We start from the raw sequence: 53,906 nt of genomic DNA, 5'->3' as shown, positions 1-53,906 counted from the left end.
ACTCTCAATCTCTTAAAAGTCAACTGGTAATTTAAATTATTTTAAACTCTCTTTCTAAAACCCAACTCAATCAATTTCAACTAAGTTGCTGTTTTATCAGAAGTTTTAACCTTCATCACCGCCGATGGATGTGCATTCTACACCATTCCTAATACTACACAACCCCTTTACAGCAATTATTATCTTGAATGGGTGTTTTTTAGTCAAATTTGTTGTTTTTGACGATTATTAAAGCATTTTTTACTATCCTTGTTTATTTTTCGTTAAGATATGCTCTATCTCGCTGCCAAGCAAAATGAATAATGACAGCTTTTAAATACAGAATTTATTGTGTTCTCTTGTCTTGTGTAATGATTTCACAGGCACAGGCACAACCTCAACTTAATCTCCCCACGACCACATTGACTATCTTAAGCTATGTTCGATGGAATACCCCAAATCCTGTTTCTTTATGTATTTTAAATAACACTCAACTCTCTAATCAGTTTGCACAAGTCAATCAGCAACTCAAAAGCGCTTACCAAATTCAAGCTATTAACTTATCTGAACTCAATAAAGTGATGTGTAATGCAGTCTTTTTCTCAACATATACACCTCGTGAAGAGCAAAATATTATTAATAGTTTAAAAGATGTACCCCTTACATTCAGTTCGAATAATGCTGAATGTGAATTAGGCAGTGCTTTTTGTTTATACCAAAGTAAAACTAGAACTTCTTTTAAAGTGAATTTAAGCAGCCTTTCTCAATCGCGTGCTCATGTAGATCCGCGTGTTTTATTATTAGCAAAATCTACGGAGCCTTAACACAATGTTTCGTAAGCACTACAACACATCTTTACAAAAGATTTTTAGTCAATCCCAATTGCTAATTTTTTCACTGACACTTGGTATTTGTAGCTTAATTTTTATTGTTATTTCAAGTTACACCATGAATACCTATGCCAAGCAAAGCTTAAATATCTTGAGTGCAACCCTAAGTGAACAAATCCAACCCGCAGTCATTTTTAATGACCGTATTACACTACAACAAACACTGAACAACCACATTCAACAGTATCCAATACGCGCAATTGTGGTAAAGGACATGCAAGGAGATACTCTTGCAGCCGTGTACAAAAATCGAACTGAGTTTGCATGGCTGGAGAATCTATTTAATCGGGTCTTTTTTGCAGATCCTGTTAGTCAAAGCATTAAGCACAAAAATAACCAGTACGGCACTTTGATTATTCATGGTAGTGCAAATCAACTGATGAGTTTTTTCTTTCAGATGTTGATCTGCTTATCTATTGGTATTTTTATTATTCTATTAGTGATGCTGTGGTTAGTACATTCTACCTATCGAAAACTGATGCACTCTATTCAACCTATGGTTAACACCGTTGAAAGTTTAAATCTTGATACCAATTACCAAGCCCGACTGCCATCTTCACCCATTTATGAATTTCGAGTGATTAGTGGTGCTTTTAACAATTTGCTAGACAAGGTGCAACGCACCAATGAAAAACTACAAAGCGAAAATTCACTGCTATCTCATAAAGCTCTACACGACCAACTAACAGAGCTACCAAACCGACATTATTTCTACAATATTTTATGTAATCAGTTTGAAAATCTAGAGGAAAATCAAACTGCATTATTCTTTATTGATAATAATAATTTCAAAGATATTAATGATGCTTATGGGCATTTAGCAGGCGATGCAGTTTTAAAAGAAATGGCTCTACGCTTAAAGAAGAATGTTCGTAATTATGATGTCGTTGCACGATTAGGTGGAGATGAGTTTGCTATTCTCGTTCGCAATATCAAACATTATGAGCACTTAGAGCAGATCTGTGAGCACTTAATTGCATGTAGCCGAGCTCCCCTGAATTTCGACCAACAACAAATTTATTTCAGTTTCAGTATTGGCGTGGCCTTTTCCAAATGTGCAACAACGCCCGAAGACCTGATTGCTGAAGCCGATAATGCCATGTATAAAGCCAAAAACTTAGCTCAAGGGTGGTATATCACCCCCTGTCAAGATATTTATTAGGAAGCCGTATGCTAAAACATCTTTATAAATTAATTATCGTCACAAGTCTTATGACCATCCTATCTGGCTGCCTCAGTTTAGGACATCTCAACTATAAACAGGCGCGCATGTTGAAGAAACAAGGCTTTACCCTGACCGAAGAAGGCTGGACGCTGAGACTGCCTGAAAAATTATTGTTTGGCTTTGACCAATCCGATATTCAAGCCGCTCAAAAGCCTCCGCTAGAGGCACTATCAAAACAACTTCAACAATATAATCTGAATACAATCAAAGTGGTCGGACATACGGATAATATTGGAGACCCAGCATATAATCAAACACTGTCAGAAAAACGTGCAGCTAGCGTCAGTCAAATCTTTATTGAAACAGGATTCAAAACTCAAAATATTCAGTCCCTTGGTCGTGGTGCTTCACAACCACTGGTTGAAAATAACAGTGAAGAAAATCGAGCGTTGAATCGTCGTGTGAATATTATTATTATTCCTTAAACATTATCTGCTTCGCCTGTATCTTAAATTAAGCCTTCATCACGAAGGCTTTTTTTACGCACTTCACTAAATTTCAGGCATAAAAAAACCGCTTAACGCGGTATCTTTATCTCGACCATTTTAATAAATGGTCGGAGCAGTAGGATTCGAACCTACGACCCCCTGGTCCCAAACCAGGTGCACTACCAGGCTGTGCTATGCTCCGTTTTCAACTTTTTAAAGTTGGGGTGAATGACGGGATTCGAACCCGCGACAACTGGAATCACAATCCAGGGCTCTACCAACTGAGCTACATCCACCATCATGTTTCGGTTCTTATATACCAAGCTACCAAATGGCGCGCCTGACAGGATTCGAACCTGTGACCATCCGCTTAGAAGGCGGATGCTCTATCCAACTGAGCTACAGGCGCATGACCAATAATACGAGGTATTATGGAAAACCTTGCCTTGAAGAATTGGTCGGAGCAGTAGGATTCGAACCTACGACCCCCTGGTCCCAAACCAGGTGCACTACCAGGCTGTGCTATGCTCCGATTCATCTCAGCTTTTCGTATCGAACATCTCGTTCGGTACGGTGTGCATTCTAGGCGCGACGCTTGATAACGTCAACACCTATATTTAAAAAAAGTAAAAAAATCACGTCAAATGTATATTAATCAAGCGTTTCAGCTGTTTTTTATACAAAATTTAACGTTTTAATGATGCACTGAAATCCAACATCCGATCTAAAGGTAGTTTTGCACGTTCTGCCAAAGCAGGATCAACAAAAATTTCTTGATCCCCTTTTTGTAAAACCTCCAAAATACCATCTAGCTCATTCATTGCCATCCACGGGCAGTGTGCACAAGACCGACAAGTTGCACCCTCACCTGCTGTCGGGGCTTCAACTAAAATTTTGTTGGGTACGGCTTGTTGCATTTTGTAGAAAATACCCCGATCCGTCGCAACGATCAATCGCTCATGTGGCAAAGTCTGAGCAGCTTTAATCAGTTGTGATGTGCTCCCGACAGCATCGGCAATATCAACCACAGATTCAGGTGACTCTGGATGGACCAAAACAGCAGCATCTGGATAAAGTGCTTTCATTTGAGCAATACCGCGCGCACGGAACTCTTCATGCACAATACATGCCCCATCCCAAAGTAACATGTCTGCACCTGTTTTCTTTTGGATATAGCGTCCCAAATGCTGATCGGGCGCCCAAATAATTTTTTCACCCAAACTATCTAAGTGCTCAATAATCTCAACTGCACAGCTTGAAGTCACTACCCAATCGGCACGGGCTTTCACTGCGGCTGAAGTATTGGCATAAACCACAACGGTATGATCAGGATGTGCATCACAAAACTGGCTAAACTCATCGACTGGACAGCCCAAATCTAAAGAGCATGTGGCTTCCAAAGTGGGCATGAGAATGGTTTTATTTGGCGATAAAATCTTTGAAGTTTCCCCCATAAATTTAACGCCCGCCACCACTAAGGTAGATGCAGGATGATCACGACCAAAACGTGCCATTTCCAATGAGTCGGATACGCAACCACCACTTAATTCGGCCAATTCCTGCACTTCTGGATCACAATAGTAATGTGCTACCAAAACTGCATCGCGTTTTTTCAGCTCAGCCAAGATTAGGGCAAACTTTTCCTGTTTTGCCTCCTCGCTCAGCTGTGACTCTTTGGTCTCACCCAAACGGTCCAAATGCGCCTGCACAATTGATTTTGCTTCATTGGCAATTAAATTGGTCGCATTGTTCATCATTCATCCATCCCTTCATGCTTATCAACAAGCAATTCCCACACTCAATTTATTGGTCAAATGGCATTTAGGCTTTTGACCAATCATTCAAAAGCACTCAAGATAAAAAAGCCTCCAATGGAGGCTTTCTTGAGCATGTTCAGATTAAGAGCGGTAGTCCGCATTAATCTTCACATAATCATAAGATAAGTCACAGGTATAGACTGTGTCTTTCGCCGCTCCGCGTCCAAGGTCCACACGAATGGTCATTTCCGCTTGCGACATTACACGAGCACCTTCTGCTTCCGTGTAATCAACTGCCGCTCCACCATCCTTACAGATTTGCACATCATCTAACCAAACTTGGATTTTTTCAACATCTAAATTTTTAACACCCGCATAACCAATCGCAGCCAAGATGCGTCCCCAGTTCGGATCTGATGCAAAAATTGCAGTTTTTACCAAAGGCGAATGCGCAATACTATAGGCAATATCGCAACACTCTTGTGTATCATTCCCACCTTCAACTGCAACCGTAATAAACTTAGTTGCACCTTCACCATCGCGTACAATCAGTTGTGCAAGGCGTTTCATTATACGGGTCAATACATCTAAGACTACAGCATAACGTGGATCATTTGTGGACTGAATTTCAATACCACCAGCTTGTCCTGTGGCTGCAAAGATACATGAATCATTGGTCGAAGTATCACCATCAATGGTAATTCTATTGAACGAAACATTCGCTGTTTCACTCAAAAGTTGCTGAACCAAATTACGGCTGATAGGTGCATCAGTTGCAACATAACCTAACATGGTGGCCATGTTTGGACGAATCATACCCGCACCTTTAGAAATACCCGTCATGGTATAAATGATGCCATCTAGCTCGAACTGTTCAGATGCGCCTTTCGGAGTTGTGTCAGTCGTCATAATACCAGTAGCAGCGTCGACCCAAGCCTCAGCACTCAAACTATTTAAAGCAGGCTGTAAACCACTACACAAACGTTCTAAAGGCAATTGCTCACCAATTACCCCAGTTGAGAATGGCAGGATTTCGTTCGCCTTTACATCGGCAAGTTCAGCCAGTTTTGTGCAAGTGCTTTGAGCATTAGCCAGACCAGTTTTACCTGTGCCTGCATTGGCATTCCCTGTATTAATGACAAGGTAACGTGGATTTGCTTGTTGTAAGTGCGCTTTAGACACATGCACAGGTGCTGCACAAAAGGCATTTTGGGTGAAAACACCCGCAACGTTGGTTCCTTCAGCAAATTCGAAAATGACAAGATCTCGTCGGTTCTGATAGCGCACATAAGCTTCAGCCGTTCCGATTCTCACCCCTTTCACCACGTGCATTTGTGGCATTGATACGTCACCTACTGGCATTTTAAACGTCCAATTCATTTGTTAGAAAAACCACAGCTTATTAGAATTTTCAGAAAAAATCGAGCAGAAGACTTTGTTTGTTTTCACTTTTCAAAGTGAGTTCATTTTTGACATAAAAAAACCAATCCGAAGATTGGTTTTATATTTGAAAATACGATTAATTTGAAGCAAGCTGTGCCGACTCAGACAACAGTGCTTGTTTAGCATTTTCTTGGCTTATAGGGGAAAGTGCTGGATTTGAAGCCACGATACGATTCACTGTGACTGCATTCACCGGAGCAATCGCCGCTGTTTGTAATACGACAGGACGTTGATTAGGGTTAGGAAAAGTATAACGAATACCTGTACGCGGACTTTGTACCGTAATATTGCCATTGGCTTGTGCCGCAGGTGCTGTGGTTGCACCGCGTGCTTGTTGAACTTTAGCTGCGGTAGTGGTATCTGCAAATGCAAAAGTTGGAAGCGCTAAAGCTACAATCATGATTGGTTTTAATACTTTTTTCATTGTCTTTCCACTTTAGAGGTTTGGATGATGAGCAACTAAATAGCATTTAATGCCTAACACTGCAATTGCTATTCACATTCTGCAACGCTTTAGCTGGCATCATAAGCAATATGTAATTTAGCTCAATGAGAATTTTTTAGCCATTCCAATAAAAAGCAGAACCGAAGTTCTGCTTTTTCACTCGCTCACAGTTTAGATTTTACCGTGACATTGTTTGTATTTCAGACCCGAACCACATGGGCAAGGCGCGTTACGACTTGCAGGTGCAGCAAACTCTTCAACTGGCTCGTACTGTGCATCTACTTCTGCGAAGTGGCTTTGATCATCGGCCAACAAACCATCAAAGTCTGCATGCGACAAGTTCAATTGCATCGCTTCAGCTTGAGCTTGCTTTTGAGCTTCCATTTCAGCCAGCTCTTCAGCCGTTGGCACATGTACGCGAGATAAATCAGTCACAACATCCGATTTGATAATCGCCAACATATTTACAAATAAGTTATACGCTTCTTTTTTGTATTCTTGTTCAGGATTTTTCTGTGCATAACCACGCAAGTGAATGCCTTGACGTAAATAATCCATCGCCGCTAAGTGATCTTTCCAATGGCGATCCAACGAGTTCAACATGAAATGACGCTCCAGCATAACTGCAGTTTCATCACCCATTTGTTCACGGCGGCTACGATAGCGCTGTACCACTTCATCAGTAATACGCTCAACCAAAGATTCTTCATCTAAACGACGGTCATCTTCCAACCACTGATTGATTGGTAAATCAATCGCGAGGTCTTCACGTAACGCTTTTTCAAGCCCATCAATATCCCATTGATCATGAATTGACTCAGGTGGAATATAATTAGAAATCACGCCTTTCATCACATCACGTTGCATCTCTTCGATGTAATCTTGCAATGTGCTTTCTGCTAAAACTTCATCACGTTGTGAGTAAATAATTTTACGCTGTTCGTTGTTAACGTCATCGTATTTCAATAAATTTTTACGAATATCGAAGTTACGTGCTTCAACTTTGCGCTGCGCATTTTCAATCGAACGCGACACCATTTTATGCTCAATGGCTTCGTCTTCTTGTAAGCCCATCGCACGCATCATGCCCACAACACGATCACCCGCAAAGATACGCATCAAGTCATCTTCAAGAGACAGATAGAAACGCGACACACCTGGGTCACCCTGACGACCCGCACGACCACGAAGCTGGTTATCAATACGACGTGATTCGTGACGCTCAGAACCAATAATGTGTAAGCCACCAGAACTCAATACCATTTCATGGCTTTGTTCCCATTCGGCTTTTAAGCGCGCTTCATCTTCAGGGGTTGGGTTTTCAATTTTTGCCAGTAAAGCTTTCCAGTTACCACCAAGCAGAATGTCTGTACCACGACCTGCCATGTTGGTTGCAATGGTCACCGCACGCGGTGCGCCCGCTTGTGCAATAATATCCGCTTCACGTTCGTGTTGTTTTGCGTTCAACACTTCATGCTGAATGCCTGCTTCTTTCAATTTATCCGAGAGAATCTCAGAGGCTTCAATGGTTGCTGTACCAATTAGAATTGGGGCTACACCAGACTCATGCACGCGTTGAATTTCTTGAATAATCGCGTTGTATTTACCATTACGATTTAAATAAATTAAATCGTTTTGATCAAGACGAATCATTGGGCGGTGCGTCGGAATGATGACTACATCTAGACCATAAATTTCTTTCATTTCCGCAGCTTCAGTATCGGCAGTACCAGTCATACCCGAAAGCTTTTTGTATAGACGGAAATAGTTCTGGAAGGTTGTCGTTGCGAGCGTTTGGTTTTCAGGCTGGATTTCCAAGCCTTCTTTTGCTTCAACTGCTTGGTGTAAACCTTCAGACCAGCGACGACCAGGCATGGTACGTCCTGTGTTTTCATCGACAATGATCACTTCACCATCATTGATGATATAGTGCACATTGCGTTGATATAAGTAATGTGCACGAATGGCAGCAGTCACATGGTGAACCAAGTTCAGGTTGGTCGATGAATATAGACTTTCACCTTCAGCCAACAAGCCCATCTCAATCAGTTCATTTTCAACCGTTTCAAAACCAACCTCAGTCATTTCAACAGAGCGTTGCTTTTCATCAATCCAGAAATGCCCGCCATCCGCGACTTTTTCTTCTTTCTGCGCATGCAGTTTAGGTGGGATGCTGTTGATTGCAGCATACAGCTGTGAAGAGTCATCACTTTGACCTGAAATGATCAACGGCGTACGTGCTTCATCAATTAAGATCGAATCGACTTCGTCAATGATGGCATAGATCAAACCACGCTGCTTTTTCTCAGTAAGCGAGAACACCATGTTGTCACGCAAGTAATCGAAACCAAATTCATTGTTGGTACCGTAAGTAATATCAGCACGATAGGCTTCAGTTTTCTCTGTTGGATCTTGCATGGAATAGATAATCCCGATGCTTAAACCCAAGAATTCAAAGAGCGGACGGTTTAATTCAGCGTCACGCTGTGCCAAGTAGTCATTCACGGTAATGACGTGAACACCTTGAGCACTAATCGCGTTTAAATAACACGCCAAGGTACCCATCAGGGTTTTACCTTCACCTGTACGCATCTCCGCAATTTTACCTTCGTGTAAGGTAATACCGCCGATCAACTGTACGTCATAGTGACGCATGCCCATCACACGCTTAGCTGCTTCACGGCAGACAGCAAATGCTTCTGGGAGTAATTTATCGAGGCTTTCGCCCTTGTTATAGCGTTGTTTAAATTCTTCAGTTTTTGCAGATAAGTCTGCATCGCCAAGAGCGGATATCGTCGGCTCGAGCGCATTAATCTTGTCTACGATTTTACGCATGCGTTTGAGTTCGCGCTCATTTTTGGTACCGAAGATTCCTCCGATCAGACTTGCCAACATGAATAGACTCTCTAAATCTTGCTTGTCAAATGAATATGTTTTCTTAGTCGTTATTATGGTGCTAGAAATTTGAAGTACAAGGGCTTTACACAAAACCATTTAAAAAATCTATTCATTGTTTCTAGCCCGTCGAATCTAAGGCAAACTAATGTAACAAATTTTAAACAGCCGACATAGAGATTTCATCCGAACTCATCAGGATTCAACGGTCTTTTTTAAAGTAGCGACTTTAATTGTTTGCAGTTATTCAAGGTTTTGCTTTCATGCGCTGGATTTTGCCGCAGCGAGGCTTTCACTCCGTTGTTGGACTGACTTGGATTCATGCTCTGTAGAAAATCTAAAAGCTACTCATCAGTGACTCGCATCGCAGTGAGAATTGGAACGAGCTGTACGCAGGTAATATTGTAGACATTACTCGCATTCGTAGTCTGACCTTGAGCTAACTCTCGGTCGAGAGCCTAAGACAGCGCCACTTTCCGCTGTGTAAGACTTTTTTGAGACGCTAGATATTGATCTGTAATTTGTTGTGGCGTTTGACGAGCAGTACTCACTTGGGCTTGTTTCAATTGCCCACTGCGCATGAGTTGAAGCACCCACACACAGCAACAAAGTCAGGGCGATACCTATTTTTTCTCATTGTTCGAATGCTCAAATTTGTTATATTTTTGGAATCACTTTAAAAAACCAATATAAATCAATCATAAAAAGAATTATAGCCGATCGTATGTGCGATCAATCCTATATAGTTACACACTTTAGAGCAGAAATAATTTCGTTTAAATACCGTTAGTAAACATGCAAATAAACGGTCTCTAGAGCAAAAACGAGATCATCTTTGATATACCTAAATACAGAACCCCTATCCGCCTCATTATGAGTATTTTGTATAAACAAATAATAAAACACTATTTTTCATGCAAAAGAAATTGCGCCATAGTGATGTTCATTCCATAGACATAAAGATAATTTGAGGTTTACCATGAGTTTACGTTTAGGCGATATCGCACCCAATTTCCAACAGGCTTCGAGCGAAGGCGAAATTGATTTTTATCAATTTTTAGGCGATAGCTGGGGAGTACTTTTTTCACATCCTGCTGACTACACGCCAGTATGTACCACCGAGCTTGGCTTTACCGCAAAACTCAAAGATGAATTTGAAAAGCGTGGTGTAAAAGCCATTGCCCTCTCAGTCGATGATGTCGAGTCACATCATGGCTGGATCAAAGACATCAATGAAACCCAAAATACTACCGTGAACTTCCCGATCATTGCCGACCAAGACCGAAAAGTGTCTGAGCTATATGGTTTTATCCATCCCAATGCCAGTGAAACATTAACGGTTCGCTCTTTGGTCATTATCGACCCAAACAAAAAAGTCCGTTTGATTATCACCTATCCTGCATCAACAGGTCGTAATTTCCATGAAATCTTACGCGTGATTGACTCACTGCAACTGACCGATCATCACAAAGTTGCAACCCCAGCAAACTGGCAACAGGGCGATGATGTGGTGATTGTGCCATCACTCAAAGATGAAGCGGAGATCGCACAGCGCTTTCCAAAAGGCTATAAGGCAGTAACACCATATTTACGCCTGACTCCACAGCCTGAGCAAGGATAAAATACTCTGCTCTTGCACTAGACAAGCGAAGCCCGAAGTTTTGACCGAGCAGACCGATTGAAAACAAAAATGGGCACTGAACTGCAAGCAATCCAAAGAGGAAACTAACCCATAAAAATACGTTCTGAGTTACCTTGTATGATCATTTCAAACTCTAATGACGAGCCGAGTTTGAACTTTTTAAAGCCTGTCAATCGACAGGCTTTTTTCTGCTTAAAGCAGGCACACATGACTCTTTAACAAAATCAAACTGTTAAAACTCAAATCTTCCGCTATAACAGTCCAAACAACACGATAAAAATGACTTTATGATTTATAACATTCACCATTTACATTGTGGCACTATGTGTCCAGTTTGTGCTCCGCTCTTCGGCCAAAAAGGTTTTCAAGCCAAGGTGGTGTGTCATTGTCTTTTGGTTGAAACAGATCAAGGGCTGGTGCTGATTGATACAGGCTTAGGCATACAAGACTATCTACACACCAAACAGCGTTTGGGGCAGTTAGTGGCTCGGATTGGAAAAATTGAACAAAACTTAGAATTAACCGCCATTGCACAAATCCAAAAACTTGGCTTTAGCCCGAAAGATGTTAAACATATTTTGGTTTCACATCTGGATTTTGACCATGCAGGTGGCATTTCTGACTTTCCCAACGCAACGGTGCATATTCTGTCTAACGAATATAATGCTGCACAAAACCTGAAATCATTAAAAAATAAAGCGCGTTATAAAACACAACAATTTCAGCAGCATCGCCATTGGCACTTTATTGAGCCGATCCACGGTGACGCATGGTTTAATTTGACTCAAGTGCAAGGGTTTGACTTATTTCATAATGAGATTCTTTTGATTCCGCTGTTTGGGCATACTGAAGGTCACTGTGGCATTGCCATTAAAACCCAACAGGGTTGGAAACTCTTCTGTGGGGATGCCTACTACTCTCACTTAGAACTCAACCCTCAAAACAAACTTCGCAGCTTAAATGCCTTGGAAGTATTTTTTGCCGAAGATAATTCACAGCGTTTAAGCAACCTGCATAAAATTCAACAATTGGCACAGTCTGAACCCAGTATCGAAATCTTTTGTGCGCATGACCCTGTTGAACTCTCATACCATCAGAGCCTGATCCTATGACCAAATACCTTGTTATGCTTTCTCTGTGTGTCAGTATTTCTGGCTGTATGACTACACCTGCGCTGCCAGAGACAGAGCGCCCACAACACTGGGGACAGTCGATCCAACCTGCGCATAACTTCTATCAAATCAGCGAAACTGTTTTTCGGAGTGAGCAACCCGATCAAGATTTAGTTCCAAGTTTAAAAGCACAGCAAATTGACGTGATTATTAATTTACGCTCGCGCAATCAAGACCTAAAAAAACTGTCCAACCAAGGGTTTGAACTGGTGCATATCCCAATTCATACATGGGCGATTGACCGAGAAGACCTGTTAAAGGTGATGCAGCAAATTCAACATGCAGAGCAAAATCAGCAAAAAGTTTTACTGCATTGCTACCATGGTTCAGACCGTACAGGCGCCAGCGTGGCGATGTACCGCATTATTTTTCAAAACTGGTCTACCGCTGATGCCTTGGCTGAGATGAAACATGGTGGTTATGGTTTTCATCCGATTTGGCAAAATATTGAGCCTTTATTTAGCCCTGAAAATATAAAATGGATTCAACAGCAACTGTTGAATCCATCTTAGTGAAGGCAATTGGGTTAAACCCAATCTTAACGTTTGTCGAGTGGCACCCAGTCAATCACCCAAGCTGACTTCATGCCGAGGCTTGCATCTGAGGTAATCTTCTTGCGAGCTGCATCGGCAGTATCACGGTCTTTGGATGGTCCCACCATAATCCGCACGCCTTTAGAGGTTGGACTTTTAGTGACCTTATAACCCTTGGCACGAAGCTTGGCAGCCAGAGCATCTGCATTGGCTTCATTGGCAGCCAATGCCACTTGTACCATCCACTGCTTATCGCCATGCTCAAGCAAATCACGCGCTTTTTCAGCTTCCGCCTTCTTCTTGGCTTCATCAGCTTTACGCTTTTCATCTGCCTTACGTTTGTCTTCCGCTTTTTTCTCAGCATCTGCTTTACGATCAGCTTCTTTTTTTGCTTCAGCCTTACGCTCGTCTTCTGCTTTACGTTTAGCCTCAGCTTCACGTTTGGCTTTATCTTCAAGCGCTTGCTTTTCCGCTAAGGCTTTTTGCTCAGTCAGTTTTTTTGCAGCAGCTGCTTTTTCAGCCTCAGTATGGGCTTGTAGCTTTTGCTGTTCCAACTTCTTTAGTTCAGCCGCTTTGTCCGCAACAATTCGTTGTTGCTTGGCTTTTTCATCCTCAACCAATTCGGGTGGAATGTTGTCCGAGCTTTGCTGTGCGGCATTGCGATGTGCATTCAGCGCAGCATACTCTTCTGCGGCCTTACGTGCAGCATCGGCTTCGGCTTGTTGCTGCATCGCTAAAAATTCAGCCGCACGAGCTTCTTGTTCAGCAACTGATTTTTCACGTGCGACACGTTGCTGTTCCAGTAAGCGTTTTTCTGTTTCAACATCAACCGTTAACGACTGAGGTTGAGCTAACTCACCTTCAGCATTACGTTGCACAGATTGTGTCGCAAGCTCTGGTGTTTTAATATTATTTTGATGTATTTCTTCTTTGCCTTTAAGAAGTAATGCTGCCAAAAGGACACCACCACCTAATAAAACAACGCCACCCATCCAACGCTGTTTGCTATTCATTGACATTCTTCCAAATACTCCCATACCGCTTCTAAGGTATGAAATGAACCACATACCAAAATCAGCTGATTATTCTTTGTTTCATCGAGCGCTGATTTAAAAGCCAATTTCACACTGTCAAAGTGCTGCACCTGTTGTCCTAGCAATGCTTGATCCAATTGTTCAATTGGTGCTGCACGCGGAACAGTTAATGCCGCAATTTTCCACATTTGTATGGTGTCTTTCAATAACTCTGTGACAGATTTCACATCTTTATCTGTCAACATTGAGAAAACACTGACTACTTCAGTGTACTGTTTATTGTATTTTAGGAAATTTCGCAATTGATTTAATAAAAAAGCAACACCGTGCGGGTTATGCCCTGCATCAAAAATTACGGTTTTATTCTGTATTTGGCGAATTTCAAAACGACCTTGCAATTTTGCGTTTTGAATTCCTTCAGAAATAGCCGCTTGAGTGACAGTTAAACCACTCAATAAAACAGCAGCAACGGCTGTTGAAATATTTTCAACGGCCAATGTGCCGAGGGGCAAATTTAAAGTGGTGCCACTGGATGCAAACATCCACGACTGACCATGCTCACTAGGTTGATAAAAATAGTCACGATTCACTGCATATAATGTGGCAGCACAAGCATCCACTTTATCAAGAATCGCTTGAGGAATGTGTTGTAAGCCGCCGAACACCACAGGAATATTTGGACGGATAATACCTGCCTTTTCAAAGGCAATCTTTTCAATGGTATCGCCCAGCCAGTCAGTATGGTCTAAACCAATATTGGTGATCACCGCAACATCGGGTTCAATCACATTGACCACATCTAAACGACCGCCTAGACCCACTTCAAGGACCCAAACATCACAGGCTTGGTCTTTAAAAATGACAAAAGCCGCGAGTGTCGTCGCCTCAAAAAACGAGAGGCTTAAATCACAATCACGGCGCGCTTGATCCACTTGCACAAAAGCATCTACCAAACTTTGGTCATCAACCTTTACCCCACGCAATTTAACTCGTTCATTAAAACGGTAAATATGCGGTGACTGATACAGTCCCACTTTATAGCCTTGTGCATTTAAAATGGCAGCTAATGTGGTGGTGGTCGAACCTTTTCCATTGGTTCCCGCTACAGTTAAAACTTTGGCATCAGGTCGTGTCACTCCAAGCTTTTCAGCTACTGGAATGACGCGTTCCAACCCTAAATCAATACCCGTAACGTGAACATGGCCCCAATAATCGAGCCATGTTGCTAAAGAGTCTGTTGCAAGTGGTGCTGTGTTCAAGACAAATTCATCAGTTTCGCGACAATACGATAAACTGTATCACGTAATGCGTGACGGTGAACAATTTGATCGATTACACCATGATCAAGCAAGTATTCCGCACGTTGGAACGGCTCTTCTAACTTTTCACGCACAGTTTGTTCAATGACACGTTTACCCGCAAAACCAATCATCGCTTTTGGCTCTGCAATATGCACATCACCTAGCATCGCTAAAGATGCCGTTACACCACCGTAAACAGGATGCGTCAACACCACCAAATAAGGCAGACCTGCATCTTTCATTTTTTGGATAGCCGCTGAAGTACGCGCCATTTGCATCAAAGACAACATACCTTCTTGCATACGCGCACCGCCTGAAGCAGCAAAGCAAATCAAAGGTTGCTTGTCCGCAATGGCTTTTTCAGCTGCTTGCACAAAACGGTCACCAACTACCGTACCCATTGAACCACCCATGAAGTCAAATTCAAAGGCACAGGCAACCAAAGGAATACCTTTAAGTAAACCCTGCATCACAACTAAGGCTTCAGTTTCACCCGTTTTGCTCTGTGCTTCAGTCATACGATCTGGATATGGCTTTGAGTCAACAAATTTTAACGGATCTTTGGCTTTAAATTCTTGTCCCAATTCTGTTTGCACTTGGTCAAAGAACCAATTCAAACGATCACGGGCTTTCATACGCAAATGTTCATCACACTGAGGGCAAACATAAGCATTAAATGACATTGCAGTACGTGTAACAAGTGCATGGCACTCAGGGCATTCTATCGTTGGTTCTGTAAACGTCGCCTTGAGTGAGGTTTGCTCATCAGGTACTTGAATACCGGGTACACCACGTTCAGTCCATGGCGTCGATGGGCTTAGGATTTTCCCTGATTTAACATCTTGACTCATACTAACTCATCGAGCGCTGCTCGAAGCTCCTTGACTTTATTAACCGTTTCAACCACGGCTTGTTCTGGTGCTAAGCTTGCAAATTGCTTAACAAAAGCACTACCAACAATCACAGCATCAGCCACTCCGCCCATTGCTTTGGCAGATGTCGCATCACTGATCCCAAAACCAACACCGACAGGAATATCTGTTTCTGCTTTAATTTTTGCAATTCGGTTTGCAGCTTCAGCAACATCTAAAGTTGCTGCACCTGTGACCCCTTTTAAAGACACGTAATAGATGAAACCACTCGCCTGTTTCACCACATGTTTAATGCGTTCGTCCGTTGAGGTTGGCGCTAGTAAAAAGATTTGATCCATATCAAATTGCTTCAATACAAGATCAAGCTCTGCTGCTTCTTCTGGCGGTAAGTCCACCAGTAGAATGCCATCGACACCACATGCATGCGCAGTCGATACAAACTTTTCATAGCCAATGACTTCAACTGGATTCAGATAACCCATCAATACCACTGGGGTCTCTTGATCCTTTTGACGGAACTCTTTGACCATATTCAAAGCATCTAAGGTATTGGTGCCACCTGCCAATGCACGCTCTGCTGCAAGGGCAATCACAGGACCATCTGCCATAGGGTCTGAAAATGGAAGACCGAGTTCAATCACATCAACACCCGCCTCGACCATCTGATGTAACAGAGGAACTGTTACCTGTGGATGAGGGTCACCAGCCATAACATAAGAAACCAAAGCTTTACGCTGTTGAGATTTAAGCTGTCCAAAACGAGTGGCTAAACGTGACATAGGGTTGTGCTTTCCTTAACTTGTTTAAAATTAAAACTACTGAGGAGTTGGCTTTGTAAAAATACAAGACGCTGCATTGTAACGCTATTTTTTACTCATTGAATAGAGCACATTGCGTTCACGTTCCAATTCATTTTTCGTCAAATATTTTCAGAACAACCGTAAAGCACCATTTACTGATATTTCGGTTTTTTTCTCAATGATCAAAGATGCCTAATTTTAGGAAATACCAAAATGTCTAAGTTTTAGATAAACTTATTTTTATTTGCAAAAAAATGATAAAAATAGGCGGTTTAGCTTTTACATTTAAAGTTTTATGAAATAGCAAAACCTGCATTATACTACGCACATTCTTTCATTTCCCTATCTCCTATGACCACCGATAACTCAGGTTTAGTGCAAGCACGTGCGCTTGCGCTACTACCGCTTATTGTTTTTTTAGCCATTTTCTTAGGCAGTGGTATTTACCATTCTGTGATTGGAACCGAGTTTGCGTTCTATCAAATGAAAGCGCCTGTTGCGGCCATTCCTGCCATTATTTTGGCAGTATTGATTTATCGCGGTGAGCTGAATCAAGGCATCGAAACCTTTCTGCGCGGTGCAAGTCACCCGAACCTCATCTTAATGTTCATGGTGTTCATGCTGGCAGGCGCATTTGCCAGTACCACCAGTGCCATTGGTAGTGTAGATGCTACAGTGCAAATGGGCTTGTCTGCGATTCCACCAGCCTTTGTGCTGCCCATGCTATTTATTATTTCAGCGTTTATTGCAACAGCAATGGGCACCTCGATGGGCACGATTGCAGCCTGTGCACCGATTGCCTTTGGTTTCTCTCAAGCCACTGATATTGCTGCGGTCTATGCCATAGGCGCAGTCGTCGGCGGTGCAATGTTTGGTGATAACCTGTCAATGATTTCGGATACCACCATTGCCGCTACCACCAGTCAAAAAGTTCATCTTCGAGACAAGTTTCGCGTCAATGTCTGGATTGCAGTACCTGCAGCTTTAGTCACGATCGCGATTTATGTCTTTAGCATCCATCAAACCGAAAGTATTCAATCCAAAGACTTTAACCCTTGGCTGGTATTGCCCTATGTGGTGGTGTTTTTCCTCGCCTTCAGTCGTTTACACGTGCTTGCTGTACTCATGGTTGGCGTGGTGCTCTCTGGAGTGATGGGATTGATTGCACAGCCAGAATTTACAGTCATTCAACTCAACACAGCCATCTATGATGGTTTTGTCGGTATGTTTGAAGTGGCGTTACTGTCGATGTTCTTAGGCGGTCTTTCGACCATTATGCAAAAAGAAGGTGGACTCGACTGGCTTATTCAACGCATTTACAGCCTAACCCGTTTATTTAAAGTCGGTCGCGAGCGTGCAGGTGAAATTGGATTGAGCTTTTTAGTGGTTTTCTCCAACATTTTTGTGGCCAATAACACTGTAGCGATTATTTTATCGGGCGATATGGCACGTGAAGTTGCTAAAGAATATGGCGTAGACCCAAAACGTGCAGCCGCTTTACTCGACATCTTTTCATGTGTGGTACAAGGACTGATTCCCTATGGCGCACAACTTCTATTGGCCTGCTCGATTGCAAAGCTTTCTCCTGTCGAACTCATCGGCAGCATTTACTACTGTTGGATACTGGCGATTTTTGCCATTCTTGCGATTGCGTTCCGTTTTCCACGACTGAAATCAGTCTGATCCTTTCATACATTTCAGCGCCTCGCCAAAGGCGCTTTTTTATTCCTGCTGTTATTTCAGTTGTCGTTTCAACTGTAATAAGGTCTGTCCACTATGCTGTTTATAAGCACGCGCTAAAGCAGACTGCCCGAGTAGCCGAGTTGAAAGGCAATATCAGTCAAACTTAAATCTTGTTGAAGCAACTGCTCACACTGCTTCATACGCTCACATTCAAGCACTTGCATAAATGAACTGCCTAAGTCTCGTAGCTGGCGCTGTAAGGTCCGCGTAGACAAATGTAGCTCACTTGCAATGTGCTCGATTTTAGGGGCTTCCGCATGTGCTTTAAGATAATCTGCCACGGCGCTATGAATCTGTTGTAATACGCTTTCATAGCGAGGTTTGAGTGCAATGGCAACCTCTGCTTGTTTTAGTAAAAGCTGTGTTAAGGAAGGATCAGCAAAGCCCGATTTTAAGCTCAAACTGTCTGCACTCATCACATAGGCATAGCAGGCTTGACTAAAGCTCACTTCACAGCCATAAAACTTTTGATAATGATAGAGTGCCATCTGCGCGGAATGGGCCATTTGAATTTTTAGGAACTGTAATTGATCGGGGAAAATTTGCTTAGCCAAATGCACCATCGAGGCCATGGTCATTTCATTCAGCATTGCATATTTTTCATGGTGGAACGGCCATGTCAGCCATATTTCATTGCCCTGCTGTTGCATGTGCATCGGCGTTACTTCCGCCCCATCAATCACCAAGCGACTAAAGCGCATAACATACTGTAAGGCTTCAGCCACGCTATTACTTCGAGTCGCCATATAGCCTAGCACACCAAAGTGTTCAGGCCGAATCAGCTTAGCCATTTCCATGGTTAACTGTGGACAGTCCAACTCCGTTTGCGTGAGCTGTAAAATCGTATGAAAAAAAGAAAAAGGTGACTGAGTATCAATCGGCAGTCTGAGCACATGCTCTAAGTTCACTTTATATGGATTTAAAACATCGAGATGATGAAAATCAATGCCCTGCTGTATCAGGTACATATTCCAGAGCTGAAAATAACCATTGGGGATTTGTAATTCTTGCATGACGGCCTACCCGCTATATGACATGCGACATTTTCATATTGGCGTAAAATGTATAAAAAATGGCAATATCTGTCAAAACAAACTGCATTTTCTCCGACATACTGCAATCATCCGAGGCAAATGAAGTAAAACAAAATGAATGCCATTGTTAGTGTCCCTATTGAACCGATTGTGCGAAGCAAACTTAATTTTAAGCTCGATGAGGTGCCACGTTTTTGGTTTGGCGACGACCCATTTCGGACCCGCATGTTCGATGCACTCAGCCTCACCTTCCCCGATGGTGAACGCTATTTTATTCAAAGCGTGCGTTTATTTCGCGATCAGATTACAGACCCTGACTTAGCGCAGCGCGTAACAGATTTTATTAAACAAGAGGCGCAACATGGCATTGCCCATGACAAAATGAATCAGGTCATGCGAGAACAAGGCATGCCTGTTGACCAATTTATTCAACGTTTAAATAAAATCTTTAAATTTGAACTGAGTAAACGCTCGCCGCAATACAACATTGCGATGACTGCCGCTGCGGAACATTTAACTGCACTCATGGCAGAAACGTTTTATAGCCACAAAACAACCTTAGCAGAAGCCCATCCCTATGTACGTGCTTTATTTGCATGGCATGCCATTGAAGAGATGGAACACCGTGATGTTGCGTTTGATGTGATGAAACAAGTCGGACATGTGCCTGAAGCGACACGTCTATTTGCACTGGCCTTTACCACGGTGATGATGTTTGGTTTCACCACCTACCGCGCAGATGTCATGCTCAAACATGATGGTTTTAGCCGCCTGCAACGTTTGCAAATGATGCGTAAAGGGCTGCCATGGTTCTTTGGACAAAAAGGAATACTGTCTCGGATGCGTGGGCAATATTTCGATTGGTTTAAGAAAGACTTTCACCCAAATCAACATCCTGTGATTGCACAGTATGATGTTTGGATCGACACCCTAGCAGAAACGAATGATCCAATTTTAGCGGGCGAAGCGTTTTGGCAAGCTGGAAAATAAAGTGAAAAACCATAACCGATAAAAAACTGGCACTGAGCCAGTTTTTTATTTTCGCTGTCACCACTTTGCATAATGCTGTTCAAGTAAGCCATATTCATTGAGAAAGATAAGCTCTTGCTCACCCTGCTGGATCGTACCACTAATCTTGGCTTGCCACTGACTAAACTGGCTGCCGACCAGACGTAAATTGAGGTTTTCAAACCGACGCCAACCCGTAGTCACGGTTAAATGCAAACGCTCATCTAACGAACGAATCGTCCAGCGACCTTCTTCTTCCATCTGAAACAAAACATCACTCACTGTGTATAATTTTCCATTTATCCACAGACAGTTTTCATTGCCAAAACTTTCATTTACACCAGAAGCTAAATTGAGCCCAATGCGTCTGCCCTCAGCATCCCAAAAATTGCATGATAACCAAAACCAAGCTGTTTCAGGTCTAAGAAAACCACAGGTATCGTCTAAAGAAGCCAATGTCCGATCATTGAATTGGATTATCTGACCTGCTTTATTGGTAAAAAATCCTTCACAAGCCAAAGTTGTGAGTTTTTGTGTGTAGGTCCAACCATTGATTCCTGTTGGGCTACACATACTAAGCGGTTCTGTACTGGCACAGAAAATACGTGCACTCAGTTTAATTTCACCATATTTAGTCACTTGCACATAACGCACCCCATTGGCATGCTGAATTTCAATTTGGAAAGGTGAATTTGCAAACACGCTTTGATTATATAAAGGCTGTTCATCCAATACGGTTTTACGTGCTAAAAAGTTCACCGCATTCCATTCAAGCACTTCATTTTTAAGATGATCATAAATATAAACAAAACCATGTCCTGCCCAAGCAATATCGGCAATTGCAAGACCAATGGTATAGTGTTCATGTTGAATGCTGCAAAACTTAAATTTTTTATATTTCAGTTTCTTACGCCATCCCGTAAGCACTTCACCATACGGAGTTTTATACTGATATTTATCTAAATCAATGGTTTTTGGAAGTTCACTAAACCGACCATAATGGGGTTGTCCATTGGACTGTATCAAATCCATTGATGCTCTATCCTTAAGCAAAAGTTAATTAATATCCGTATGCTTATTATGCCTATAATTTTGGCACTGAACAGCATTTAGTTTATTTTTTCATCAGCTTCTTATGAAAAGAAATCAGATTAACATTTTGATGTCTTTATGTTTTCATCCTAGCACTGAATACGCACTCAGCTTAACTCAACATCAAATACGTATTTTCCCATACATTCTGTGCAAACTCAGCTTCAACCAACAGCACATAACGTCCATGTATGCAATCAATCGCAATACAGTCATCGACGTCTAAAACACGATCTGTATGTTGCTTTTTCCACTTTTGATCAAAATGTAGTTTGCCAAGTTGTTTGGCTTCTACTGCATTGGGGGCAACAACGAGTACATAACGATGCAACTCCCCAAATTCACCTGTGTCATAGCCACCTAAATTTATGAGCCACAATTTTTCATCTGTGACTTGAGGCTGAGCATCACTAAACTGTATTTGGTATTTTTTCCCCGCACTTTCAACACCATTTAGCCGTGCCCAAGCATCTATATGTAAGCCTTTTTGTTCACCAAACCATGCATGTTTAAGTTGCGGGTAACTGTCTTCTAAACTGTCAGCGACAGCAAACACAACATCATGGACTTCGGTATTGGCACGTGCATGACGACCACCTAGCATAACCATAAATAGGTTGGGCATTCTATTTCCTTTCTTTTGAGATACTTTTTTATAGCTAACAGGCGCTTCACGGAAGCATCATTCGCAATTGTTCGAGGTAAACTACCCTTCAAGAGAAATGTTTTTGCAACTCCATTAATCACATGAAAGTATAGGACGAGTTTTGCGAATGACAATGCCTTTGGTTACTTTGAGCTTATCCAAAGTAACATTATGAACTCCTTACATTTGAGGTGTAAGCAGTAAGACTCCGTCAAAATTTAAATAACGTTATCACCAATACAATGAGATAGATTTGACCAAAGTTTTCATTGGCAGGAAATATCTTACTTTTGTTTCGGCAAAAGTAACAAAACCATCTTATTGAGCAGACATTACATCCCTGTAATGCTGCTCAACGGGCAACATCCATGTCGCCTTCCCTTATTCATGTTTTGGATAAACTTCTATTTCAAAAAAATCGTGCTGAGCTTTCACCCAACACGATTCTTTAAATCTAATATTTAAAGCTTCCCCTCAATAGGAAGGCTTTAAAGAAGTCATTACATCTCAACCATTTCCACGCCATCAATACGTGCCACAGTCATCAAATCTTTATCCCCACGACCAGAAACCGTCGCAATGATAATTTGATCCTTAGACATGGTTGGCGCAAGTTTAGTGACATAAGCCATCGCATGAGAACTTTCCAAAGCAGGAATAATTCCTTCAATATGAGTTAAATCACGGAAACCTTGTAAAGCTTCATTGTCATTGATTGGCACATATTCAACACGATGCATATCTTTCAGGAAACTATGTTCAGGACCCACACCTGGATAATCCAAACCTGCTGAAATTGAATGCGTTTCAATGATCTGACCTTGTTCATCTGACATCAAATAAGTACGGTTACCATGTAAAACACCAACATGACCTGCATTTAACGGTGCAGAGTGTTTACCTGTTTCAATGCCATAACCCGCAGCTTCAACGCCGTACATTTTCACATCAGCATCGTTTAAGAATGGGTAGAACAAGCCCATTGCATTTGAACCGCCACCTACACATGCCACTAAAGCATCAGGTAAACGCCCTGCTTGCTCTTGAATTTGTTTACGCGCTTCACGGCCAATAATTGACTGGAAGTCACGAACTAACTGTGGATATGGGTGTGGGCCTGCAACCGTACCAATCACATAATAGGTTGAATCGACATTGGTCACCCAGTCACGCATCGCTTCGTTCATGGCATCTTTCAATGTTTTTGAGCCACTTTCGACAGGCACAACAGTTGCACCAAGTAAACGCATACGGTAGACATTCATGGCTTGACGTTTTACGTCCTCTGCACCCATGAATACCACACACTCCAGACCTAAACGCGCCGCGATGGTTGCCGTTGCGACACCATGCTGACCTGCACCCGTTTCAGCAATAATGCGTTTTTTACCTGACAGTTTTGCCAGTAAAGCCTGACCAATGGTGTTGTTCACTTTATGTGAACCCGTATGGTTGAGGTCTTCACGTTTTAAATAAATTTGCGCACCACCCAACTCTTTCGACCATCGCTCAGCATAATATAAAGGACTAGGACGACCTACATAGTAGGCGAGGTCACGGTCGAATTCTGCCAGAAACTGCTCATCATCCTTCATACGGAAATAGAGCTTTTCTAAGTCTTCTAATGCTGCCATTAGAGTTTCTGACACAAAACGTCCGCCATGGATACCGAAATGCCCACGTTCATCTGGGTATTGGGTATAGTCAATCACATTACTTTGCTGATCCACGATGGACTCCTTGCATGAAGTTTTCTATAAGTTGTTGGTCTTTTATACCTTTAGCGGATTCGACGCCTCCGCTGACATCTACAGCATAAGCCCCAGTCGTCTTTATAGCGTCTTCAACATTAGTGGGGGTTAAACCACCCGCTAAAATTAAAGGAATATCAAGCGTAGGGAATTGTGACCAGTCAAAACTGTGTCCTGTTCCCCCTTTGAGTTCAGGATGCCAGGCATCTAAGAGCACTGCACTTGCCCCTGCTTGTTGGAAACGTTGAACTTCTGCCACCACATCCAATTCAGGTTTGACTTGAATAGCTTTATACCAGCGCCTTCCTACTTGTGTCCCAATCACCTGACAGTCTTCTGGTGTTTCATCACCATGAAACTGGATGATATCCAGTGCCACTTGTTTTAACACATCCGCAATGTCATCCGCAGTGGCATTCACAAAAAGTCCAACAGTTTGCACATAGGCAGGCACATGTTGAATCAATTCTTTGGCTTGAACTACACTGACATGGCGTGGACTAGGTGGAAAAAATACAAAACCAATTGCATCTGCCCCTGCTTTGACCACAGCTTGAACATCTTGGCTACGGGTAATCCCACAAATTTTGGCACGGGTTCGCATAGGTTATAACTCTGGCTCAACCCTATTTATAGCTGATCTATAAATAACAGGGCGAATCATTGTAATGCAATTTTTTCGCCTTGCGTAAAGTTCATCCTGAAAAATCTTTACATAGATTGTTTAATTCGCATACAAACCTTATACTTCGCCCAAATGCAATAAGTCTGAGCACTATGCTTTAGGGAAGTTGGTGAGAGTCCAACACTGCCCCCGCAACGGTAAAACGAAACGTATATCTTTATAAGTGTTTGCACTTACATCACTGCACTCGTGTGGGAAGATGGATATACCAATATTGTTCGCAATATTTATATTTAAGTCCGGAGACCTGCTTATTGCGTCATTTAACTCAATCATTCACGGGGGGTGAATGTATGGAGCCAGCATGCCAAATTTATTTCAGCCTACAGCTTTAGTGGGCGCAATCGCTCTTGCGATGGGTTTCTCCGCAACAGCATCTGCACAAGACAGTATTAATGCATCTTTAGACACACTCGTTGTAACTGCAACACGTTCTGAAGAAAAGATTAAAGACGTTCCTGCCCGTATTGCTGTGATTTCAAAAAGTGACATCGAAAAAAATCCAGCTCTTAACTTAAATGATCTAGTCAAACAAGATGCCGCATTAAATGTTGTTCAAACTGGTGGTCTTGGGCAAACAACTTCCATTTTCACCCGTGGTACAAATTCCAATCATACTTTAGTACTTAAAGATGGTGCTGCTTTAATTGAAGGGATTAATGGTAAAAATAATACCGAACTTTTAGATTTATCTGATGTCGGTCAAATTGAAATTCTTAAAGGCCCTGCTTCAGTTCAATATGGTTCTGATGCAATTGGTGGGGTAATCCAATTACTGACAGACACCCCAGAAAAAAATAGTGCATTCATTACTGGCTTATATGGTGAGAACAACACATATAAAGCACTGGTAGGATTAGATCTAGCTCAAGATGGTTTTTTTGCTCAAATTCGAGGTCAACGCTTAGAAAGTGATGGCACAGAAATCTTAAATACACAGAATAATGACCAAGCGAGCTATGACCAAAAAGGTTATAGCGCTAAGATTGGATACAAACAAGATAATTTTAAAACAAACGTATCTATTAGTGAAAATGAAGGAATCAATCACTATTTAGACTATTCTACAGGTACAAATACTGCTAAACGTGATTTTAAAAATCAATTGATCAACTGGAATGGTCTATACCAATTCACAGATGCATTAACTTTAAATGCCCGCTATTCAAATTATCAAGATGAAGCAACTTATATTGAAACGTATTCGTATGCCTATGATAGTGAGCGCAATGAAGGTGACATTAATTTAAATTGGAAGTTCACTCCAAAACAAAACATTTTGTTCGGTGTATCAACACAAGATACTGATGTGACTTATGATTACCTATCTGGGAAGAAAAACCTTGGGTCTACAGGGTATTACTTACAACATCAATATAATAATGCGGGCATACACACTCAAGCAGGTATCCGTTTAGAAGATGATGATCAATTTGGTCAACACACTGTAGGGCAAATAGCTGGACGTTTACAAATTGCACCGTTGACAAGTGTTTATGCCAATATTGGTTCTGCATTTAAAGCGCCAACAGCCTATCAGCTATATGCTGGTTTTTATGGGAATCAAGATCTCAAACCAGAAGAAAGTATTTCTTATGAAATCGGTTTAGATCAACAATTTAACTATGGTTTAAGTGCAAATGCGTCTGTGTATTACACTAAAGTCAAAAACCTAATTGGATCAAATGCCTCATGGCAATATGTCAATATTGATGATGCCAATATGACTGGTGGTGAGCTCGGTTTAAATTGGAAAAAAGATCAACTTTTTACATCTGCTGAATATGCTTACGTAAAAACAGAAGATGAATCTACTGGGTTTGAACTCGTGCGTCGTCCACGTCAAACCTTTACCTTTACAGCAGGATATGATGACGGAACTTATGGTGTAAATACTGCTCTTGTCGCTCGTTCTCATGCAAAAGCTCAAGCAAGCCAAAACTCCGTTAAAATTCCTGGTTATGCAACGATTGATCTCAATGCATTTTGGAATGTAAATCCAAATATCAAATTGTTCACCAATATCCAAAACATTGGTGATGTCAAATACAAAGCAGTCTACTCAAGCACTGATACGTGGTACATCAATGGCGGTCGTTTTGCCTCAGCAGGAGTCACTTTCCGTTATTAATTTAGCGTAAAGACTCAAAAAAACAATTTAAAACAGCGCAGTTTATGGATAATGTTTTGACCGACATTATCCTTTTTTTCATTCTTTAGGCAGGACAAATTATGGGCCACCGTTTAAGTAAAATTTATACCCGTACTGGCGACTCAGGCACCACAGGTCTGGGCGATGGATCACGTGTGACTAAAGATGATCTAAGAATTACCGCACTGGGCGATGTCGATGAGCTTAATTCAACAATTGGTGTACTTCGTGCTCAAATTAGTGCAAGCCAAATCACGGAAAAAGCAACATGGGATAAAAGCTTGAGCCTCATTCAACATTGGCTCTTCGATTTAGGCGGTGAAGTCTGTATTCCAAACTATCATTTGCTCCAACCAGTTTGTATTGAGTTTCTTGAACAAGAAATTGACCGTATGAATGAAGACTTACCCATGCTGAAAGAATTTATTCTCCCTTCAGGTTCTTTAGCATGTAGCTACGCACACCAAGCGCGAGCGGTATGTCGCCGAGCTGAACGTAGCTTAATGTCGGTACACACCCGTGATCAAAATATTCAAAGCACCGCGCTACAGTTGCTCAACCGCTTATCAGACTGGCTTTTTGTTGCATCCCGTGCCTTACAACGAGCTGAAGGCGGCTCAGAAGTGCTTTGGCAAAAAAATATTAATGAAACCATTTAAACGTTTCTAAGTTTTAGAACGAAATAGATTTTTTCAAAGTCTTCCCGTGATCAATTCACTGGAAGGCTTTTTGAAGTTACTTTTCTTTCGAGAAACTAACCCAAACCATTTACCCATCGTAAAACTCTTCGGACTTCATTGCTTATTGCCAATATCGCAGAGGCATTACACTCAAACTCAATCCGACCTCTAACTATTACACACGGCATTGACGTATATCTGATATTTCCACCTTAGAATCTATCCCCCAATCCGATGTTTTAGCGCTACAATCAATCAAAAGACGTATAAATCAGGTTCAATATGAGAATCATCGGACATCGTGGTGCACGTGGCGAAGCCCCAGAAAATACACTCGGCGGTTTTCAATATATTCATGATTTGGGCATCCGTGCGGTCGAATTTGATGTTCGTCAGCTCAAAGACCATGAGCTGATCATTATGCATGATGACAACATGCTCCGGACCACTGGTATCGACCAAGCACTCTACCCATTAAACAGTACAGAACTCGATACCTATAATCAAGCACATATTTGGTTAGACTGGGAAAAGCAAGGCACTCCAACTCTGCGACAAGCACTCCAGATTATGCAGGACTTCGAACATCTTGAGGTTGAAGTCAAAGCTGTAGAAACACAAGCAGAAGCGGAGCGACTGATACAACATCTCACACAGCAGCTTAAAGACTTTGAGCAGAGTGCGGTCATCACCAGTTTTGATCTTAAAATCCTACAAGCACTCCAAGATCAACACTCCCCATTAAAACGGGGTTTATTAATTGAAGACGATATTCAACATCTTGCGATTGAACAAGCGCTCAAATACGGCTGTTGCCAAATCGGCTGGATGAACCAACTGGCAACCGATGACCTGTTAAAAGCCACACAACAAGCGAATTTGGCGATTAGTGTTTGGACGGTAAATGACATCGAGCGGGCTAAACATTTACGTGACTGTGGCATTGATGGATTAATTACCGATTTTCCTAAAATGATGCTACAACATTTGGCAGATGTTCATTGAACAAGCCAAAAATTGACTTGAATTTTACATGCGCAGTGGGACTGAAAATGTTCACTTTTCCTATTGATCGCTCTACTACTAGAGTGCCTAAAAATGCTTCGATAATTTCGATATCTAAACATTCTTATTCTGTTACTGTTTAGTACAATACATCTGTACAATAATGCTAGTGAATCACGGTTCGCTCATGCTAATATGCTGTAGCTTAATCCATGCAAAAAGTAATGGATTGACCTTCCATTTATACCTCCCAAGGTTTCAGGAGTGCTGTTGGAGATGAATGCTCCCCTACCCAAAGCCCCATTTAACTGGGTTGCAATTTTTGCATTGGTTTTTCTTCCCATTGTGGCTGTCATTGCAATTCCGTTATATGCCTACCATCATGATTTCAGCTTAGCCGCTTGGATCAGTATGTTTGTATTACTGGGTGTTAGTAGTTTAGGTATTACCGCTGGCTATCACCGTCTATGGGCACACCGTGCTTATGAAGCAAGCTTGCCTTTAAAAATCATTTTGATGATTATGGGTACATTTGCAGTACAAAACAGTATTTTATATTGGGGTTCAGGTCACCGTACCCACCACCGCCATGTCGATGATATCGAGAAAGATCCGTACTCGATTAACAATGGTTTTTGGTATGCACACATGGGTTGGATGCTTCGTGACTATCCATCAGCAGAACCTGACTTTAAAAATGCACCCGATTTACTCAATGATAAATTGGTGATGTTCCAACACAAATACTATGTGCCCTTAGTGATCATCGTCCACACGGGTATTTTATTACCAATTGGTTGGGCCGTAGGTGACTTATGGGGCGTGTTATTGTTGGGCGGATTAATGCGTTTAATCCTCAGCCACCACGTTACGTTCTTCATTAACTCTTTATGTCATATGTGGGGCAAACGTCCATATACAGATGAAAATACCGCACGTGACAACTTCTGGTTAGCTATTGCGACTTGGGGTGAGGGTTATCATAACTACCACCACATTTTCCAATATGACTACCGTAATGGTGTGAAATGGTGGCAATATGACCCAACCAAATGGTTGATTTGGTCATGCTCAAAACTGGGTTTAGCTAAAAACTTACGTCGTATTCCGAGCTTTAATATCAAAAAAGCTGAACTTGCGATGAAGTTTAAGTATGCTGAGCAAGACTTAGAAGTTCATGGTCTGAATGTCAGTGATGACATCAGCTCAGCAAAAGCTCGTATTGCACAAGAATATGATGCGTTCACCCAGACCTTAAATGACTGGGCAAAATTGAAAGAACAAGAAATTCAAGCCAAGAAAACAGCTGTAGCTGAAAAAATTCATCAAATGGATGAAAAGCTTAAAATTGAATTTCAATTGGTTGAACAGCGTTTAGGTCATCATCGTCAAACCTTAACCACGCTGATGCGTAGCATTAAAAAAGCGCCTGTTTCACAATAATTGATTTCTAATAATCGTTTCAAAAGAAAGCTCCGCAAGGGGCTTTTTTTAGCAGTTCATAAAGGATAACAACATGGATATAAACAACATCCCATTCGGTATCACCAACTGGGCCGAGATACCCACCACCCGCCATACAGGTGATCAAGGTTATGCCCTATGGCGCACGCAGCAATTTGACGCGATTCGCGTGCGTATGGTGGAGTATTCGGAGAACTATTTGGCCGACCATTGGTGTTCTAAAGGACATATTCTGTTGTGCTTAGAAGGCGAACTCCACACCGAACTAGATGATGGCCGTAGCTTTACCCTTACGGCTGGCATGAGTTACCAAGTTGCAGATCAAGCTGAAGCCCATCGCTCATCCACCTCAAAGGGTGCCAAGTTGTTTATAGTCGACTAAAACGGTTGGATATATATCTTAACACTAAAACTTTGCTATATTGATGAGGTCATGGCTTATCCCTTGTGATCTTTCACTATGCAGTTCAACTCACGCTATTCCCTCCTTCCTTCAAAGCTTTATCACCATCAACAGCCCCTTCCACTAAAAGGGGCAAAAGCAGGTCATTTCAATGCCGCTTTAGCAGAGCAATTACAATGGTCTGAAGCCGACAAACAGTCTTGGGTAGAGATTTGTAGCGGGCAAAAAACCTTTGCTGAGTTCGCTCCACTTGCGATGGTTTATGCTGGGCATCAATTTGGACAATGGGCAGGCCAACTCGGGGATGGGCGCGGTTTACTGATTGCACAAATTCTCGATCAAAAACAACAAACCATCGACTTACATTTAAAAGGTGCAGGCTCGACCCCCTACTCACGTATGGGCGATGGACGTGCGGTTTTACGCTCGGTCATTCGTGAATATCTGGCAGGTCATGCACTCAATGCACTAGGTATTCCCTCTAGTAATGCAGTCGGTTTTACTTCGTCTACTCAAGGTGTACAACGTGAAAAATTAGAGCTGGGTGCAATGATGTTACGTACATCAGACTGCCATATTCGCTTGGGACATTTTGAGTGGATAAATCAGTATCAACCTGACTTACTTGGCGAATTTACGCAAAAATGCATCGCATGGCATTACCCCGAATGTTTAGAAGCAGAACAACCTATTTTGGCATTTGCAACCCAAGTGATTCAACGGACTGCGGTTATGATTGCCAAATGGCAACTGGTCGGCTTCGCACACGGAGTGATGAATACCGATAATTTAAACATTACGGGTTCAACCCTCGATTTTGGCCCCTATGGTTTTATGGAACGTTTCCGTCCGAATTGGATTAACAATCACTCCGACTACCAAGGCCGCTATACCTATCAACAACAGCCGAGCATTGGACACTGGAACTTATGGACATGGTTGAATAACCTCATTCCGCTTTGTCCACAAGACTATGACAAAGAACAATGGAAGCAAGACCTTGCCACTTGCCTAGAGCACTATGAACCCACGTTCTTGGAGCACTACAAACTGGGTTTAAGTCAGAAAATGGGCTTACCTCATTTCCACACTGACAGTTTTGACTGTGCCATGACCTTCTTACGGATTCTACAAACCGAACAGCTCGACTACACACAGAGCTTTACTCGTTTGCAGAATAAACAATATGAAACAATTAAAGATGACTGCCTTGACCGCCGTCAGTTTGAAAGTTTCCTTGCGCAATATGAACAGATTCGTGCCAATCAAGACACAGTAGTACTCGATGCAGCCATGCAACAAGCCAACCCTGTTTATATCCTACGCAATCACATGGCGCAAAAAGCGATTGAACTGGCTGAACGGAATGATTTCTCAGAAGTCGAACGCTTATTTGACCTCCTCAGCCACCCGTTTGAGCGGAATGTAGCACTAGAGAAAGCTGAGGATGTAGCACCTTTATCAACAGATGTTCCAGAGGTGATGGTGAGTTGTTCCTCTTAAGCGTTTGGCTTAAACTGTGGATAAATTAAACAATATCCACAGGGCTTCGCCCATTGAGTGATGATCACCATGTCCTTACATCTTATTGCTGCAAAAGCTGCACTTGCCCTGCCAGAAGTGACATGTACTCAGCCCTTTGGTGAAGGTTGTGATGTCTATAAAGTCATGGATAAAATGTTTTTGCTCAATTCATCTTTAAAGGGTATGGCTTTAAGTAACTTAAAAGTCACGCCTGACCACGGCGCGATGCTACGTGATATTTATCCGTATATTCATGCAGGTTGGCATATGAATAAAAAACATTGGATTTCAATTTATGAAGATGAAGAGTTAGATTCGGATTTAGTTATTGATCTAGTACAAAGTTCTTATGAACTCGTGGTATCCAAGTTGAATAAACCACAAAAACAGCGAATTGCTACACTTCAAGCCATCACCTAAACATGTATTGAATGAACAGAATTTAATTACTCCTTTTACATGTTCTAAAGCTGAACCCTATCACTGCATCAAGCAGATGCATAGGTTTGAACGCATATTATCTAGGCTGTGCAACTTTTCAACATTTTATATACTGTTTCTCTTTGGAAAAGAAATACAAAATGAAAATGCAATGAATATTTGCTAGGTCAAAAAAAGCCCGACATCCTGTCGGGCTTTTTTCGTATCACTTAGCTAGGTATAACTCCTGTCGTACCTCACATCCTCGTGCTGAACTTATTATTTTTGTTTTATGTTTTGGAACTTCCTGTTCTCTATGACTGCATCATATAAAACATTTTAGGGCTGACCTAGACGCAATCCGCTTGAATAGTTGTAAGCCAAAACGTACATAAAAAATAAGCTTAATTAGACTTACCCCCAAAATTATCCGCAGAAATTGTGGATAGTTTTCAGTATGACCGCAGCTGAACCTTACTCATTAAAATTAGTTTTTGAGTACTTAAAAAGCAACTTAATAACCCACTGTTTCAATCTGTTGGAAATACAACCACTCTTTTCTCAATTTTGCCTATTTAATTATCTATACATATCAATCCGAAAAGATTGAATATAGAAGTCGCTCACTCGCCACCCAAGTTAATCCAAAAGCTATGGTGAACCTCATACGAAGACCCTCTGAGATTGAATGAAATCTAGGTCATTTATCTGCTCAGTTGCTTATTTGATCGCATTGTTGCAAAATTTGGATACTATCTCACAACCCAACCCTAAGTGACGTGCACATGGCTAGCAGAATGCTTCGCTGATTTGAATACAGACTCATCGACCTTGTCTAAAACAAACGTAAAAGTAAAAAGACAAATTAAAACATTATTCAAAATGCTTAAATTTAGTAATCAATCAGAATCCTAAACGATCAAAAAACCAATAAAAAAGGACTCATATTGAGTCCTTTTCAACATCGTTACCTACGCTTTAGCTTTTCTTCGGCTTCAATGTTTTAAATAAAACAAAGAGCACGAGGATCCAGACAGGAAGCATTAATACTGAAAGCATAAAGCCTTGATTCCACATGATATATAAAATCATCAGCATAAAGGCTAAAACAAAATAATTGCTAAACGGTGCAAACAACGCTGGAAACTTGGTTTGAATGCCTTGTTTGTTCATACTCTGTCTAAATTTAAGATGAATCAAACTGATCATCATCCAATTCAGCACCGCAGCACTGACCACAATATAAATCAGATAACTGAGTGCTTTTTCAGGCAAAAAGTAATTCAACAGTACGCAACCGAAAATCAATAATGCTGAAAATAAAACCGCCGCAATTGGTGTCCCTTGTCGATTCACCTGCTTAAAAACTTGTGGAGCATTGCCCTGTTCTGCCAGACCTAATAGCATGCGACTATTGGCATACATGCCACTATTACAAACAGAAACCGATGCAGTCAGAATAATAAAATTGAGTAAATGCGCTGCCCAATCAATGCCCATTTGCTTAAAAATAAGCACAAATGGACTTTTATCTAGCCCACCCAAATCCAATTGATTCCAAGGCACCAGAGACAAAAGAATCGCCAGCGAGCAAATATAGAACAGGAAAACCCGAATCACCGTTTGATTGACGGCTTTTGGAATGTTCTTTTCAGGATCTTCGGTTTCCGCAGCCGCCATACTAATCAGCTCAATGCCGCCAAAGGCAAACATCATAAAGGCCAACATATAAAACAAGCCTTCAAAGCCATGTGGGAAAAACCCGCCATGTACCCATAAGTTCGTGATGGAGGCAGTGGAACCGACATCAGCCGTCAACAACAAATAAACCCCGAAGATGATCATGGCAATAATCGCCACAACCTTAATTATCGACAGCCAGAACTCAGACTCCGCATATAGTTTGACATTGGCAAGATTGGCCAATGTGATCACCACAAAAAACACCAGCACCGAGACCCACGCAGGAATATGCGGCCACCAGTAGTTCACATATTTACCAATCGCGGTCAGCTCAGTCATCACCACCAAGATATACAGTACCCAGTAGTTCCAGCCTGTTAAAAAGCCTGAAAACCGCCCCCAATACTTAAAGGCAAAGTAGCTGAATGAACCCGTCACTGGCTCATGCACAATCATTTCACCGAGCTGACGCATAATTAAAAATGCAATCAAACCGCCAATCATATAACCCAAAATAATGGATGGGCCAGCAGATTCAATAATATGTGCTGAACCTAAGAACAAACCTGTACCAATTGCGCCACCCATGGCGATCAATTGAATATGGCGGTTCTTTAAACGGCGCTGAAGTTTAGGCGTCTCGCTGCTCAAAACACATGCTCATCTGATAAAAAAATGAATTGTACCGCTTGCACAGGCGATCAACCAGTCTTGCCCTTTAAAATCACCGATTGTCCCGTCTCGCTTTAGCAATTTCGCATTCAAACTGACTGTCATTTTTGCTTACTCCCTCCCCTGAATGCATAAAAAAGCGGATAAGCCTAAGACTTATCCGCTTTTTTATTGTTTAGACAACTGAATTAATCTTCAGGATATTCAAAACGGTAACCTACACCATATACTGCCTGAACCCATTCATGACGGTTGCCTGTTTCAGCTGCATCCGAAATCTTACGACGTAAGTTCTTAATATGACTATCAATCACACGGTCAGCCACTTCAAAGCTGTCTGGATTAATATGATCCAGCAACTGTGCACGTGAATAGACTTGCCCCACATGCTCTAAAAACAACTCCAGTAAACGAAACTCGGTCGGTGTTAAGTTTAAAGGCTTTTGTTGATACCAAATGCGTTGCTGCGCTTTATCCATACGGAATAAAGACTGATCTTCAGGCTCAGCCTTGCGCTCTAAACGGCGTAACACGGCTTGGACACGCGCCACTAATTCTTTCGGGCTAAAGGGCTTACACACATAGTCGTCTGCCCCCATGTTCAAGCCAAGCACGCGGTCAATTTCTTCGGTACGTGCGGTAACCATAATGATCGGTAAATCCGACTGTTCGCGGACTTTACGGCAAATTGTTAAACCATCCATACGCGGCACCATCAAGTCTAAAATCATGAGACTCGGTTTACGCTGCGTAAAGCTATCAAATGCATCCTGACCATCGTGAAACATACTGACTTCAAAGCCCGCTGCTTCAAGATAATCGCGGACCAATTGTGCAAGTTCTACTTCATCTTCAACCAGCATAATATGTTTCATACATACTTCCTTTTGTGTTTCATTTTTTTGGGAACGTTAACTTGCAACGTAAACCACCCAAAGGCGAATGATCAAAGCTCAATTCGCCACCTAAAGCTTGCGCCAGTTTAGCAGATAAAGCCAAACCTAAACCCGTACCACCTGTGCTCCGCGTCCGCGAGTCATCTACACGGTAGAAACGCTCACCGAGTCGTGCCAACTGTTCGTCACTTAAACCATAAGGGCTGTCATCAACGTAGACTGTCCAATCTGTTGCAGATTGTTCAGTATGAATACGAACCTGTCCACCGGCTTCAGTATAACGGATACTATTGCCCAACAAATTGACCATGATTTGCTTAAAGCGGTCAATATCAAGTTGTAACTCAGCCCCCTCACCTTCAACACTGATGCTTAAATGAGCTTGTTCAAATTTGGGCTTAAAGTTTTCCACTTCTTGCTCAATCACCGCCCATGGATTTACGCTTGCAAAATAACAGTTTAATTGCTGCGCTTCAGCTTGTGCTAAGTCTGCCAAATCATGAGTCAACTTTTTCAAACTGGTCACTTGACGTAACATCGAGGCAAAATGCTCAGGCGTTGGTTTTCGGATACCGTCTTGCATCGCTTCAATCTGCGCTTGTAACACTGCCAACGGTGTTTTCAACTCATGCGAAGTATCCGACACCCATTGACGACGTGAAATTTCATGCTGATCTAAAATCACCGCCAATTGGTTGAGCTCATTGGATAAATCACCCAGCTCATCGTTTCGATTCACTTTAACTTGATGCTGAAAATTACCTTTCGTCAGTTCACGTGTACCATTTAAAAGTCGCTGAATCGGTTGTTTAAAATACGTTGCCAATAATAATGAAACAATCAAACTGGCAAAAACAGTTAAACCATAAGCCAATAATAAATAACGTTTCTGATTACTAAAAAAGTTAATACTCAGTGCATCATCTTGATCAAGCACGGGTTTTAGGCCCAAATATCCGACTATTTTTTCATCCACAATTATGGGGCGATATGAAACTTGGTCTGAAGATGGCTCACCAACAACGAATTGTTGTTTGGCGTCATATAAAGATAAACGTGAGCTCAAACCTAAACGGTCTGGCATTGAGATAAATTGCTTTTTCTGATTTTCCTTTGGTGGTGCTTTGCCGTCTTTGCGTTCAGGGGGGCGAAATGCATTTTCATTCGACCTCAATGGAAATTTAAGCCCTTCAAAAGGTTGATATTCTGACGGTAAATTAAGCTCTAACCATTTCAACTCATCTTGATCAAGTAATGGTTTTCCTTGATCAGCTTTGGCCAAAGTTGGCGGGAGATTCGCAAAAGTATGTTCTTCAAAATAACGCTGCTGTAACGCAATATCATATTGCCGTCTTAACCACCAATGCGAGAGCCGGTCATAATCGTCAGGATCCGCTTTACCTTCAATCTGTAAAATCTGTGCTTGAATGGCATTGCCCCAATCATGATAAGTGCTATACACACCTGCCAAGTTGTCAATCAAATGATCGAGCTTTTGCATTTCCACATCTGCAACGTATTTAGCAAAATTCTTTTGCATCGTCCAATGTAACACGCCCAAACTCACCGTGGTAATCACCAACGTGGTCAGCAAGACGGTCAGGAATAAGCGTAAGGCAATCGGTACGCGACGAATTTTCAAAACACATATCTCAGTTTTTTCTTCTCATTTCGTATTGTATAGAACACTGTGCTAAAAAACTCTCCATTGTTTCTACATCATTATTACTTAATCTTTAATCATCAAAAATCACCTGCTCTTTATTGGGGAATTACACATGAATAAGATGACAAAAATTGCTTTAGCCACTGCCAGTATTTTATCTGTAGGCGCATTGACTGCCTGTCAATCAACCCAGCCTCCAAAAGATATGGACCAACCTCAACGCATGCATGGTCATGACAAGAACGACCGTCGAATGTCCCCTGAACAACGCGAGCAATTTAAAGAAATGCGCGCTGAACATAAACAAGTCATGCAAGACATGAAAAAAGCATGTGATGGCAAGGCAGTAGGTACAGCGGTACAAATTAAAGCAGGTGAACAAAACTTAGATGGTACCTGCGCCATTTCATTTAAACCAAACCGTGATGAAATGAAACGTGGCGAACGTCCACCAATGGAAGATGATCATGCTGGACAGGCACCTATGCAAGGTGATCGTGGTGAGTTCCGTGGCATGCATATGCAACACGGTGAGCCATTAACCGATGCAAAACGTGCTGAACTGACCAAACAATATGCTCAGCGTTTAGCTGAACGTCAAGCGCGCCAAGAAGCTATGGCTAAAGCTTGCCAAGGCCAATCAGATGGTAAATCTGTTCAAATAAAAGTTGGTACGCAGACCGTGGATGGTAAATGTATGGTTCACTTCCAACCAAAACCACCCGTTCCAGCTCCAAATCAAGCATCTTAAAAAGATAGTTTCAGTTCAAAGGCGCATTCTGCGCCTTTTTTCTTGGACATAACTTTTTACGCTTTTTGACTATTTATGTCATGCTAGAACAGCCAAAACTGTTTACACTCAACCCACTTAGCGATTTTAAATAATATTTGTTTGACTTTACAGTCACCAAGAAAAGCCCCTGAAACGCTTGTACCAAATTAGAAGATGTTGCACGATTGAACCATTCCAACACGTGTCAATGAAGACACGTTTTTATGTTTATTAGGATTATAAGCTGGTTAAACCAGTATTGAGGAAAACGAGATGCCACAATACAAAGCGCCCTTACGTGATATGCAATTCGTACTGCATGAGTTACTTAACGCAGAAGAACATTATTCTAAACTGCCTGCATTTCAGGAAACCGTAAGCCGTGAATTGGTTGACCAATACTTAGACGCAGCTGCAGATTTCTGTGAAAACGAATTATCTCCAATCAACCAAAGCGGTGACCGTGAAGGTTGTACATGGAACGATGGCGTTGTTACCACGCCAACAGGCTTTAAAGAAGCGTATCAGAAATATATCGAATTAGGCTTCCCATCTCTTTCTGCTGAAGAGCAATATGGCGGTCAAGGTCTACCAGTTTCTTTAGGTAACGTGATTTCTGAAATGGTCGGTACTGCGAACTGGGCTTGGGGTATGTACCCTGGTCTTTCTCATGGTGCAGTACGTACTTTAGAACACCACGGTTCAGCTGAGCAAAAAGATGCGTACTTACCAAACCTTGTTTCAGGTGTTTGGACAGGTACCATGTGCTTAACTGAATCCCATGCAGGTTCTGACTTGGGTATTATCCGTACCAAGGCTGAACCACAGGCAGATGGTAGCTATGCAATCACAGGCGAGAAAATCTTTATCTCTGCAGGTGAGCACGACATGGCGGAGAACATTGTTCACATCGTCCTTGCTCGTCTTCCTGGTGCGCCTAAAGGTACCAAAGGTATTTCGTTATTCATCGTACCGAAGTTCAATCTAAATGCAGACGGTTCTGTCGGTGAACGTAACGCAGTACGTTGTGGTTCAATCGAACACAAAATGGGGATCCATGGTAACTCAACTTGCGTGATCAACTTTGATAACGCAAAAGGCTTCCTGATTGGACCTGAAAACCGTGGCTTAAACTGCATGTTTACCTTCATGAACACTGCTCGTATTGGTACAGCAGTTCAAGGTTTATCGGCATCTGAAGGTTCATTCCAAGGTGCGCTTGCTTATGCAAAAGACCGTTTAGCAATGCGTTCACTGACTGGCCCTAAAGCCCCAGAAAAAGAAGCAGACCCTATCATTGTTCACCCTGCTGTACGTAACATGCTTTTAACACAAAAAGCATTTGCTGAAGGTGGTCGTGCACTGGTTTACTTATTGTCTCTACATGCAGACGTGGTTGAGCAAGGTGCGACAGAAGAAGAGCGTAAATACTCTGACAACATCTTGTCTCTACTGACTCCAATTGCAAAAGCATTCTTAACTGAAACAGGTTCAGAGTCTGCAAAACACGGTGTTCAAGTGTTTGGTGGTCATGGCTTTATTTCAGAGCATGGCATGGAACAAATCGTTCGTGATACACGTATTGCGTGTCTATACGAAGGAACAACAGAAATCCAAGCATTAGACTTATTAGGTCGTAAAGTTTTGGGTACTCAAGGTGCAATGTTGAAAGACTTCACCAAGATTGTTCACAAATTCTGCGAAGCGAACAAAGACAATGCTGCAATGCAAGAATTTGTTGAACCACTTGCTGCGCTGAACAAAGAGTGGGGTGACCTCACAATGCAAATTGGTATGAAAGCAATGCAAAACCCAAATGAAGTGGGTGCTGCAGCAGTCGATTACCTCTACTTCTCTGGTTATGTCACCCTTGCTTACCTATGGGCACGTATGGCACTTGTGGCTCAAGAAACACTTGCTGCTGGGACAACTGAAGTTGACTTCTATAACGCGAAAGTTACTACAGCTCGCTTCTACTTCAAGAAGATTCTTCCACGTGTTCGCTCACACGTTGACGTGATTGCTGGTGGTGTAGAACCGTTACTCGCATTAGATGCAGAACATTTTGCATTCTAAGCTGAATATCTCAGTTGATATTTGAAATGTTGTACTCTTGAGTACAGAAATAGAGAAAGGACGGTCATAGCTTTGACGGTCCTTTTTCTTTATAAATAGAGCGTTATTTCGCTTGGGTCATCTGACAACATCCACCGTTGTCCATTAAGCTGTCCTAAGTCTACAGAGATTCAAACAATAAACAGGTGAACGAACATGCCAATTTATAATGCCCCACTTGCGGATATGAAGTTTATCCTCAATGACGTTTTCAATGCTGAACAGTTCTGGCAGTCTAATGAAAATCTTGCTCATGTAGACAGCGCAACGGCTGAAGCGATCCTCGAAGAAATGGCTAAATTTGCGCAGAACGTTACCCTGCCTTTAAACCGTACAGGTGATGAAGAAGGTGCAACTTATAGCAATGGTGCAGTCACCACACCTACTGGTTTTAAAGAAGCATTTAAGCAATATGCTGAAGGCGGTTGGATTGGCTTAGCAGCTGATGAAGAATGGGGCGGTCAAGGCATGCCTAAAATGCTGACCGTTCTTGCAGATGAAATGCTGTTCGCAACCAACCCATCATTCATGCTCTATCCGCTACTTTCTGTTGGTGCTGGTATGGCACTGAACAGCTATGCCTCTCAAGAGCAAAAAGAAACGTATTTACCTAAAATTTACTCAGGTGAATGGTCTGGAACAATGTGCTTAACGGAGCCACATGCAGGTACAGATCTAGGCATTATCAAAACTAAAGCTGAACGTAACGAAGACGGCACCTATAACATTACAGGGACTAAAATCTTCATTACTGGCGGTGACCACGACTTAGCTGAAAACATCATTCACTTGGTTCTAGCGAAAACACCAGATGCACCTGCGGGTTCACGTGGTATTTCATTATTCATCGTACCTAAATTCTTGGTGAATGCAGATGGTTCTGTCGGTGAACGTAATGCAGCAGGCCCAGGTTCAATTGAACATAAAATGGGGATCAAAGCGTCTGCGACTTGTGTGATGAACTTTGACGGTGCCAAGGGTTTCTTGGTCGGTAAAGAAAATGAAGGCCTTGCGGCGATGTTCGTGATGATGAACTACGAACGTTTGTCGATGGGTATCCAAGGTTTAGGTGCATCTGAATTTGCTTACCAAAATGCTGCACAGTACGCAACAGACCGCCTACAAGGTCGTAGTGCATCAGGTATTCAATCACCTGCTAAGCCTGCAGACAGCATTCTTGTGCATGGTGACGTTCGTCGTATGTTGCTGAATGCACGTGCGAACAACGAAGCATCGCGTGCCTTTGCTGTCTATGTCGGTCAACAACTTGATATCACCAAGTTCTCAACAGACCCTGAAGCTGTGAAAGCAGCCAATGACCGTGTGGCACTGCTAACTCCAATTGCAAAAGCCTATTTAACCGATACTGCTTTTAATGCAGTGATTGATTCACAAATGGTCTTCGGTGGTCATGGTTATATTCGTGAATGGGGCATGGAGCAATGTGTACGTGACTTACGTATTGCACAAATCTACGAAGGTACGAATGGCGTTCAGTCTCAAGATTTAATTGGTCGTAAAACCATTAAATGTGGTGGTGCATTTATCGCAGACTACATTTCTGAAATCCGTGACTTTGCTAACAGCTTAGATGCGGACCTAAACTTCATTAAAGATGCAACACTCGATGCAGCAACTGAAGTGGAAGAAGTAACCAAGTATATTCTTGAACGTGCTGCTGAAAGTGCAGAGTTTCCAAATGCTGCAGCAGTGGATTACTTACATGCAGTCGGCTTACTTAGCTTTGCTTATATGTTTGCAAAAATTGCCAATGCGGCCAAAGCCAAAGATGGTGATTTCTATCAAAACAAATTGGCGCTTGCGGCTTACTTTACACAGCGTATTTTGCCTGAAATCGACTTACGTATTGCAAAAGTAAAAGCGGGTGCAGAAGTTATCATGAACTTCTCTGAAGACTACTTCACCAACCAAGCTTAATTAGTTTAAACACGATAAAAAACGCCTGACCAGTCAGGCGTTTTTTTTAACGTCAGCTTTTTATAATCAACTTCTCGTCATTTGCATGAAATTTGCATATGATTCAATATAATATCCGCAAAGTATGAGGAGGCTAGCATGACCAACCGTGATCCTAAAATAGAGAAAATTGAAACCCTCCTCGATAAATTAGGCAATACTGCAGTAGAAAGTTTTCACTATGTGGCTTTATTTATTATTGGCTGTATGGTGATTTGGTCGGCTGGTCATACTGTTTATGAGATCCTAACCGTTAAACAGTACGCCTCGATTGATGATATTTTACTGTTATTCATCTACTTAGAGCTGGGTGCAATGGTCGGTATCTACTTTAAAACCAACCACATGCCTGTTCGTTTCTTAATTTATATTGCGATCACTGCCCTCACTCGGCTACTCATTTCGGACATCCAACACGACCACAAAGCCGATATGGATTTAGTCATTATCACAGGCTCAATATTAATTATGGCTCTTGCCATTCTGGTGGTTCGTTATGCGTCATGGAATTATCCTTCGGTGATTCGGGATAAACATGCCGACAAACCCTTAGCTGAAGGCAAAACACCACGTCCACAAGATGATGAACTCGCTTAATTTTTATTGACCACTAAAAAACCCTCCGTCTAAACAACGGAGGGTTTTTAGTATCAATCAAAGATTCATTTATTTTGAATCTGGCTCTAAAGCGTAGCGTCCATTTTCAAAAATCCAGTGCATGCCTTCAGGTGGGTCTGGTAGCCCTAAACGTCGCCAATCGGTAATCAATACATAATCACGACTTTCAATGCTGGAATCACCATCCCCATACACATAGCTATTAGTTTCCTGACTATAAGTTGAATAACTAGGTGCTCGATAAATAATACTCACACCTGGTCGCATCGGATACCCGCCATGAGGAGGATGGTGCGGAGGTGGTCTGTGATGAGGAGGCTCAATTGGAGGCGGTGATGTAGGTCGCGTGGTTAAACCCTGATAAGGCCCCGCATAAGTTGGAAAACGTTGCGTTTGCGAAGTCAGCGGTTTTCCATAATAGCGCGTCACTGGTTGAGCAAAACTCAGTGCAGGAAATAAGCTGAGTAAACTTATTCCATAGATTATTTTTAAATATTTCATCATCTTCCTCCACTGAGGTGAATATTATTATTTTAAACCAATTTAATGGATAAAAAATGTACAAACTGTCGATTTTAGATCATTGCTGGTTATCGTCGCTATAAGGTGACAAACTGGATTTCTTTGAAAATCAAAAATCACAGGAGTTTTCAGTTTATACTTAGCCTTAGTTTATAATTGTATTGGATGATCACGCCGTGGCTGAATTAAGTTTTGATCGACTCTATGAATATTTTTGCAAAGTTCCCAGTATTCAAAAAAATCTGATTGATGCTTATGGTACAGATGGAAAAAGTGCGTGGTGGTTTAAGTTCCAAATTGATGTAGATCATCCTTTGGCATGGCAAACCGTGCAAGAACTTGGGCATGTGTTGAACTATATTTCTAAAAATGAGCGCCTCCCGACACAGTTTTTACCTGTCTCACCTCCACCGTACATGAATGGTGAAGCCAAGCAATTCTTAGCATGGGTCATTCAGTGTAACCACGCTGACTTTCCACCCGATGTCATTTGTGACTGGTTAGAAGCACGTCTGCCAAGTCCAGTAGAAAATGCTGAAAAATGGAAAATCAAAACCGATCTACATGAACTCGATAAGATGACCGATAAAGATTTGGATCAAATCATCCCGCCCAATCCTGAGCAGTAAAATCTTAAAAATTAAATCTCCCTCAATCCCTCTTTAAAAAGAGGGATTTTTCATCTTGCACAATATAGGAGAAGTACCGCTTTTCATGAAACGGCAAGAAATGGAAAAAGGAATTCGAAATTAAAACGTCGACAAACCACTCCACTCCATAAAGCGGTATAGCCCATATTTGAGTTTTGACTCATCTTTATATTGCTCATAGTCCACACTCATTTGACGACCATTTAAGTTCGACCATGCCCCATCAAAATATTGCTGAGCATCTGTAAACACCGCTGCTTTAGACTGACCAATCACACGTAAATTAGTCTCCAAGTTATAATTTTTCAAATTACGTGCAGTAAAATTCGCTGAACCCAAAATGAGCTCTGCTTCTTGCGCATGGCGTTTTAAAACCATTTTGCTATGACACTGTTCCCCTTGAGTATTACACCAACGCACTGTAATACCGGCATCGTTAAGCTCAGACGCAACTTGGCGGTTGGGGATTCCATTCTTTTGACGACCAAATGCATCTTTATTGGGATCGAGTAAAATCCGAAGTTTAACGCCACGGTTCTGTGCATCTTTTAAAGCATTGATAATTTGACGCTCAGACAAATAGAACATCGCCAAATCAATCTGATCATTGGCTTTTGCGTTATTCAACAAGTTGAGTGTTGCATCTAGGATTGCTTTTTCAGTCAGCACTTGAACTTGAGGCTGGGATGGACTGGCTTCAAACTCCCCCATAATCACCATCGGTACATCGCCCTGAGACATGTGAGCCACAGTTTGCTCTGTTTTCAAGACATCAATTGCGGTATTGCCTGTCACCAACAGCGCTACATTGGAATGTCGCGAACTGCCATCATGCGGATTCGCAGATGTCACCAAGGTCTTCCAACCTTGTGCGGTATCGACCACTAAAGTTTTGCGATGATTGGCTTTAAAATTAAATAGGTTTAAATAGCTGCGTAGCGTAATTTTTCCATCCCCAAATGGATTGCCTAACCAACCACCATCGGGATTATTGCCTGCATTTTGACAACAGATATACCAAAAACCTGACCAAACAGGGTTAGAAGCACGGAGCGGACGTAAATCAGTTTCGATCACATCCACACCCGCCTGACGCAGTTTACGGTAATGCTCAGGTAAGAGCCCGCCATAGACTGAGTTAATCGGGTCAGTGATGACTTTGATTTCAATATTCGGATGCAAGCTACGCTTGACAATCAATGCATCGGTCAACTGACGAGTCAACGCCCGTTGTGATACTTGAGATGTACCCACTTCATCATTAAACAAGAACATATCCAGCACAATCGTGGTTTGTGCATCTTCAATCAACTTAAACACTTCGTTGAAAATATGGTGATCTTGTTGCTGTTTACCTTGTGCATCAATATAGGTTTGATCTGCAATAAATTTGACATCGGCATGACGTAACTTGCCAGTATAGTCCAACCCATCAGGCAGTGGTTTAACAGTATGATAAACCGCTGAGCTTAAGTAAGTTAGAGCCAGCAAGCCCACCACGACACCAACGTAACGAGTCGCAGTCCAGTTGAGCTTTTGATGTAATTTTCGAAAGATACGCATAACAAAAAACCTAGTCCAATATGCTCAGACTAGGTTTTATTGTTTGATTTTTCAAGAGGATTTCTGTTGTCGATGTTTTGGCAACCTCTCCACAAAGGAGAGGAAGCACCTCTTCTTTACGGAAAAGGTTGGGTTGAAGCTTGAAGTAGCATTTTAGAAACTAAAGTCGAGCCCAACTGTGAAGTTACGCCCCACTTGTGGAATGGTCGATAGGAATGAAGCATGCGAATAAACCGTCTCATCCAAGAGGTTATTGGCTTTGAAATACACACGATAATCATTGCCCTGCATATATTGACCATTATACGCCAAGCCAAGATTTACCATGTTATAGCCCGCAGTTTCCGTTTCATAGCTTGCAATTCGATCTTGCTCAAATACATGGTAATACTCTGCCGTACCCGACCACGTATCACTAAAGTTTGCATTCACTTTGGTGCCTAAACGACCAGCAGGCACTCGCGGAGCATTTTCATTGTCAATTTTGCCACGTACATAGTCACCAAACACGCTCATCTTATACACATCATTGATGGCATAAGACGCTTCTGCTTCAGTCCCATAAAAACGCGCTTTGTCTTGAGTGTAGTCTACTAGACGGAAGTTTTCATAACGGTCAGTGGTTTGTGCATAAATATAGTTGTCATACCAGTTGTGGTAGACATGCACGTGATAATCAACTTTATCCGTGTCGTAATGGAAACCTAACTCCAAGTTATTGGATTTTTCAACATCGAGATTTTCATTACCACGTTCATAGGTATTGGTCGCTAGGTGGTTACCATCAGCATAAAGCTCTTGCGCTAAAGGTAAACGCTCTTGATGAGATCCAACTAAAGACAGTTTATAGTTGGGTGCAAACATCCAGTTCACAGCACCCGAATAAGATACGCCATAATCATCATAGTCTTTTCGATCAGACTCAATATCAATGGTCTGCTGATCGACACGCGCACCGAATTCAAAATGGAAGTCCTTCCACTGCTTATGTTCTAAACCAAATACGCTCCATTTTTGCGTCTTGGTTGGGTCTAAAATGGACTCTTCACCAGTGATATCTAATTTTTGTTGATTGTACTGTACGCCAACCACACCTTCCCAATCTGCAATTGACTGATGCACCAACTCTAAACGCGCATCATAACCCTTACTTTTAAAGGTGGTTGCAACACTATCGCCTTCAATTTCATCATGTTGATAATCAGTATAACTGGCATGCGCACGTAGTTTATCGAACCCTACAAACGGATTTAAGACTTCTGTACGGAAATCATAACGTTCTGACTTTAAGTCAACCCAAGGCCCTGCCTCGTGTTCTTCATGATCATGGTCATGCCCATCGGCACCACAATGTAAATGGTCATCGTGCGGATGACAGCTTTCATATTCATGATTATGCCCCGGTAGACCATATTGATCTTGACGATTGGTATAGGCGATACCCGCAAAACCGCGCTCCCCAATCCATGAACCCCCTATACTGACAGTTTCACCTTTGGCAAAGGTATTTCCAACACGGCGTTCTTTTTCGAGTTCACCCTCATGCTCATGGTAGTAGTTCGGGGCAATATAGTCATTTGCTTCACGCTTTGAACCCTCAACCCGTAGAGCAAACTGACTTCCCAACGCAACAGTCGCCCCAGCACTTGCCAATTTTTCGTCGCTACCCGTGTTGTAACGTAACCCTGCCGTACCTTCGATACCCTTTTCAGGCATGCTTGTTGGAATTTTTTGGTCGGTCACATTAACCAAACCACCCACGGTGCCTGCACTATACAATAGGGTTGAAGGACCACGAATGATTTCAACTTGTTTCGCCAAAATCGGATCAACCGTCACGGCATGGTCCGGCGATAAAGCCGAGACATCAGCGGTTTCTGAGGCGTGTTGTAAGACCTTCACTCGTGGGCCATCTTGACCACGAATCACTGGTCGGCTTGAACCTGAACCATATTGATTTGAATACACCCCCAACTCATCTGCCAAAGCATCTCCAATGGTCGGTGCACGTTCTTTTAATGTTTTTTGCTCAATCACCTGATCGGCGACTGCAAAGTCTGCCGCTGTTTGTACCAAAGGATGGGCTTGACTGGTCAACGTTTCTAGTTGTGTTGTTGCTTCCTCTGCAAAAACCCCTGGTGCGACGACAGTAAAAATAGAAAGCGTAATCAAATTTTTATGAAAAGACATGGAACTGACTCAAGTTACAAGTTTTGAATATTGTTATAATATAACATTCCATTTTTATTGCAATAAAAAACATTTCTATTTTAAAAAGCAGTTAAACTGAATCATAAATTTTAAGTCTATGTAATTTAAGACATAACAATGCCCTTTACCATTTCACATGCTGTTCTCGCACCTCCCTTAGCCAAACTCAGTGGTGACCGATTGCCAGTTGCGGCGATTGCCATTGGTTGCATGACTCCCGATTTGTATCGACTGTTTACGCAGACCAGTTCAAATATCACCCACTATTGGACGTCACTGATTCACCCTGATCTTTGGATTGGACTCAGTTTTTGTATTTTATGGTATGTGCTATTACGGCCCTGTTTTTATCGTTTTGTGGGCATTCAGCATGAGCTTAGGCTCAACAGTGCAATGCGTATTTTTAAATTTTTAACAGGCACCATTCTGGCAGTACTTCTCGGTACGGCCACGCATTTATTCTGGGATGGACTCACTCATGCTGACTTCCGAACCTTATTTTTTCAGGACTTTTTAAGCCAGAATGTTGCTCTGCTAGGACACCCATTCCCACTACACCGTATTTTACAAATTGGGACATCGGCGTTGGCTCTGCCTTTGTTGGCATGGATGAGTTGGCGTTATTACCAAACATACCAGCAGCATTTTCCTGTCAGTTTAAAAATCAGGCGCTTTGCCATTGGGCTGTTCATATTCAGCCTTTTGGGTGGTCTAGTGAGTGTTTGGGACTATGCGCGTTATATCCCTACGCAAGTTTGGCAGTCAGACCTATATTATTTTACTGGGCGGAGTATCAATGAATTTAGCCAAGTCGCTTTACTGATATTGATCTTTGGCTGCATTCTGTTTTTATTTTTAGATCGTGATCACCGTTTAGGCTAAGTTTGCAGCAAGACTGGCAAGCAATTTTATACCTTTTTTAAGCTATACCTTGAGACTAGGTGTCCAAAGAGGCATAATCCTACCTTTATTTCTGGCGGTACGCTGTTTACGTATTCGCTACCTTTAGCCATATAGTTGGATTTTTAACGCCATGATGCGAACTCATTACTGCGGTTCTTTAACCGAAGCTCAAATTGATGAAACAGTAACCCTCTGCGGTTGGGTACACCGTCGCCGTGACCACGGTGGTGTCATCTTCCTTGATATGCGTGACCGTGATGGTCTTGTGCAAGTGGTTATTGACCCTGACACTCCTGAAGCATTCGCAACTGCGGACAAAGTACGTTCAGAATTCGTATTAAAAATTACAGGCCGTGTGCGTCGCCGTTATGCAGGCACAGAAAATGCCAATATGGTGAGCGGTCAAATCGAAGTTTTGGGCAAAGAAATCGAAGTTCTTGCGGCATCTGAAACACCTCCATTCCCATTGAATGATGACAACACCAATATTTCTGAAGAAATTCGTTTAAAATACCGTTTCTTGGACATCCGTCGTCCTGAAATGTTAGATCGTTTACGTTTCCGTTCTAAGCTAACCAACCTCATTCGTAACTATTTCGAAGACAATGGTTTCTTAGACGTTGAAACCCCGATTTTAACCCGTGCAACACCTGAAGGTGCACGTGACTACTTAGTGCCAAGCCGTGTATCTAATGGTAGCTTCTATGCACTTCCACAGTCACCACAATTATTCAAACAATTGTTAATGGTGGGTGGTATTGACCGTTACTACCAGATCGCAAAATGTTTCCGTGATGAAGACTTACGTGCAGACCGTCAGCCTGAATTCACCCAAATCGACGTTGAAACATCGTTCATGAGTGACGATGACATTATGGATTTAATGGAAACGTTGACAGTTAAGATGTTCAAAGAACTGCTTAATGTTCAATTCGATAAATTCCCACGCATGACCTATACAGATGCTATGCGTGACTATGCATCGGACAAACCAGACCTACGTATTCCGTTGAAATTGGTTGACGTTGCAGACCTGATGCAAGAAGTTGAATTTAAAGTATTCGCAGGTCCTGCTAAAGATCCTAAAGGCCGTATCGTTGCATTACGTGTTCCGGGTGCAGCTTCTTTACCACGTAGCCAAATTGATGAATACACGAAATTTGTCGGCATCTACGGTGCGAAAGGTTTAGCCTACATTAAAGTAAACGAGCTTGAAAAAGGCATCGAAGGTTTACAATCTCCAATCGTGAAATTCATCGAGCCGATCGTGCTTGATCTATTGAAACGTGTAGGTGCAGAAAATGGCGATATCGTGTTCTTCGGTGCAGACAAAGCTAAAGTTGTCAACGATGCCATGGGTGCTTTACGTATTAAAGTCGGTCATGACTTGAAGATGTCAACTTGCGAGTGGGCACCGCTTTGGGTGGTTGACTTCCCAATGTTTGAAGAAACAGATGATGGCAAATGGACCTCTGTTCACCACCCATTCACACTGCCTAAATCAAGCGTTGAAGATGTGAAGAACAACCCAGGTGCTGCGCTTTCTGTGGCTTATGACATGGTGTTAAACGGTACTGAAATTGGTGGTGGTTCACTACGTATTCATAACCTAGAAATGCAAAAAGCAATCTTTGAAGCTTTGGGTATTGGTGAAGAAGAAGCCGAAGAGAAATTCAGTTTCTTACTCAACGCATTACGTTACGGTGCTCCTCCACATGGTGGTTTGGCATTCGGTCTAGACCGTTTAGTCATGCTCATGACAGGTGGTGCTTCTATTCGTGATGTGATTGCATTCCCGAAAACAAAAACTGCTGAATGTCCATTAACTCAAGCGCCTGCACCAGTTGAATCAAACCAACTACGTGATTTGGGTATTCGTTTACGTGAAAAACCAAAAGCTGAAGAAACTAAATAATCTTTAGATTATGATTAAAAAAACCCTGCCATATGCAGGGTTTTTTATTTAAGACAAGGCAGTCTCCTCCCCCCTAGATCCGATTTTTCGCTTCAAATTTTCCAAAATTTCCTTTGAACTTTTGATCTATCGCACTTACAGTGGGTCACGATAGTCTATATTTTATTGCAGCAGTTCTGGCACTAAAGCATTCTGTTGATTTATTCATTTATTTTGTTCTTAAGATACTCATCTTTTTTTGATTTTATCTATCTTAGATTTTTAAGTCTCTTTGCAAAATTTTCTCTCATCACATCTTTTGCATAAGATCTCTGAGTTTAAATATGGCTATGTATTATTTACTTAAAAGCATTTCAATTTTGCCATTACCCTTTCTACAATACATCGCTCGCGGAATTGCACACCTTCTTTATTATAGTGATTCTTCAATCAAACGTATTACCAGCATCAATCTGCAATTGGCCTACCCTAAACTCGCTCCAACAACACTCCAGAAACGCGTTCATCTCAGCATTCAAAGCCAATGTCAGACTTATATTGAATTCTTAAAATGCTGGGGCATGTCACCCCAATACAGCCTAGATTTACTCAAAAATATTCACGGAGAATCTGTCCTCACAGAGGCTTTAGCCAATAAAAAAGGCGTGATTGTGGTTGTTCCGCATTTCGGCTGTTGGGAACTGTTAAATGCATGGTTAAACGTCTATACACAACCCATGATCATGTATAAACCCTATAAAACGAAGGGAGTGAACCGCTATATTTTAGAAGCACGCCAGAAGTTTAATGCGACTCTTGTGCCTACTGATGAAACAGGGATCCGCAGTATCTTCAAACACTTAAAACAAGGTGGACTGACCGTAATTTTACCCGATCATCTGCCAAAACCGAGTGGCGGTATTTATTCATATTTTTTCCAACAACATACATTATCCGCAACTCTTGTCTCAAAAATGGCCGCCAAAACGCAATGTAATGTGATTGGATTAAGTTGTATTCGTAATACGGATGCAACGGGTTTTAATGTGTACTGTACTAAGTTATCTCAAGAGATTTTATCGAAAGACCTACAGCAGTCTGTGGACTGTTTAAACCTTGCCATGCAAGACATGATTAACCAAGCACCTGAACAATACATTTGGTCCTATAGACGTTTTAGAAATTGTGCAGGCAAGATCAATGCGTATAAAAAGTTGCCACCCGTATAAATGCTATAGAGCAAGACATGATCCAAACAGGACGATAAGATAAAATCAAAATTATTTAGTTTAGGCTTGATTGGCATACTTTTATTTATTTGAGATCAATTCTCAGCAATGGCATAATAGCGTCCTGTTTTATATCAGTTGTGAGCAAGCAAATGGCTATGCGTCCTGAAGTCCGTCGTCGCGGTATTGTGCTAATTGTTTTTGCTATCGCGCAATGGTTGTTCATGCGTTACATACTAGACAATCAATTGTTTAATTTAACAACCTATAATCGGATTGTCTTTTTCTGTGTAAGTAGTCTTGCAGGTGCTTTTGTGATCTTTGTTGGCTTAATTTATATGGTCTTGAAAGGCAATGCGGATAAACCAGAGTAATCATATTACGACTCTAAATACACTTTTTGTTGATGATCAAGCTAGCAATTATGTATAGCAACAGTGCCGCTAAGGCGGTACCTATTGCTTTTTTTGCAGCATAAAAAACATGTATTCGCAAACCAAAAAAACTTTAATTTACCTGTAGATCTTGGTTTAATTAAATCACCTATTACCCAATCATGGCTGATTATGCTTATTACACATAAACTGATCACAAGAAAATACTCCCAAGCATGATCTTATTTAGTCAGATTCTCAGTTAAATTTAGAGTACAGCCTAGAGAAATATCCAATAAATATAAACTGTTTTAGGAAGCGTTGCCCCCTTAGCCGTCGTATAAATAGGCCTAAAAATAGATTGAGACCCGTATGAGACAGACATCATGACCAACAAAATAATCTTAGTGATGCCCAGCCATAGTAATTTTGCGACAGCTATTCAGAAAAATTTAGAATTCCATAACTTTGAAGTCAAATTCATTAATAGCTCACCTGAAAATATCCAAATAATTAAACTTTCACGATGGATGAATATCTACACGCTTTTCCGAAAATTATTCTTGGCTGATTTTTCATATAAGGATAAAGCAAAAGATGCCATCAAACAGCGAATCATTGCCGAAGAAATTTCCAAGGCTTTACAGAATAATACCTTTGATTATGTACTCGTCATACGTCCAGACTTAATTGATAATCAACATTTAGAATTATTAAAAGCAGGTTCGAGTCACCATTTTATTGGCTACCAATGGAATGGCATAGAACGCTTCCCTAAAACATTATTATCTGTTGATTTATTTGACCATTTTTTTGTATTTGACCCAGAAGATTTATCAAATCCAAACTACAGTAGTTACAAATTTCAAGGTTGTACCAATTTCTATTTTGATGTGTACCCTCCAAAACCCAACTTACACACAGGTACTGTTGCCTACTTTGTAGGTCTACATTTTGACGACCGCTCTCAACCAATTGATCATTGTGCAAAAGCGCTTATTGAGCATGGTATTACTTTAGATTTCAATATTAAATTTCGCCATGGTGATCAAGCAGATGCGCAAACGCAATATCACACTTCAGAAATAAAATTTATCAACCAAAATATTGACTATGAGGATAACCTTCAACATATTAATCAAGCAGATATATTGGTAGATGTAGTCAATCCAGTGCATAAAGGATTATCTTTCCGCACCTTTGAAGCACTGTATTATCAAAAAAAATTAATCACCAACAATGCGCAAATACGCAATTATGATTTTTACCATCCCAACAACATTCTGATTTGGGATGGCAAAAATTTAGATACATTGAAAGACTTTTTAGACAGTCCTTATGTCGCTGTAGATCCACAAATTCTTGAGAAATACAGCTTTGGCAACTGGATCAGGTATATTTTAAAAAAGGCTCCCTACCAGCAGATCCAACTCCCTCTACAGCAGCCCTCAACACCATTTACATGAGGTCTTGAAGTTCAAGCTGTATATCAATTCCCAATTGCTTTGCCCGTGCGTTAACAACCGCGTGACGCGTCAAAATTTTTCGTGTGCTTTTTGCTAAAGTGGTTGAGCGCATAAACCAACGGTAGAACGCATTTCTACGCTGATATTTTTGCACCCAACGCATGTCTCTACTCGCCTGTAATTGTTCGATAATCGGTTCAACCGTATCCCCGTATGCTTTACGTGATGTGTCAAAAATAAAGTTATACTCGGGCGGTAGCTTTTTGAGTGTAACGCGTTTTTCTTCGACCCATGCATCCAGTAATTCCTGCAATACAACCTGATCCCAACGATCAGGCTCAGCCAACTGTCTTTTTTCCCATTCATCAACCAATAGACGTGCATTTGGGGTATCGTTGATAAACAGCGTGGCACTAATTAAACGATTATTATGAATATAGTGCACCGCAATATCTTCTGTGATTGATTCAAAATAAGGTCGAATATCTTCGAGAATAATCGCATCGGCATCTATATACAAAATCGGCCCTTGTAGCTCATGCCGAACTTTTGCAATATAACATGGCTTAAAAGCAATAATTTTTTGCCAATCATCTTTGGAAAAGCTTTGAAAATGTACATCTATACCAAATTTATTTGCCGAGCATTTTAAAATATTCGCATGCTTCGTAT

45 protein-coding genes, 4 tRNA genes, 1 pseudogene and 1 riboswitch are annotated in these 53,906 nt (G+C 41.7%); of the genes and pseudogenes, 25 read left to right on the top strand and 25 right to left on the bottom strand.

Going from position 1 to position 53,906, the window contains the following annotated elements; all coding sequences use genetic code 11:
- Window positions 1-302: 302 nt before the first annotated feature.
- The 3 genes from GBI16_RS07865 to GBI16_RS07855 are packed head-to-tail and all read left to right on the top strand — an operon-like array spanning window position 303 to window position 2,519.
- Entirely contained in the window at window positions 303-803 is a 501-nt protein-coding gene (locus GBI16_RS07865) for a YfiR family protein (RefSeq protein WP_151706851.1), read from the top strand.
- Between the two features lie 4 nt (window positions 804-807).
- The gene (locus GBI16_RS07860) at window positions 808-2,031 is read left to right on the top strand and encodes a sensor domain-containing diguanylate cyclase (protein WP_110975764.1); all 1,224 of its coding nucleotides are present in this window, start codon (window positions 808-810) and stop codon (window positions 2,029-2,031) included.
- Between the two features lie 8 nt (window positions 2,032-2,039).
- The gene (locus GBI16_RS07855; protein ID WP_151706850.1) at window positions 2,040-2,519 is read left to right on the top strand and encodes an OmpA family protein; all 480 of its coding nucleotides are present in this window, start codon (window positions 2,040-2,042) and stop codon (window positions 2,517-2,519) included.
- A 128-nt stretch (window positions 2,520-2,647) separates the two neighbouring features.
- On the opposite strand, the gene GBI16_RS07850 is transcribed toward GBI16_RS07855, so the two are convergent.
- The 9 genes from GBI16_RS07850 to GBI16_RS19035 form a co-directional block, all read right to left on the bottom strand.
- Window positions 2,648-2,724: transfer RNA gene (locus GBI16_RS07850), tRNA-Pro, on the bottom strand.
- Window positions 2,725-2,742: 18 nt separating this feature from the next.
- Window positions 2,743-2,818 (bottom strand) — tRNA-His (locus GBI16_RS07845).
- Between the two features lie 36 nt (window positions 2,819-2,854).
- Window positions 2,855-2,931 (bottom strand) — tRNA-Arg (locus tag GBI16_RS07840).
- A 46-nt stretch (window positions 2,932-2,977) separates the two neighbouring features.
- Window positions 2,978-3,054 (bottom strand) — tRNA-Pro (locus GBI16_RS07835).
- Window positions 3,055-3,208: 154 nt separating this feature from the next.
- Window positions 3,209-4,276, bottom strand: coding sequence for a quinolinate synthase NadA (nadA, locus tag GBI16_RS07830; RefSeq protein WP_086210391.1), 1,068 nt, complete (start codon window positions 4,274-4,276; stop codon window positions 3,209-3,211).
- Between the two features lie 144 nt (window positions 4,277-4,420).
- Complete coding sequence (argJ, locus tag GBI16_RS07825) at window positions 4,421-5,641, bottom strand: bifunctional glutamate N-acetyltransferase/amino-acid acetyltransferase ArgJ (RefSeq protein ID WP_151706849.1); 1,221 nt, start codon at window positions 5,639-5,641, stop codon at window positions 4,421-4,423.
- Between the two features lie 157 nt (window positions 5,642-5,798).
- Complete coding sequence (locus GBI16_RS07820; RefSeq protein WP_086210393.1) at window positions 5,799-6,146, bottom strand: hypothetical protein; 348 nt, start codon at window positions 6,144-6,146, stop codon at window positions 5,799-5,801.
- Between the two features lie 192 nt (window positions 6,147-6,338).
- Window positions 6,339-9,062, bottom strand: a complete 2,724-nt coding sequence (gene secA, locus GBI16_RS07815; RefSeq protein WP_086210394.1) for a preprotein translocase subunit SecA — start codon at window positions 9,060-9,062, stop codon at window positions 6,339-6,341.
- A 458-nt stretch (window positions 9,063-9,520) separates the two neighbouring features.
- Window positions 9,521-9,643, bottom strand: a complete 123-nt coding sequence (locus GBI16_RS19035; RefSeq protein WP_265733402.1) for a hypothetical protein — start codon at window positions 9,641-9,643, stop codon at window positions 9,521-9,523.
- A 398-nt stretch (window positions 9,644-10,041) separates the two neighbouring features.
- On the opposite strand from GBI16_RS19035, the gene GBI16_RS07805 reads away from it, so the two are divergent.
- The 3 genes from GBI16_RS07805 to GBI16_RS07795 all read left to right on the top strand — a co-directional run bounded on the left by GBI16_RS07805 (window position 10,042) and on the right by GBI16_RS07795 (window position 12,388).
- Entirely contained in the window at window positions 10,042-10,683 is a 642-nt protein-coding gene (locus GBI16_RS07805; protein WP_086210395.1) for a peroxiredoxin, read from the top strand.
- A 308-nt stretch (window positions 10,684-10,991) separates the two neighbouring features.
- Entirely contained in the window at window positions 10,992-11,816 is an 825-nt protein-coding gene (locus tag GBI16_RS07800; protein WP_086210396.1) for an MBL fold metallo-hydrolase, read from the top strand.
- Window positions 11,813-12,388: a dual specificity protein phosphatase family protein gene (locus tag GBI16_RS07795; RefSeq protein WP_086210397.1), complete on the top strand. Its 576-nt coding sequence runs from the start codon at window positions 11,813-11,815 to the stop codon at window positions 12,386-12,388. Before GBI16_RS07800 ends, GBI16_RS07795 begins: the two co-directional genes overlap by 4 nt.
- A gap of 26 nt (window positions 12,389-12,414) precedes the next feature.
- Here the strand turns inward: GBI16_RS07795 and GBI16_RS07790 are convergent, their stop codons facing one another.
- From GBI16_RS07790 to trpA, 4 genes are read right to left on the bottom strand one after another with little or no spacing between them, the layout of a single operon-like run.
- Window positions 12,415-13,422, bottom strand: coding sequence for an SPOR domain-containing protein (locus GBI16_RS07790; RefSeq protein WP_086210398.1), 1,008 nt, complete (start codon window positions 13,420-13,422; stop codon window positions 12,415-12,417).
- Entirely contained in the window at window positions 13,419-14,702 is a 1,284-nt protein-coding gene (folC, locus tag GBI16_RS07785) for a bifunctional tetrahydrofolate synthase/dihydrofolate synthase (RefSeq protein WP_151706848.1), read from the bottom strand. The genes GBI16_RS07790 and folC overlap by 4 nt, the downstream gene beginning before the upstream one ends.
- Entirely contained in the window at window positions 14,699-15,595 is an 897-nt protein-coding gene (gene accD / locus GBI16_RS07780; RefSeq protein WP_086210400.1) for an acetyl-CoA carboxylase, carboxyltransferase subunit beta, read from the bottom strand. The genes folC and accD overlap by 4 nt, the downstream gene beginning before the upstream one ends.
- Entirely contained in the window at window positions 15,592-16,395 is an 804-nt protein-coding gene (trpA, locus tag GBI16_RS07775) for a tryptophan synthase subunit alpha (RefSeq protein WP_151706847.1), read from the bottom strand. The genes accD and trpA overlap by 4 nt, the downstream gene beginning before the upstream one ends.
- Window positions 16,396-16,767: 372 nt before the next feature.
- On the opposite strand from trpA, the gene GBI16_RS07770 reads away from it, so the two are divergent.
- Window positions 16,768-18,099 (top strand): Na+/H+ antiporter NhaC family protein, encoded by a 1,332-nt coding sequence (locus GBI16_RS07770; protein WP_151706846.1) that lies wholly within the window; start codon window positions 16,768-16,770, stop codon window positions 18,097-18,099.
- 51 nt (window positions 18,100-18,150) lie between these two features.
- Here GBI16_RS07770 and GBI16_RS07765 read toward each other — a convergent pair.
- Window positions 18,151-19,172 (bottom strand): annotated as a pseudogene (locus GBI16_RS07765) (AraC family transcriptional regulator ligand-binding domain-containing protein).
- Between the two features lie 135 nt (window positions 19,173-19,307).
- Here GBI16_RS07765 and GBI16_RS07760 point away from each other — a divergent pair.
- Complete coding sequence (locus GBI16_RS07760) at window positions 19,308-20,183, top strand: metal-dependent hydrolase (RefSeq protein ID WP_151706845.1); 876 nt, start codon at window positions 19,308-19,310, stop codon at window positions 20,181-20,183.
- A 57-nt stretch (window positions 20,184-20,240) separates the two neighbouring features.
- Here the strand turns inward: GBI16_RS07760 and GBI16_RS07755 are convergent, their stop codons facing one another.
- From GBI16_RS07755 to GBI16_RS07740, 4 genes are all read right to left on the bottom strand, one after another.
- Window positions 20,241-21,233, bottom strand: coding sequence for a DUF2804 domain-containing protein (locus GBI16_RS07755; RefSeq protein WP_086210405.1), 993 nt, complete (start codon window positions 21,231-21,233; stop codon window positions 20,241-20,243).
- A 172-nt stretch (window positions 21,234-21,405) separates the two neighbouring features.
- A complete protein-coding gene (locus tag GBI16_RS07750) occupies window positions 21,406-21,918 on the bottom strand; it encodes a DUF1543 domain-containing protein (protein WP_086210406.1) in 513 nt (170 codons plus the stop codon).
- A gap of 521 nt (window positions 21,919-22,439) precedes the next feature.
- Entirely contained in the window at window positions 22,440-23,669 is a 1,230-nt protein-coding gene (trpB, locus tag GBI16_RS07745; protein ID WP_086210407.1) for a tryptophan synthase subunit beta, read from the bottom strand.
- Window positions 23,653-24,294: a phosphoribosylanthranilate isomerase gene (locus GBI16_RS07740; RefSeq protein WP_086210408.1), complete on the bottom strand. Its 642-nt coding sequence runs from the start codon at window positions 24,292-24,294 to the stop codon at window positions 23,653-23,655. The genes trpB and GBI16_RS07740 overlap by 17 nt, the downstream gene beginning before the upstream one ends.
- A gap of 143 nt (window positions 24,295-24,437) precedes the next feature.
- Window positions 24,438-24,645: riboswitch (cobalamin riboswitch) on the top strand.
- A gap of 34 nt (window positions 24,646-24,679) precedes the next feature.
- On the opposite strand from GBI16_RS07740, the gene GBI16_RS07735 reads away from it, so the two are divergent.
- The 7 genes from GBI16_RS07735 (at window position 24,680) to GBI16_RS07705 (ending at window position 32,023) form a co-directional block, all read left to right on the top strand.
- Entirely contained in the window at window positions 24,680-26,506 is a 1,827-nt protein-coding gene (locus GBI16_RS07735; RefSeq protein WP_086210409.1) for a TonB-dependent siderophore receptor, read from the top strand.
- Window positions 26,507-26,607: 101 nt separating this feature from the next.
- Entirely contained in the window at window positions 26,608-27,186 is a 579-nt protein-coding gene (locus tag GBI16_RS07730; RefSeq protein ID WP_086210410.1) for a cob(I)yrinic acid a,c-diamide adenosyltransferase, read from the top strand.
- A 303-nt stretch (window positions 27,187-27,489) separates the two neighbouring features.
- Complete coding sequence (locus GBI16_RS07725) at window positions 27,490-28,212, top strand: glycerophosphodiester phosphodiesterase (RefSeq protein WP_086210411.1); 723 nt, start codon at window positions 27,490-27,492, stop codon at window positions 28,210-28,212.
- A 276-nt stretch (window positions 28,213-28,488) separates the two neighbouring features.
- Window positions 28,489-29,655, top strand: coding sequence for an acyl-CoA desaturase (locus GBI16_RS07720; protein WP_086210412.1), 1,167 nt, complete (start codon window positions 28,489-28,491; stop codon window positions 29,653-29,655).
- A 73-nt stretch (window positions 29,656-29,728) separates the two neighbouring features.
- Window positions 29,729-30,058 carry a DHCW motif cupin fold protein gene (locus GBI16_RS07715; RefSeq protein WP_086210413.1) on the top strand — a complete coding sequence of 110 codons (330 nt, stop codon included), beginning with the start codon at window positions 29,729-29,731 and terminating at the stop codon, window positions 30,056-30,058.
- Window positions 30,059-30,136: 78 nt separating this feature from the next.
- Window positions 30,137-31,582 (top strand): YdiU family protein, encoded by a 1,446-nt coding sequence (locus GBI16_RS07710; protein ID WP_086210414.1) that lies wholly within the window; start codon window positions 30,137-30,139, stop codon window positions 31,580-31,582.
- Window positions 31,583-31,651: 69 nt separating this feature from the next.
- The gene (locus GBI16_RS07705) at window positions 31,652-32,023 is read left to right on the top strand and encodes an MmcQ/YjbR family DNA-binding protein (RefSeq protein WP_086210415.1); all 372 of its coding nucleotides are present in this window, start codon (window positions 31,652-31,654) and stop codon (window positions 32,021-32,023) included.
- 978 nt (window positions 32,024-33,001) lie between these two features.
- On the opposite strand, the gene GBI16_RS07700 is transcribed toward GBI16_RS07705, so the two are convergent.
- The 3 genes from GBI16_RS07700 to baeS all read right to left on the bottom strand — a co-directional run bounded on the left by GBI16_RS07700 (window position 33,002) and on the right by baeS (window position 36,916).
- On the bottom strand, window positions 33,002-34,357 hold the full coding sequence (locus GBI16_RS07700; RefSeq protein ID WP_086210416.1) for an amino acid permease: 1,356 nt from the start codon (window positions 34,355-34,357) through the stop codon (window positions 33,002-33,004).
- 209 nt (window positions 34,358-34,566) lie between these two features.
- Window positions 34,567-35,253, bottom strand: a complete 687-nt coding sequence (locus tag GBI16_RS07695; protein ID WP_004983596.1) for a response regulator — start codon at window positions 35,251-35,253, stop codon at window positions 34,567-34,569.
- A 19-nt stretch (window positions 35,254-35,272) separates the two neighbouring features.
- Complete coding sequence (gene baeS, locus GBI16_RS07690; RefSeq protein WP_086210417.1) at window positions 35,273-36,916, bottom strand: sensor histidine kinase efflux regulator BaeS; 1,644 nt, start codon at window positions 36,914-36,916, stop codon at window positions 35,273-35,275.
- A gap of 136 nt (window positions 36,917-37,052) precedes the next feature.
- On the opposite strand from baeS, the gene GBI16_RS07685 reads away from it, so the two are divergent.
- The 4 genes from GBI16_RS07685 (at window position 37,053) to GBI16_RS07670 (ending at window position 42,401) form a co-directional block, all read left to right on the top strand.
- Window positions 37,053-37,691: a hypothetical protein gene (locus GBI16_RS07685; protein ID WP_110974676.1), complete on the top strand. Its 639-nt coding sequence runs from the start codon at window positions 37,053-37,055 to the stop codon at window positions 37,689-37,691.
- A 294-nt stretch (window positions 37,692-37,985) separates the two neighbouring features.
- Complete coding sequence (locus GBI16_RS07680; RefSeq protein ID WP_086210419.1) at window positions 37,986-39,788, top strand: acyl-CoA dehydrogenase C-terminal domain-containing protein; 1,803 nt, start codon at window positions 37,986-37,988, stop codon at window positions 39,786-39,788.
- Window positions 39,789-39,983: 195 nt separating this feature from the next.
- Window positions 39,984-41,765, top strand: coding sequence for an acyl-CoA dehydrogenase C-terminal domain-containing protein (locus tag GBI16_RS07675; RefSeq protein ID WP_151706844.1), 1,782 nt, complete (start codon window positions 39,984-39,986; stop codon window positions 41,763-41,765).
- A 138-nt stretch (window positions 41,766-41,903) separates the two neighbouring features.
- Window positions 41,904-42,401, top strand: coding sequence for a phosphate-starvation-inducible protein PsiE (locus tag GBI16_RS07670; protein WP_110974673.1), 498 nt, complete (start codon window positions 41,904-41,906; stop codon window positions 42,399-42,401).
- Between the two features lie 69 nt (window positions 42,402-42,470).
- Here GBI16_RS07670 and GBI16_RS07665 read toward each other — a convergent pair whose 3' ends face one another.
- Complete coding sequence (locus GBI16_RS07665) at window positions 42,471-42,923, bottom strand: RcnB family protein (protein ID WP_086210422.1); 453 nt, start codon at window positions 42,921-42,923, stop codon at window positions 42,471-42,473.
- Window positions 42,924-43,120: 197 nt separating this feature from the next.
- On the opposite strand from GBI16_RS07665, the gene GBI16_RS07660 reads away from it, so the two are divergent.
- Window positions 43,121-43,573: a hypothetical protein gene (locus GBI16_RS07660; RefSeq protein WP_086210423.1), complete on the top strand. Its 453-nt coding sequence runs from the start codon at window positions 43,121-43,123 to the stop codon at window positions 43,571-43,573.
- 120 nt (window positions 43,574-43,693) lie between these two features.
- On the opposite strand, the gene GBI16_RS07655 is transcribed toward GBI16_RS07660, so the two are convergent.
- Together GBI16_RS07655 and znuD are read right to left on the bottom strand one after the other, a co-directional pair.
- Entirely contained in the window at window positions 43,694-45,157 is a 1,464-nt protein-coding gene (locus tag GBI16_RS07655; RefSeq protein ID WP_086210424.1) for a phospholipase D family protein, read from the bottom strand.
- A gap of 153 nt (window positions 45,158-45,310) precedes the next feature.
- Window positions 45,311-47,347 (bottom strand): zinc piracy TonB-dependent receptor ZnuD, encoded by a 2,037-nt coding sequence (gene znuD, locus GBI16_RS07650; protein WP_151706843.1) that lies wholly within the window; start codon window positions 47,345-47,347, stop codon window positions 45,311-45,313.
- Window positions 47,348-47,485: 138 nt separating this feature from the next.
- Between znuD and GBI16_RS07645 the strand changes: the two genes are divergently transcribed.
- From GBI16_RS07645 to GBI16_RS07625, 5 genes are all read left to right on the top strand, one after another.
- Window positions 47,486-48,250, top strand: coding sequence for a DUF4184 family protein (locus tag GBI16_RS07645; protein WP_086210426.1), 765 nt, complete (start codon window positions 47,486-47,488; stop codon window positions 48,248-48,250).
- A 151-nt stretch (window positions 48,251-48,401) separates the two neighbouring features.
- Window positions 48,402-50,186, top strand: a complete 1,785-nt coding sequence (aspS, locus tag GBI16_RS07640) for an aspartate--tRNA ligase (protein ID WP_151706842.1) — start codon at window positions 48,402-48,404, stop codon at window positions 50,184-50,186.
- A gap of 323 nt (window positions 50,187-50,509) precedes the next feature.
- On the top strand, window positions 50,510-51,394 hold the full coding sequence (locus GBI16_RS07635; RefSeq protein WP_151706841.1) for a lysophospholipid acyltransferase family protein: 885 nt from the start codon (window positions 50,510-50,512) through the stop codon (window positions 51,392-51,394).
- A 152-nt stretch (window positions 51,395-51,546) separates the two neighbouring features.
- Window positions 51,547-51,768 carry a hypothetical protein gene (locus tag GBI16_RS07630; RefSeq protein WP_086210429.1) on the top strand — a complete coding sequence of 74 codons (222 nt, stop codon included), beginning with the start codon at window positions 51,547-51,549 and terminating at the stop codon, window positions 51,766-51,768.
- Between the two features lie 386 nt (window positions 51,769-52,154).
- Window positions 52,155-53,234, top strand: coding sequence for a hypothetical protein (locus tag GBI16_RS07625; RefSeq protein ID WP_228267822.1), 1,080 nt, complete (start codon window positions 52,155-52,157; stop codon window positions 53,232-53,234).
- On the opposite strand, the gene GBI16_RS07620 is transcribed toward GBI16_RS07625, so the two are convergent.
- The coding region (locus tag GBI16_RS07620; protein WP_228267821.1) for a putative nucleotide-diphospho-sugar transferase at window positions 53,227-53,906 on the bottom strand (680 nt) is incomplete at its 5' end. The two genes, GBI16_RS07625 and GBI16_RS07620, sit on opposite strands and share 8 nt — an antisense overlap.

This window comes from Acinetobacter sp. TUM15064, assembly GCF_008980265.1.
Lineage (GTDB): Bacteria > Pseudomonadota > Gammaproteobacteria > Pseudomonadales > Moraxellaceae > Acinetobacter.
This window is presented reverse-complemented; position numbering and strand designations above follow the sequence as displayed.

What these genes read in the sequence shown, in the direction of transcription:
- GBI16_RS07755 (WP_086210405.1), bottom strand. Translation starts at nt 21,233, where the DNA reads ATGGATTTGATACAGTCCAATGGACAACCCCATTATGGTCGGTTTAGT.
- GBI16_RS07710 (WP_086210414.1), top strand. Translation starts at nt 30,137, where the DNA reads ATGCAGTTCAACTCACGCTATTCCCTCCTTCCTTCAAAGCTTTATCAC.
- GBI16_RS07790 (WP_086210398.1), bottom strand. Translation starts at nt 13,422, where the DNA reads ATGAATAGCAAACAGCGTTGGATGGGTGGCGTTGTTTTATTAGGTGGT.
- GBI16_RS07865 (WP_151706851.1), top strand. Translation starts at nt 303, where the DNA reads ATGACAGCTTTTAAATACAGAATTTATTGTGTTCTCTTGTCTTGTGTA.
- GBI16_RS07635 (WP_151706841.1), top strand. Translation starts at nt 50,510, where the DNA reads ATGGCTATGTATTATTTACTTAAAAGCATTTCAATTTTGCCATTACCC.
- GBI16_RS07625 (WP_228267822.1), top strand. Translation starts at nt 52,155, where the DNA reads ATGACCAACAAAATAATCTTAGTGATGCCCAGCCATAGTAATTTTGCG.
- GBI16_RS19035 (WP_265733402.1), bottom strand. Translation starts at nt 9,643, where the DNA reads ATGCGCAGTGGGCAATTGAAACAAGCCCAAGTGAGTACTGCTCGTCAA.
- GBI16_RS07665 (WP_086210422.1), bottom strand. Translation starts at nt 42,923, where the DNA reads ATGAAATATTTAAAAATAATCTATGGAATAAGTTTACTCAGCTTATTT.
- accD (WP_086210400.1), bottom strand. Translation starts at nt 15,595, where the DNA reads ATGAGTCAAGATGTTAAATCAGGGAAAATCCTAAGCCCATCGACGCCA.
- GBI16_RS07800 (WP_086210396.1), top strand. Translation starts at nt 10,992, where the DNA reads ATGATTTATAACATTCACCATTTACATTGTGGCACTATGTGTCCAGTT.
- GBI16_RS07795 (WP_086210397.1), top strand. Translation starts at nt 11,813, where the DNA reads ATGACCAAATACCTTGTTATGCTTTCTCTGTGTGTCAGTATTTCTGGC.
- GBI16_RS07770 (WP_151706846.1), top strand. Translation starts at nt 16,768, where the DNA reads ATGACCACCGATAACTCAGGTTTAGTGCAAGCACGTGCGCTTGCGCTA.
- GBI16_RS07740 (WP_086210408.1), bottom strand. Translation starts at nt 24,294, where the DNA reads ATGCGAACCCGTGCCAAAATTTGTGGGATTACCCGTAGCCAAGATGTT.
- nadA (WP_086210391.1), bottom strand. Translation starts at nt 4,276, where the DNA reads ATGAACAATGCGACCAATTTAATTGCCAATGAAGCAAAATCAATTGTG.
- GBI16_RS07860 (WP_110975764.1), top strand. Translation starts at nt 808, where the DNA reads ATGTTTCGTAAGCACTACAACACATCTTTACAAAAGATTTTTAGTCAA.
- GBI16_RS07720 (WP_086210412.1), top strand. Translation starts at nt 28,489, where the DNA reads ATGAATGCTCCCCTACCCAAAGCCCCATTTAACTGGGTTGCAATTTTT.
- GBI16_RS07805 (WP_086210395.1), top strand. Translation starts at nt 10,042, where the DNA reads ATGAGTTTACGTTTAGGCGATATCGCACCCAATTTCCAACAGGCTTCG.
- GBI16_RS07645 (WP_086210426.1), top strand. Translation starts at nt 47,486, where the DNA reads ATGCCCTTTACCATTTCACATGCTGTTCTCGCACCTCCCTTAGCCAAA.
- znuD (WP_151706843.1), bottom strand. Translation starts at nt 47,347, where the DNA reads ATGTCTTTTCATAAAAATTTGATTACGCTTTCTATTTTTACTGTCGTC.
- GBI16_RS07685 (WP_110974676.1), top strand. Translation starts at nt 37,053, where the DNA reads ATGAATAAGATGACAAAAATTGCTTTAGCCACTGCCAGTATTTTATCT.
- GBI16_RS07760 (WP_151706845.1), top strand. Translation starts at nt 19,308, where the DNA reads ATGAATGCCATTGTTAGTGTCCCTATTGAACCGATTGTGCGAAGCAAA.
- aspS (WP_151706842.1), top strand. Translation starts at nt 48,402, where the DNA reads ATGATGCGAACTCATTACTGCGGTTCTTTAACCGAAGCTCAAATTGAT.
- GBI16_RS07750 (WP_086210406.1), bottom strand. Translation starts at nt 21,918, where the DNA reads ATGCCCAACCTATTTATGGTTATGCTAGGTGGTCGTCATGCACGTGCC.
- GBI16_RS07680 (WP_086210419.1), top strand. Translation starts at nt 37,986, where the DNA reads ATGCCACAATACAAAGCGCCCTTACGTGATATGCAATTCGTACTGCAT.
- secA (WP_086210394.1), bottom strand. Translation starts at nt 9,062, where the DNA reads ATGTTGGCAAGTCTGATCGGAGGAATCTTCGGTACCAAAAATGAGCGC.
- trpA (WP_151706847.1), bottom strand. Translation starts at nt 16,395, where the DNA reads ATGTCACGTTTAGCCACTCGTTTTGGACAGCTTAAATCTCAACAGCGT.
- GBI16_RS07820 (WP_086210393.1), bottom strand. Translation starts at nt 6,146, where the DNA reads ATGAAAAAAGTATTAAAACCAATCATGATTGTAGCTTTAGCGCTTCCA.
- GBI16_RS07670 (WP_110974673.1), top strand. Translation starts at nt 41,904, where the DNA reads ATGACCAACCGTGATCCTAAAATAGAGAAAATTGAAACCCTCCTCGAT.
- argJ (WP_151706849.1), bottom strand. Translation starts at nt 5,641, where the DNA reads ATGCCAGTAGGTGACGTATCAATGCCACAAATGCACGTGGTGAAAGGG.
- GBI16_RS07730 (WP_086210410.1), top strand. Translation starts at nt 26,608, where the DNA reads ATGGGCCACCGTTTAAGTAAAATTTATACCCGTACTGGCGACTCAGGC.
- GBI16_RS07855 (WP_151706850.1), top strand. Translation starts at nt 2,040, where the DNA reads ATGCTAAAACATCTTTATAAATTAATTATCGTCACAAGTCTTATGACC.
- GBI16_RS07655 (WP_086210424.1), bottom strand. Translation starts at nt 45,157, where the DNA reads ATGCGTATCTTTCGAAAATTACATCAAAAGCTCAACTGGACTGCGACT.
- GBI16_RS07725 (WP_086210411.1), top strand. Translation starts at nt 27,490, where the DNA reads ATGAGAATCATCGGACATCGTGGTGCACGTGGCGAAGCCCCAGAAAAT.
- GBI16_RS07715 (WP_086210413.1), top strand. Translation starts at nt 29,729, where the DNA reads ATGGATATAAACAACATCCCATTCGGTATCACCAACTGGGCCGAGATA.
- GBI16_RS07695 (WP_004983596.1), bottom strand. Translation starts at nt 35,253, where the DNA reads ATGAAACATATTATGCTGGTTGAAGATGAAGTAGAACTTGCACAATTG.
- GBI16_RS07630 (WP_086210429.1), top strand. Translation starts at nt 51,547, where the DNA reads ATGGCTATGCGTCCTGAAGTCCGTCGTCGCGGTATTGTGCTAATTGTT.
- GBI16_RS07705 (WP_086210415.1), top strand. Translation starts at nt 31,652, where the DNA reads ATGTCCTTACATCTTATTGCTGCAAAAGCTGCACTTGCCCTGCCAGAA.
- GBI16_RS07735 (WP_086210409.1), top strand. Translation starts at nt 24,680, where the DNA reads ATGCCAAATTTATTTCAGCCTACAGCTTTAGTGGGCGCAATCGCTCTT.
- GBI16_RS07675 (WP_151706844.1), top strand. Translation starts at nt 39,984, where the DNA reads ATGCCAATTTATAATGCCCCACTTGCGGATATGAAGTTTATCCTCAAT.